The organism is Dissulfurispira sp., assembly GCF_036745535.1.
Lineage (GTDB): Bacteria > Nitrospirota > Thermodesulfovibrionia > Thermodesulfovibrionales > Dissulfurispiraceae > Dissulfurispira.
This window is the reverse complement of record NZ_DAIOFX010000009.1, coordinates 1-44,026: the sequence shown is the minus strand read 5'-3', so window position 1 is coordinate 44,026 and position 44,026 is coordinate 1. Positions and strand designations below refer to the sequence as shown.

Below are 44,026 nucleotides of genomic sequence, written 5' to 3'. Positions count from 1 at the left end.
AGGGTCAACGACAATATTGTCGAAAAAATGGAGCATGGCGACGGCCCTGTTGATGCTGTCTATAAGGCTATTGCATCCCTTACCAATACAAAAAGCAATCTTCTGAAATTCGAGGTAAAAAGTGTAACCGGCGGAATGGACGCACTCGGAGAGGTAGTCGTTTCCCTTGAAGAGGACGGCCGTACAGTAAGGGGACATGGGGCTGATACAGACATAATCGTTGCCGCTGCAAAGGCGTATATTAACGCTTTGAACAAACTCGCCGCAAGAAAGAGATAAGTTTCTTTCCAGAGCTTCAGTGCCTCATCATGCCTCTTTTTGTCTGTTTCTGAACTCATTCCATGAACTGCAGAATCTTTCCATAGACGCTCCTGCACCTTCAAGAAACTCTATCCTCGCTTCTATCGTTTCCATCGAGTGTTTCAGTTCGCTGATTATGCCGTCAAAGATCGATTTATAGCTATTGATAACCCTCTCCATCTCCTCTGATACATCATTGCTTAAGGCATCGAGATGCATGTCTATATGGGACAATAATTCCGTATTTTGCTCGGATATCCATTTTTGCATGGACTCCTCCAGATTTTTCTTGATCAAAAAAGTGCCTTTTTCAGTTTTATATCATCGAATTTAAATTTTCCTGTCTTCTGATTTATCCGCCCCAACGAAAAGATCAACAATAATGCGCCCATTAAACCCCTCTTCCTCGAAAGTCTGCCCTTAAAAAGGTGGGGGTAGAATGTGCTGTCAAATTTCAGGGCTATCCGAGGGAAGTCAAAACTACTGAAAGATGGCTGGAGTTTAGGCAGTGCTATATGTATATTCTGACTCTCCGCATCTTTCACATACTCATTATACTCCATTACCTTTGACTGCATTAGTCTGTTTTGTTCCTGAACGGCCTTTTCCTTTTCGGATATATCGCTGTTTATATACTTTTCATACTTGCCCATTACCTGGAGATAGTTTTTCTCCACCGAACCCCTTTTTATTTCACCGGATATCTCATCAACTGCACGCAGATTATTGCCGTTTTGCAATAAAATCAGTTCATCGTTGGAAAGGGATGTCAGAACCTTTGTCAATCGCTTCATAATATTGTTTATATTCCCGTTGATTATGAGCAGCATGGACTTATGGGCAAGGTTAATATCCCTTTTCCATGCTGCCCGTATCTTTGGCAAATGCAGCCCTTTCCTTCATTGCTCCGGTGACTTCCTCATAAAATTGCCTTATGCCGGACATCTCCTTCTCAAGCTGTTCCCTCTTCTCCCCGAGTTTTACTATCTGACTGGAAATAGTGTCCTTTGTTCCTGCAAGCCTCCGATCTATGAGGGACACCTTTTGTTTAAACATTTCGATAGATGCCTTTTCCACTGCAATATAGTTTATGTATTTTATGAGCTGCTCAACCCCGCTTTTTTTCCATGAGGGTTTTCAGGGTTGCCCCCTCCCTGCCGTGAAACCACAATAGATTTCTTATCTGGTTGTCGATGAAAGACAGGGTTGTCATCTCTTCCATTCCCTGATACCGCTTCAGAGAGGCATTCAGGCATTCACGCAGCATGTATCCATCATCTGTATCCAGACCCGCACATTCCTTGATGCGGAGTGCCTTCTGCGAGTAAAAATACTGCAGTGCCGAAATGCCCAGTACGATAAATCTCCTGTAGCTCAATCCCTTTAGTTTAGAACGCAGAAAATCTATAAACCGCACTGCAGACTTCTTCTCTTCGCTCAAATACATGAGGTCCAGTTTATTGACTACGACTATAAAGGAGTAGATCTTGTTGTGCTCCTCAAATGCGGCCTTTATATCTCTGAAGAAATCCTCCTCGCTCTTTGTGAGGTGTTTTGCATAATCCACGATAAAAACCACCACATCTGCTTCTCCGATCCATTTGTAAGCAACTCTTTTATGGTCGCTTCCTGCCAGATCAGGACCAGGAGTATCTATAATCGTATAGCTGCACAGGCTATCGGCATTGGGCACATAGCGGATCTCCATATCATCGAGGATATAGCCGCTCTTTTTATCGGCATGTGCACTTCTGAATTCATCGAGAATGTATTCCTTTATTTCGAACGGATTCTTAAAAAATCATCTGCTGGCCATGATAATTCAACGATATGGTGCTGTCTACGCTCTTTCTGTATATGCAGGAATTGAATGTGGGAAGCTCGGCACTGGCAGGAGCATACTCCTCGCCAAGGAGGCAATTCACTATTACGCTCTTGCCTGATTTTTTCAGAGCCATAATGGCCACCTTCAGGTCTTTTCCGTGTATATCCACGAGCATATCCCCGATATCGGACAGGGTCTTTATAACAATATCCCTGTCTTCTTTAATTGCCCGGTTGCTCTGCTTAAGACTTATCTGCTCTTTTGCCTTCTCCAGATTCCCCTTTAAGTCATCGAATATCTCACCGAAAAACTCCATTTCCCTTCTATCGGACTCTTCATTCTTGAGCATTACTTCCATGTCTATATCGAGATAGAGCATCTGCTGGATTATCTCGCTTAATATATCTTTATCTTCGGTATCCAGCACAAGACTGTAGTCAGGCATTTCTTTCTCGTCAATGTAACTTATCAATTCGCTGAGGCTTTGCGGCATGAACACTGCTTTACCTGTAGGCTTATGTTTCAGGTAAGTCTCAAAATCGAATACTATTTCCCTTGCCACCTTGATCTTATGGATGGAATTTCCGTCGGCGCCTGAATTATCCATGAATTGAAAGACAGGAATCTCGTCCTGGAGTATTACTTTTCTGTTCAATAAAGGGGAGACAGCTTCCCTGCTGGATCTTTTCTGGGTATACAGCGCTCCTTTTATTTTAAGGACATCCATATCTTATCCCCCGGCTATCGACTCAATTATACATCATAAAAATGAGTCTAACAATTCTCCACAGAATCCCCTTGTCAATATGCCTTTTATAAGGATATAATAATTTCCATTTTTTTTGCGGAAACGATTAACTTTCAGGAGGATACATGACTATTACCGAGAAGATACTTGCGGCACACATAGGGAAAAAGGCGGTTTCTGCCGGCGAATTAATAAATGCAAGGGTTGACCTCATCCTTGCAAATGACATTACCGCACCTATCGCAATACAGGAATTTAAAAAGATAGGGGCAAAGGATGTATTCGACAAAGACAGGGTGGCATTTATCCCCGACCACTTCACGCCTCAGAAAGATATAAAGGCTGCGGAACAATGCAAGATGCTGAGGGAATTCTCAAAGGATTACCATCTCGGTCTCTATTTTGAAATAGGAAGGATGGGTGTTGAGCATGCATTACTGCCTGAACAGGGTCTTGTCGTTCCCGGCGATTTAGTCATCGGCGCTGACAGCCATACATGCACTTACGGCGCTCTGGGCGCCTTTGCGACAGGCGTAGGCTCAACGGATGTGGCCGCTGCTATGGCAACAGGCGAATGCTGGTTCAAAGTCCCCGAATCAATGAAATTCATTTACTATGGAAAACTCAATAAATGGGTTGGAGGCAAGGATTTAATTCTTCATACAATAGGCGACATCGGTGTTGACGGTGCATTATACAGGGCAATGGAATTTGAAGGGGAGACCATCAGGAATCTGCCCATGTACGGAAGGCTCACAATGTGCAACATGGCAATAGAGGCTGGAGGCAAGAGCGGCATAATCGTTCCTGACAGCATAACAGAGGAATATGTAAAAAGCAGAGCAAAGAGACCGTATAAATTTTATACTTCTGATGCAGACGCAAAATATGTGGAAATCAGAGAATACGACTGCTCAAAGATACCTTTAACAGTTTCATGCCCTCACCTTCCTTCAAATACAAGACCTGCAGCCGAATTATTCGAAATCACCATAGACCAGGTAGTTGTCGGCTCATGCACCAATGGAAGGCTCGAAGATTTAAGGGAGGCTGCACAAATTATTAAAGGCAGAAAGGTGAATCCAAATGTGAGGATGATCGTCATCCCTGCAACACAGCAGATATACAAAGATGCAATGAAAGAAGGGCTGCTCGATATATTCATAGATGCAGAGGCGGTTGTCTCAACGCCGACATGCGGGCCATGCCTCGGCGGACACATGGGAATCCTCGCAAAGGGCGAAAGGGCTCTGGCAACAACAAACAGAAACTTTGTGGGAAGAATGGGACACCCCGAAAGTGAGGTGTATCTATCAAACCCGGCAGTGGCAGCAGCAACGGCAGTGCTGGGAAGGATCGGAGTGCCAGAGGAACTGGGGCTGTAAAATAGGTTATAATGGAGAAATGAAAGAGCCTGTCAGATACCTTGAAAATGCAAAAGAATTATTACACAAGTCTCCAATTGAGGGGAATCGCTATGCTAACGAAAAATATGTTAAGTCAGCCTGTGGTGTGGCATATCTCGGCGTATTGAAGGCTATTGAAGAGCATCTTCTCAAAAAAGGACTGACAAAAAAAGAATTACAAAAAAAGTTGAAGAATACCGCAAGGCACTCCAAAAATATATTTCAGTTCATAACGGCAAACTTTTAAAAGAGTTTGACGATCTCTATGACGAACTCCACATTGCAGGCTATTACCGCGGCATGCTGCACAGGGTTGACGTCGTTAAAGGGGCGCTTAAAGGCGCTAAAGAGTTTATAGAGAAGTTGAAATAAAGGGGTGCAAATGTCCGCTGTCCCATAAAACGCTTGTCAGTCTGTACGGTTTTCGAGGATTTAAATGGTCGTTGTCCCTCTTCATGAAGAACTGCTTGAACACCGTTTATAAAATGTTTTATCCTTCGGGAAACGCATGGCGCATGAGATCAAATTAAAAATCTACTACGAAGATACCGATGCTGGAGGCGTAGTTTATTACGCAAACTATCTCCGCTACATGGAGCGGGCGAGGACGGAGTTCCTTGCGGACAAGGGCATCAATATAGCTGAAATGCATAATCAGGGCTATTTCTTTGTAGTAACCCACGTCGATATTCATTACAAAAGATCCGCCAGGCTCGGGGATGTCATCACTATAACAACCGGAATCACGGAACTCAAAAATGCCTCGATGACCATAAAACACCGGGTTCTTAAAGACGATACGCTGATTGCAGAAGCGCTGGTAACCCTTGCCTGCATAGACAGAAACGGCAAGCCGACCCGCTTTCCCGAAAACTTTAGAAGTTTAAGACAAATTGGGACAACGCCGTTAACTGGGTTTTCAAAGTGTAAAAACAAAGCCCTTATGATAAAATAAGGCAAAAGCAAGGCGCATATGACAATAGACAATAAACTAAAACAACTTGGCATCACGATTCCTGAGGCTCCGAAGCCTCTTGGCTCTTATGTGCCGTGCGGCCCAAAGAGAAAAGCAATTGCATATAAGGGCCTAATCTATTTGGTTTTAGAAGATTACAGCAAAGCGGCTGAGAATCTACGTAAAGCAATAGACTCTTTTCCTAATGCAACACTTAAATATCACCTTGCTGTAGCCCTATATAAAAAGAAAGACTATAAGGAGGCGTTAGAAAATTGCAGGGCAAGTAAAGATAATATGCTTCTTTTTAAAGATACAGGCTTCGGAAATATCTCATGTTCTGATTCGTTTATTGAAGAACTTGAGAAGATTGTAATGCTTGGGCCTGAAACTAAAAAAATACCAAGACTAAAAGTAATGACAGGCGATAAAATATAAATGAATTGTCCTCAAGGATGTCACATGCAAGATTCGTCAAATGTATGTATTAGAAATTATAACAGGAGAAACGATGAGTAATTTAAATACGCAGTAGCATAAAAGACAATGTTATGGGATGAGGAGGCATAAAGAAATGGAAACAATAAGGGGCGTCGCAAGTAAGGTCAGGAATACTATTGACGTCAGTGGCGGTGATGTAACAACAACAACACATATCTGCATATTTCAGCTTGATGGGAGGACAGTGAAAGTTAAGTCCAGCGAACCACCAATTATTAATGAAGGTGATAACGTTATTGTAGCAGGGAATAGCAGTGGAGGAGTCTTCTATGCATTTGCATACCGGAATCTTACCTCTCACACTGAAGGGAACGAAGGATATTTTTTAATGTTCCTATTCGGAGTCATCTTTCCGGTAGCAAGCGTTATGATTTTTAGCACCTTTTCAAATCCATTCTTCGGCATTTTGCCGAAAATCATTGCTTCAGTTTTTCTATTAGCTGGCCTGTATATGCTATTCCGTGGTATCCGGGTTTTGCAGGCAGTAAAACTATTGAAGGAGAGTTAGCACTGCAACAAAGCAGCTATGGTCATTGACAGATAGCAATAATAAACCGTTGGAGGAGAGACTATGAGAAATTTATTAGTAGTAGTTTTAATGCTGTTTTTCCCATGTCTTGCGATTGCTGAGCCTTCACCCTTTGGACTTGAAATCGGCAAGGCTACGATTAGTGATGTGAAAGCAAAATACAAAGCCAAATTTGTCGGAATCAATCGGTATAGTAACGGTGAAATGTATGACCTCGATGTAGCTGGACTATCTTTTGACGGCCTTCAAAGCTGCCGCATTATTTTTAGCAAGGACGGGAAGCTACTTGCAGTTTTGACCACTCTGCCAAAAGAAAAATTCGATTACCTCTTTAAGATCTTAAAGGGTAAGTATCGACTTGTCAATTCAAATATCCCATTTGTAGGAGATAGGTCAGCCAAGTTTTTAGACGGTAACACAGAAGTAACACTCGATGCACCTCATTTGAGTTTTACGATGGAGATGAATTATATCCATAAAGAATTAATGAAAACGTACAGAGACCAAAGCTCTAAGGAGCAACAGAAAAAGAAACAAAAAGAGGCGTCACAGCTTTAATCTAAGGAGAAGAAAATGACAAAGCAAGTTATAGTTATAGGCAAGACTATCATAGCTTTAACCGTATCTGTTTTGGTTGGTATAGCCTTTGCGGAGTGTCCTCTCGAAAAGGTTGCGATTACAAAATCAGGTGTTTATAGAGCTGTAAATCCTGATAAATACAATGAAATGGATACAGCCATCAAGAATAACGACCAGAGCAAACTTAAAGCTTTGATAGCAGAAAAATCGGTATCAGGGATACCATCAGGGAAGAAAGTATGCGTATTGGAAAAATCATTTTACTGGTACCGCACGAAAATTGATGTACCTGGGTTTGAAGTTTCCTATTGGGTTCAAGATGATGCAATTACTGAAGTCAAATAAGTGCCCATAACCAATCAAATCACCGAATCGGCGGGAAACGGCCCGCCTCTCGGTGATTTCCAGCGCGGAGGTTTTTATTTGCCCAAGACAGTAGATTTTGTGGTCATTTTTGATGACGGAGCAAGAAAGCGCCACTATCACGAAACAGAAAGGGGCAAGGTTACATATTTTGCTGTACAATTAGAGCTAAGGGTTAAGGATGAGTGGAGAGTAGCGGTAAGATATGACTGTTCCCACGAGTTCGCTCATATGGACAAATATAATGCGCACGGCAATCAGACAAAGATAAGGTTAGATCTCAGCTATGAGAGCGCTTTAACATACGGGGATTGGGATATCAATGAAAATTGGTTAAAATATAAACAAGAGTTTTTAAAAGGAGTAAGCGATGGGTAACTACACTAATTTTTTGGCAATGATTTCAACAGAATTCCATAGATATTTGATGGAAAATGAAAATTTTGCAGATAAGATACCTGCTAATGCCATGATTATATTCCAAGTCGAAGGAGAAGACGATTTTAATAAATGGCATGAAGAGACATCATTGAGAAATCGAGAAGCAGACCAGCCGGTAGTTTATGTATATGTAAAAAAATGGAGAAAGCACTCCTCTATCGAAGAAATCAGTCTGGCAGGGGCTGCAGCATAACAACAACCACGCTATGAGCATAGAAGACAAAATTAAAAAACTTGGCATCACGATTCCTGAGGCTCCGAAGCCTCTTGGCTCTTATGTGCCGTGCGTTCAGACAGGCAATCTCCTATTCATTAGCGGCATGTTGCCATTGAGAGAAGGTAAACTTTTAAGGACTGGAAGGGTCGGGGAATCCGTATCTTTGCAGGATGCGCAGGAAGATGCAAGACAATGTGTTATAAACGCCCTGTCAGTCCTGAGATTCCATCTTGGAAGTCTCGATAAAATCAAGAGGTGCGTTAAATTGAACGGTTATGTTGCATCTGCTCCTGACTTTACAGAACAGCCGAAGGTCTTAAATGCTGCATCCGATTTGTTGTTCGAAATATTCGGCGAGGCAGGCAGACATGCACGTGCAGCAGTCGGCGTCTCCGTGCTTCCTCTAAACTCGCCTATAGAGATAGATTTTATTTTTGAAGTGATTTAAATCAAACCAAGCTCTTTTAACTGTTTCACCATCTCATCGAATTCAGGACGAAACCTGTATCCAAGCGCAACTATGGCCTCATACGGTTCCATCGATGCAGTTGGGTCGGCTAAAGACAAATACTTATCGAATACTGCATTAAAGGCATTTCTTTTCGGGATAACAAAGTAATTGTCCTCAAAGGTAGCAGAAATCTTAAAGGCAATATCTTCTATCTCAGGCATTTTCCATTCCTCCTCATATTTAGTTTTTTCCTAAGTTGAACGATTTTAATCTAAAAATATATGCCAGGTGCTGCCGAGGACTTTTTAAAGTCTTTAAGCAGTGCCTGACATATATAAAATCGCTTAACATAGGTATTATACATTCATAGCCTCTAAATACTCATTCCATAGTTTTTCTTCCGATATGTCTGTATCTATAAAATCCCACGGCAGTATTTCATTAAAGTCTTTCTTTCTGAATATATAAAAATCTATATTTACCCCTGCCTCGGAACATGCAGCTTTATAGTCGTCTGTCTTAACCATTGCCTTCAAAACCCTAAATACCCTCCTGTCACCCATAGAAAAAAGCCCCTGCATATGTGCATACTTCGGCACATCGTGAAAGACCTTAATACCTTTCTCATCCCTCAATTCTTTCTTAATAAACTTCAGCTTTTCTTTCACAGAATCAAGCCTCTCCATAGGATGCCATTGAAATGGAGTAAACGGCTTTGGAACAAATGTACTGATGCTCAATATTATATTTCCCTTGTTCGAAATTCTCCTCACTTTTTTTACAATCTCAACAATCCCTGAGACGTCTTCATCCGTCTCTGTTGGAAGCCCGATTATGAAATAAAGCCTCAGATTCTCTATCCCTGCATTTAATATGAGTTTCGATGTGTCAAGAATGTCATTTTCCGTAATCTTTTTATTGACAACCCTTCTCATCCGCTCTGTGCCGGCTTCCGGAGCAATAGACACACTCTTGTGCCCCTTGAGAAGCTCAACAAGCTCAGCACTCTTTTCACTTGCACGCAAAGAGGTTATGGAGAAATCAACACCATCGATGCATAAGACATCTTTGATGTGCGCATAATCCGTTAAGGACGGGCCGATTAATCCTATTTTTGGAGTAATCTCCTTTGCCCTTTCTATTTCCACTGTAATGGTATCCAGATCCTTTTTCCGTGTAGGGTTGTAAATATGACCCACAAGGCAGAACCTGCATTTCCACGGGCATCCCCTCATAGCCTCGACAAGGTACATCTCTGAAAATTCGGCTTCAGGAGTGATGATTGTGGTTGTTATAGGAGAAATGGATAAATCTTTAATGTATCTCCTCTTTATTTTTTCAGGTGCATTATTAATGGGAACCCTTTTTAATATTGTTCCGTCATTGTTGTAATCGGTCTGATAAAATTCAGGAATATAAAGACCTTCAATATTTAATGGGTCTTTTTTCATTTCATCCCTTGTCCCTTGACCCCCGTGGGTCTTCGACTTGTCCCTTAACCTCTCCAGAAACTCATTCAGCGATTCCTCTGCCTCGCCAATAAAGATAACATCAAAGATTGGAGCTATGGGCTCTGGATTGAAGAAACAGCAGACTCCTCCTGCAATCAGGAGGGGATGATATTCGTTTCTTTCTGATGAACTGAAAGGAATTTTAGCAATATCGAGTATCTTTAAAATATTCGGATAGTCATTTTCAAAGGAGATAGAAAATGCAACCATATCGAATCTGTTTAACGGCCTTTTGGATTCAAGGGAAAATACAGGTGTCTCTGTCCTTATATATTCTTCGATATCCCTTTCATCAGGCAGAAATGCCCTTTCGCAAACAACATCATCTCTTCTATTGAGAAGGCCGTAAATGCCCTGAAATCCAAGGTTCGACATGCCAACATGATATGTATTGGGATAAACGAGGCATATATTTATCTTCCCGCCGGGGTCTTTAAAGATAGTGCCTTTTTCCTTTGAAAGAAGATCGTCAGCTTTTTCGATGAGCTTGCGGTTCACTCAACTATTATTCCCCCATCTTCTTCCTCAAAAAAGTCGGTATGTCATAAATATCTTCCTGCGGAAGGATGGATTTGTTTAAAACAGGACTCTGTTCTTCCTGCGGTTGTTCCTGGAAATTTAGAAGACTCCTCTCAGGCTCTTTATCCTGTGTATCTTCTGCAATGGCTTCCATATCTTTGGCCATATCCTTGGCCATATCTTTGGCCGGCTCTCTGGTAGGCTCTTTTACAGGATTCTGTTCAACAGGGCTTTGCTCCTTTGAAGGCATATCTATGCTCTTGGACAATACCCTCCCTGAGCCTTTAAGGTTTATAGGGTCTTTCGTGGGCATCCATTTCTTGACCTGCGGCAGCTCTGCCTTTTCCACCCTGTCCTCAAGTCCCGTGGCAATAACTGTTACCCTCACATCATCCTCCATGTCGGGATTTATAACAGCGCCAAGGATAATGTTTGCATCATCATGGGCAGAGTCATAAATCAGTGACGAGGCCTCCTGAACAGCATCTATGGACATATTGAGCCCGCCTGTTATGTTTATGAGTATGCCCTTTGCGCCTTCTATGGAAGATTCTTCAAGAAGGGGATTGGATATCGCCCTCTTTGCTGCATCAAATGCTCCTCCCTCGCCGCTTCCTGTCCCCATACCGATAACAGCCCTTCCTGCATTTTCCATTATTGATTTCACATCTGCAAAATCGAGGTTTATAAGACCGGGGATGAGTATCAAATCCGATATGCCCTGTATTGCCTGCCTTAAGACATCATTTGCTATAGAAAAGGATTTAAGCAACGGGGTGCCCTTTTCAACAACAAGGTGGATCCTGTCATTTGGGATAACGATCAAGGTATCCACATACTTCTTAATCTCCCTTATGCCTTCCTCTGCATTTATTGCCCTTTTCCTGCCTTCATAATAAAAAGGCTTTGTCACTACTGCAACCGTAAGGATACCCATCTCCCTTGCAATATTTGCAATGACAGGTGCTGCGCCAGTGCCTGTCCCGCCGCCCATGCCTGCCGTGATGAAGACCATGTCTGCCCCTTCTATGCATCCTGACAGAGAGTCCTTATCCTCAATGGCTGCCTGCCTGCCGATAACAGGGTTGGAGCCTGCTCCAAGCCCTTTTGTAAGGCTTGTGCCTATCTTTACCTTCACAGGCGCAAGGGATGCATCGAGATGCTGGCTGTCCGTATTAACAGTGATGAACTCCACGCCGTAGAGGTTCGCTGCAACCATGCTGTTTATGGCATTGGTGCCCCCGCCTCCGACACCTATCACCTTTATCTTTGCAACCAGTCTCCCTACATCTTCCAGCTCAAACATGATTACCTCCTGCCCGCTATTTTCTTAAACCATCCTGTCATCTTATTTAAAACCCTGCTAAACAGATCAGAAGAAAAGCCACCTCTTTCGGAAGGCATTACAGACCCGATACCGTACAGCACGAGTCCTATACCTGTGGCATACATTGGATTGTTGAATTCTCCCTTCAGCACATGCATTCCATGACCATCCCCAGAAAAATTCTGATGAGAAAAATTCTGATGCGACAAATGCGGATACCCTATCCGAACAGGCATGGATAAGATCGCCTCTGCCATCCTGTCAAAGCCCGAAAGCAATGAAGACCCTCCTGTAAGAACAACGCCGGACACGGCAATGCCGTTATTATGCACGGCATGTATCTCCTGTCTGACAAGCTCGAGAAGCTCTTCGCATCTCGGCTGGAGTATCTCCGTAATATACTTCCGGGGTATTCCCCTCACCTGTCCGTCAATAGCCACAACATCTACTTCGGCATTGTCGATCTCTGGGACGATAGAGCCGTATCTTTTTTTAACACGCTCTGCCTCGTTAAAAGGCAGCCTCAGTCCAACCGATATGTCGTTTGTAAAGTGATTGCCTCCTATGCCCAATACTGCCGTATGCCTCAGCCATCCCTCTCTGTAAATGGCAATGTCGGTTGTCCCACCGCCGATATCCACAAGGGCTATACCCATGTCCCTCTCATCGTTGTTCAATGTCGCTTCTGCAGATGCAAGGGGCTGAAGGACTATATCCACGACCTCGAGCCCGGCCCTTTCACAGCATTTCAGGAGATTCTGTACGGATGCAACAGCACCTGTAACGATATAAACCTTTACCTCCAGCCTGACGCCGGCCATGCCAACAGGGTCTTTTATCCCATCCTGTCCGTCGAGGATGAAATCAGTGGGAAGGACATGGAGTATTTCCCGGTCAAGGGGCACATACACGGCACTTGCAGAATCTATGGCCCTTTCCACATCCTCGCTCGTTACTTCCTTGCCCTTTATGCCCACAGCACCGTAACTGCTGAAACTCTTTATATGGCTTCCTGCAATGCCTACATACACCTCCCTGACGCTGATGCCTGTCTGCTCCTCGACATCAGAGACAGTCTTCTTTATGGAATTCGCCGTAGCCTCGATATCGATCACAACGCCTTTTCTAAGGCCGTTGGACGGGTGCGAACTCACAGAGAGCATATTTATTCCATCTTCCGTAACCTCTCCTGCAATAGCGCATATCTTTGTCGTGCCTACATCGAGTCCGACAATAACACTGCTATTTCTCTTTCTCTTCTCTGCTGCCATTTCTCATTCCCCTTCGACGCTGCCTACTGGCTTCACTATTATCTTATTTGCGAACCGCAGGTCTATATATTCAACAGACATATTCCGCTTTTCTATCTCGTCCCTCACAAATTCAAGCCGCTCCAGTTTTTTATCGAAATCGCCGGCGCCAATCTTTATGGATATGTTATCGAGCTTTAATGTAATGTCTTCAGGCCTCTGCCCTGTTATTTCGATAGCGCCGTCGTAAGATACAACCCTTCTGCTATGAAGCACATCCACAAACCTGACTGCTTCCAGATATGCCTCTCTATTGTTCTTATAGTCGATATCTTTAATAACCGGAAGGAACAGGACTGTTCCTTCCTTCATAGGTTCGAGTATGTTCCCTTCCCTGTCTATAAGATACGGCCTGCCTGCTATGCTCAGGATGGCAACAGGGACCGCCTCTGTCACATTTATCAGCACCCTTCCTGAAAGCTCTTTTTTAATGACTGCATCCCTTATCCACAGAGATGACTTGAGCCTCTTGTAAAGCTCCTTTCCAGAAATGCCGAAAAGTTTGTCTCCCTTCTCGATATTGATCAACGACTTCAGCTCATCGTTTTTAAGGTAATGGTTCCCCTCGAAGGCTATATCCCTGACCAGCATGTGGTTTTTGATTAAAAAATATGCAGCAGAAAAGGCAATAACAAAAATCAAAAAAAGAAAGACAACGAATTTTATCTTCTTACTTTCCTTTTTCCTCTGCAATGACCTCAGGTTTCTCCTGTTTATGTTCATGGCCTTAATCTTTGTCTAACAATGTCTGCTTCAATATCTCCTCTATTAGATCGGGAAACTCGAGTCCCGTGAGTTTTGCTATCTTCGGCAAAAGGCTCGTCTCTGTCATTCCGGGTATTGTATTTACCTCGAGGATATACGGCTCATTGGATTCATCGAGGATGAAATCAACCCTTGTGGCGCCTTTACAGTCGAGGGCATTATGCGCCTTCAGAGCAACATCCTTAAGCGTTTCATAAGCATAATCGTCAATCTCCGGAGGCAGTATGTATTGCGTAAGACCAGGCGTATATTTCGCTTCGTAACTGTAAAACTCCTTTGACGGCCTCACCTCAACGCCTCCAAGAACGGTCTGTCCCAAAACGCCTATCTGTATCTCTTTGCCACTTATGTATTTCTCAATAATTATTTTCCTGCCGTATGAAAATGCACTCTGCACTGCATCGTCTATATCTTCCTCTCCCTTCACGATATTTACGCCTATGCTCGAGCCTTCTGCAACAGGCTTTACAACCCACGGCAGAGGGAAATCGACAACAGCGGTTATCAATTGAGGATTTATCCTTTCACCTAACTGCTCTCTGTTTACAACTACAAAAGGCGATACAGGAATATCATGATAAAGGAATATCTTCTTTGATGCCTCCTTGTCCATGGCAAGGGCAGATGACAGAACACCTGAGCCTGTATATGGAATCCCCATCACCTCAAGGAGACCCTGTATAGCGCCGTTTTCACCGTGCCCGCCGTGTAGCGCCAGAAAGGCTATTTCGATATTTTCCCTCTTTAAGTCCTCGCAGATATTGTCAGATACATCTATAAAAACAGCATCATAGCCGAGGTTCAGCAATGCCTTATAAATGGCATTGCCGCTTTTAAGGGAAACCTCCCTCTCGGCAGATGTCCCTCCTGCAAGAACCCCTATTCTTTTGTCTGTTATCATGAATCATTACCCCTCAAATTTATTGCCTCCTATTTTATCAGGGAAACGCATAATATCTCCAATCCCATAGACCTGACAAGTTTTCTCTATTCATTGAACGCCTTTGAAAGCCTTTCTATCCATATCTCTGTAGGCAATGATAAATCGCCTGCGTCTGCGTCATGCAGTGCCCTTATGTATCGTTCTTTTCCAGCGCGATCTACAGATGCCGTCTCAGCAGGCGGAAGTCTTAGTTTGAAAAGCAATGCCGTCAACAGGATTCTCCCAACCCGTCCATTAAAATCCTTAAACGGATGAATCCACTGAAACCGCCAGTCTGCATATGCAAGGGACTCGGAAATTTTTTCTATATCTCTTTGCTCTCTAAGAGTGAGAAGCCTTGCAGCTAAGTCCTCACAGTATAAACGCATATAAACAGGGACTTCAAAATATGGAGGTGGAATATGTGTTCCAACTTGTACATTTACATCTCTGAATTTTCCTGCCCAGTCATGGAAAAGCGAGCCGGCTATATCATTGTGGATTTTACATATCCATTCTGAAGTAATATCTATATCTGGCGGATTCTTTTCGATCAGAGCTTCAATCGTCTTTGCAACAAATACTGCGAGAATTTCGGAAACCTCGGAATAGGTCTTTATTGCTGTCTCAAGGTAACGAGTTGAATCTATCAGACGTGTGCTGTCTTCCCTTTCCTGAGAAGCTTCTTTAGACGGTTTATACTCACCGGCTCCTTCTCGAACTCCATAGACTTCACTACCCAGTCCAAAACCTTCTTTTGATACGCCTTCCTCAGTGAGCTTATATCTGTGCGGCTTTCCTGCCACTTTTCGAGACCTTGCTGGGCTTTTTTTATCTTTGCCTTTGTCATCTTTTCCTTCCTTGTCTTTATTCTGCCATTTATCGGTTTTCATTGCAATAGCCTCGATTTATATCGTTCTCCCCACCCACAATTTATATCTCCAGCCCTCTGCACGACGGTGTGCGTTTTTTATTTTTTATGCCTCTTTTATAGTTGTATACGCGTAAGCTCTTTTATGGCTTTATCTGTTTTTTCAACAAGGTTACAAAAATGCTTTCTGAGATCTCCATGCTTTGCAATCAGATCTTTTCTGATATTATCAGCTTCTTTTCCAGAGCTATGTCCAGCTAATTTTGTTCTCAAAAAATGAATCTCATCCAAAGGAGATATGATTTCGTTGATTTCATAACTATCTATTCCTTTTGTTTCAAGAATCTTTCTTAACAATTTTATGGTGCCGAGCTTGCTGTCATCACAATTCATAGATATGGCAATTTTCTTTATGTATGGCCTTCTGAAATCTTCAATTACAAGTTTGTCTAATGTATGAATTTCATCTGCATACTCTTTTACCGCATCGGTAACTGGATAATTGAGTTGTTGATACAGTTTCTTATTGGCACATGACCAAAGCTCAACTTTAGTTTGCTCTAATTCTTGCAGGGACTTCTTTAATGCAGATAAAGGCTCATACGATAAATCCCACGTTCCCATGAAATCTGTTGTGAAAGCTCTCTTCGATATTTTAGCTTTTGGTCCTTCATTATACGATTTCCAATAAAGCTGTTCTGAATGCGGGAGATCTCCTAAATAACATAAATACGTATGGACTTGACCTGCTTCGTTAATATCGTATGTTTTTAAACCCCAACTTCCCCTGCAGCTAATGCTCCGTTGTTCAAGAGTGTATTTTTCTGGGTTTTGTTTGTATTTCAATAAGACAGCGGGTTTAAAAAATGCGGGAGATGTCGCATAAGGTTTATCTGACTTTCCAAAATAATTACCAAGTTTTTTGGGGTCGCATGAACATAAAGCAATTTTGTTATGCTTCCAATCATCAGCAATAAATTTTTCATATTTTTGAGGCTTTGAATATTCACCGGCCAAAATCTTTATCATTTTTTTGCGTGGCTGATGATTGCGGATAATTTGAAATCCTCTCAGCCAGCCCGCTGTTGGTAAATTCTCTTTATCAAATGCAATACCTCGCCGCGCATGAATTCCGTTTCTCTTGTCATGGAACTTAGATTCTTGTCTGTCTTTTTCACTAAACTTCATCCAATCATTACAAATAGTTCTATCGAAAAACCGTAATAACACCGATTTCGTTAAAAACAAATATGGGAGTAGCATTTTTTAATAATCAGGACGGCAGTCCCATTGCATTAAATCATCAACATAATTATGTCTCAAACAGCTTTGCGGCAGTGTTGCAGAATAAATATAAGCTCCTTTATATGAAACATATAAGGGAATTTCATCAATACAAGTGTTTAACAAAAACTGTAAAAAATCTCTTTGTTCAAGCCATTGTTTATACTCGTCTGTTCCATGCTTGGGAATTTTAGACATATTCCGCAAATTATCAAGTATTTTATTTTGGTTCATATCTTCAGAAAATGGTCCAGTCCTTTTTTCTCTTGTACATTGTTCATTCCTTCCCCTCCACAATCTCAATCCCCTCATCCGGCATACGTTCTAACAGATAATGGCTTAAAAAAACACCTGCGGTTATCCAGACATCCTTAAACAAATCCGGCTGTGTTTTTTATCGGATATAACCACTTCTTCCTATAATCCTTATCTCCTGCTCAAGAATAATCCCGAATTTATCTTTCACCTTTTTGCCCACCATATCCATAAGTTTAAGAAAATCATCTGCTGTTCCCTTTCCAGTATTGATAAAAAAATTGGCATGCATTTCGCTGACCTCTATGTCTCCAACCCTCATGCCCTTGCATCCTGCATCATCTATAAGCTTGCCTGCAGCAATATCTTTTGGGTTCTTAAATACGCATCCTGCGGATGGCTTTGACACAGGCTGTCTTGATTTCTTTTCATTGATAAATTCTATAAACCTTTTTTTAATTTCAAACGGTTCATCTCTTTTAAGGGATAAGACTGCGCTAAGAATAATAGAATCTGAAGGAATATTTGCGCTCCTATACTGAAAGCCCATGTCACTTGCAGATAATTCTTTTATGCCTCCATCAGGCATTAATAGATTAACCGATTTAACAACATCTTTTATCTCGCATCCGAATGAGCCTGCATTTCCGGCAATTGCGCCTCCCATAGAACCAGGAATGCCTGCAAGCCCTTCCATCCCAGAAAGTCCATGCTCAATACATAAATTGATAACTTTTTGGAGCAAACATCCAGCTTCAGCGTTAAGCGTTGAGCGTTCAGCGTTCAGCGTAATGTTATTCATCTTCGATGTGAAAATCACAACACCATCGATACCTCTGTCCTTTATCAGCACATTTGTGCCGCCACCGATAACAACATACGGTATTTCTTCTTTGGTAAGATTTTTTATGAGTTCAGGCAGGGAGGTTTCATCGGGGAATAATGCAACATCGGCAGGGCCGCCGATTTTAAGAGAGGTATGTGCTGACATGGGTTCGTTGAACCGAATGTCGATGTTTCTGGAAATACAAAACTCCTTTAAAACTTCATACTCCATTACTTCATTACTCCAACGCTCCTTAACTTATTCAGTATCTCTTCTCCCATCTTATACACATCGCCTGCACCGAGGGTTATGAGCACATCCCCCTGTTTCAGCTCAGACGCTACCCTTTCCATCATTTCTTTCCTGTCAGGAATATAGGTCAGATTTTCAAATCCTGTGCCTCGTATCCTTTGAGCAAGGACTTCCGAGTTTATTCCCTTAATCGGCCTTTCGCTTGCAGGATATATGTCCATTAAAAACAGCTTATCCGCATTGCCGAAGCTCATTGCAAACTCATCCATCAAATCCCTTGTGCGTGTGTATCTGTGGGGCTGAAATAAAACGACCACCCTGTTGCCGTTGAAGCATTCCCTTGCTGCCTTGAGCGTAGCCATTATTTCTGAAGGATGATGTCCGTAATCATCAAAAACCTTGATGTCCCCTGCCTCGCCCTTAAATTCGAATCTGCGTTGTATTCCGCTGAAATTGCCCAATGCCTTTGCAATGACATCCACAGGGATCTGCAGTTCCATGGCAACGGCTATTGCCGACAGGCTGTTCAGTACATTATGTTTTCCGGGCACAGGAAGGGTGAACATCCCCAGCGATTTTCCTTTATATACTGCCTCAAAGCTCATCCTTATGCCTGAATGCTCTATATTCCTCGCATAGATGTCCGCATCTTCGGATAATCCGTAGGTCAGGTATCTCCTCTGGATTAATGGAATTATCTCCCTGAGATATTCATTCTCCATGCAGACAACCGCAATCCCGTAAAAGGGTATCTTGTTTATGAATAATAGAAACGCTTGTTTCAATACATCCATATCCGTGAAGTAATCCATGTGTTCCCTGTCTATGTTGGTTATAACAGCAATTGTTGGATTGAGCTTAAGAAAAGAGCCGTCGCTTTCATCTGCCTCTGCCACAATATAGTCGCCCTGTCCCAGCTTTGCATTGCTTCCCATGGACTTGAGCTTTCCGCCTATAATCACTGTCGGGTCAAGTCCGCCTTCGCCGAGCATGGTTGCAATAAGCGATGTTGTGGTCGTCTTACCGTGAGCGCCTGCAACGAGGATTCCGTATTTAAGCCTGCCCAGTTCGGCAAGCATCTCTGCCCTCGGTATTACAGGGATAGACCTCTGCTTCGCTTCTAAAACCTCCGGATTATCGGCAGAGACAGCAGAGGATATAACAACGACATGGGCGCTATCTATATTTCCTCCATTATGCCCTATAAATATCTTTATGCCGAGGTTACTCAATCTATTGGTCGTCTCTGATTCCTTTATATCCGAGCCCGTGACCTCATATCCGAGGTTATGCAGCACCTCTGCGATACCGCTCATTCCAATGCCGCCGATGCCGACAAAATGAATTATCCTGTATTTATTGAACATTTTAACTCCTGTTTAAATTGAACGATTTTGCAAGGCAGGCACTGCTACAAGACTTTAAAAAGTCCTCGTTCATGTGCATCCTCTTTCCGCAGCACCTGCCTTACAAATCTGAATACAGAATCGCTCAATTTAGTTTTATGTTTTGAATTCATTTCTTTATCAAGCTCATCGCTAAATCCACGATCTTTTCTGCCGCATCCGTTCTTCCGAACGCCAGAGCTGCCTTCTGCATCTCCTTCCTCGCCTTCTCATCAACATAGAAATCCCTTATAGCATCTGCCAGCACCTCGCCTCGCAACTCCCTGTCGAGTATCATACGTGCAGCCCCCATGTCTTCGAGCTTTCTTGCGTTAGACTCTTGATGGTTTGACGCTGCATGGGGGAACGGTATCAATATGGCTGGCTTGCCTATGGCTGTAATCTCTGACAGGGTTGTTGCCCCTGCCCTGCAGATGACCATATCAGCTATGGAATAGGCCTCTGCCATCTGGTATATAAAAGGAACTACAATGCCGTTAAAGCCGAGCCTCCTGTAAGTATCCTTCACGGTTTCATAATCGCGCTCTCCTGTCTGGTGGAGGAACTGGATGTTTTGCCTTAAATCAAGAAGGTAATTCAATGCCTCTACCATTGCGTTGTTTATGCTCTTTGCACCTGAACTGCCGCCGAACACAAACACAGTGAATTTTTCCTTTTCGAGGGGGAACAATCCGTAAGCCTTGTTTTCATCTTGCTGCAGTATCTGTTTCCTTATGGGATTTCCTGTCAGATATGATTTCTCTTTTTGAAAAAAAGAGATGCTCTCCTGATATGTTAGGGCAATTGCATCCACGAATTTACCGAGGAGCTTATTTGCAAATCCAGGCACGGAGTTCTGTTCGAGTATTATTGTTGGGATACCCTTAAAATGTGCTGTAAGCACCATGCCCACAGATGCATAACCGCCTACACCGATGACGACATCCGGCCTTACCGACCTGAGGATTCTGTAAGCGCCTGAAAGAGAGAAAAGAAATGTAATAAGCACCCTGATTTTCTTAAATAAGGATTTTCCAACCAGTCCTTCTGCCTTTAAAAACCTTATGGGATAACCTTCTCTTGGGATAACTCGCGACTCTATCCCGTGCTCTGTCCCGACAAAGATTATGTCACTTTTTTGTATTCTTTCTTTTGGCTCCTGACTCCTGTTAAGGAACTCTTCTGCCACTGCGATGCCGGGATAGAGGTGTCCACCCGTACCACCGCCTGCAATTATTATTTTCATAAGGTTTGCCCTGCCATGCTATTTTAGTAAAATGATAAAAAACTATGTCCTTTTCATTTTACTATATCTTCTATATCCCCGTCCCCTCTGCCATCGTGATTGTTGATCAGCAGACAGTTTATATCGGGCACGGGATGGCATAGAAACCGTCGCATCAGTTGCAGGTTTGTTCATAGCATGCGTCCTGTGTTCTGTTCCGTCTTTGGCGGACTGCATTTTAGAGACATTCAACAGTAATCCTATGGCTGTCATGCTGACAAGGAGCGACGAGCCTCCGTAGCTTATAAACGGCAGGGGAAGCCCCTTTGTCGGGACCATCCCTGTGACAACAGCGAAATTGATAACAGCCTGAACCGCTATCATTATGGATATGCCGAATGCAAGGTAATATGCGAATGTATCAGATGTCTTCCTTGCAATTGAAATGCCTTTGATAAACAGCATAAAGAACAAAAAGACCACAAAAACCACGCCAATAAAACCCAATTCCTCGCCGATCGATGAAAATATAAAATCCGTATGTACCTTGGGCAGAAATGAGAGCTTCTGTTTTCCTTCTCCCAATCCCACCCCATTAATGCCTCCGCTTCCGAGGGCTATGAATGACTGGACAAGCTGAAACCCGCTGCCCTGGGCGTCCTTCCACGGATCGAGGAATGCCGCAACCCTCTTCCATCGATACGGTTCTGATATGAGCTTGAAAATGACAGGGATGGCAACGATGCCGAGGGATAATATATAGCGCAATCTTATGTCTGATAAAAAGAGCATGGCTATTGTCAGTATGCCGAGACTCATGACAGCGCCGAAGTCGGGCTGTTTTAGGAATATAACCTGAAACATTCCCATTATCCCTACAGGAATGGCAAACGACAAAAATTTGTCCTTCCTGTAACTCGGAAGGCTCATGTACCATGAAAGGAATATAACCATCGAGAGCTTCACGAGCTCCGAAGGCTGGAATGTGGACGGCCAGATCCTTATCCATCTCCTTGCTCCTCCGGCAGTAACGCCCAGTTTTGTAAAGACCAATATTAGACAGACAAGCGATACAACAAGCAGGGGTATGGACATTTTTTTCAGATATTGCAGGGGCACTTTATATGCAATAAACATGGCGATCAAACCCAGCAAAACCGCAAACAACTGCTTCTTCAGAAAGCCGAACTGACTTATGACCACGCCTTTTTTCCGGTACTTCTCCACCATGTCAGGGGAAATCACAGATGTAGAGCTATATACAGCCATCAGACCGATTAATATAAGGAGAAGTACAATAAACAATATCCATTTGTCATACTGCTGCTTCATAGCTCCATTACCGCCTTTTTAAACTGCCTCCCCCTGTCCTCGAAATCCCTGAACATATCAAAACTAGCGCACGCAGGCGATAGCAAAACCACATCTCCTGGAGAGGCTGCCTGCTTTGCCTTTATTACCGCTGCCTTAAAATCCTCTTCCATAAAAACATCTTTTGCCACGTCCCCCACTGCCTTTTTTATCTTGTCCCTTGCCTCACCGATAAGGACAAGGGACTTAACTTTTTCTTTAATAAGCGGTCTCAAAATTGTAAAATCGCTGTCCTTATCCCTTCCGCCTGCAATAAGCACTACAGGCTCGCTGAAGCTCTCAAGGGATTTTATAACAGCCCCAACATTGGTTCCCTTGGAATCGTTGATGAACTTTACACCGTCTATTTCCCTGACAAACTCAAGCCTGTGCTCAAGTCCCGGAAAGATTTTCAGTGTACTGATTACGGTATCGGCACTGCAGCCTGACAATAGCGCCATCAAAGAAGCAGCCATGGCATTTTCGATATTATGGACGCCTTTAATTTTAAAGGTTGAAGGATCAAGGCAATAGGCTATAGGCGATAGGCCATGGGCTTTAACTTCAGGGATATTAAAGCGTATTAAACCGTCTTTGTAAAAAGCGCCTTTAACCTCTTTTTTTCTGCTAAAGTAAAAAATCTCCGGTCTATTGCCTATTGCCCATTGCCTATTGCCTATTTTCTCTATCTCTTCAGTTGCCGGGTCATCCGCATTCAATACCAGAAAGTCTCCTGACCTTTGATTCAGGAATATCCTGCATTTCGCATCGATATAATCGGACATTGAATGGTACCTGTCCAGATGGTCAGGTGTTATATTGAGTATTGCTGCACCTTTTGGCCTGAATGCATCGATAGTCTCGAGCTGAAAACTCGATATCTCGGCAACTATGTAGTCAAAATTTGAAATTTGAAATTTGAAATTTGAAATTTCCTCTGTAAGCGCATTGCCTATGTTACCGCCGACAATGGCATTAAACCCGCTGTTTTTTACCATCTCGTAAAGGAGTGCAGTAGTTGTCGATTTTCCATTGGTTCCGGTTATTGCTAAAAAAGAGGGGCAAGATGTTCCCTCCCCTTGACCCTTGATTATTTGATAAGCCAGTTCCAGTTCGCCTATTATCTTTATCCCTTTTTCCGACGCTGCTTTCAGAGGCGCGATATTTAAAGGTACGCCCGGACTTACAATAATAAGGTCTGTATTTTCGAATAACTCCGCGGGATGATTACCGAGTTGCAGTTTAATATCAGGATTAAGTTTTTTCAGGAACGTTTCGAGTTCCCTGATATTTTTTTTGTCTGTTACTGTAACTAAGGCGCCGAGTTTAGAAAGGAGATTGGCTGCGCCAACGCCGCTTCTGGCAAGGCCAACAATGGTAACCTTCTTACCCTTTACATCTGTCAATTTATACCCGACCTCGCTGTGTTTTTAACCTCAACAAAAATACTCATGATTTATCCGTTGATTCATGTCTGCGGACAGAAAGCTCCTTACCAGAAGACTTCTTTGTTTTCTTTTTGTCTATCTTTGCATGAGAGTTTTTCTTGTGACTTGCATGAGCAACCTTTTTTGCCTTGTATTTATGCCTCTTTGCAATTGATTTTTTATGCTTATGTTTTTTATCTGCCTTATACGATGCAAAAACCACAGGCCTTTCATCCTCGCTGCTGAAAAAGATCATGGGTTCTGCCTTCTGGTTTAAGACATCGTAACCTTTTGATAAAAGCACCGTAGAATCCTCCCACAGATTGTCCCGTGCCGATTCGCCCAGGACAGCGACTATGAGCGTATTTTGTCCCCTTTTTGCAGCACAGACAAAGCAGTGCCTTGCTGCCTTTGTGTACCCTGTTTTCCCTCCAATGTTTTCTTCATCTGTCCAGAGAAGCTGGTTTGTATTTTTGATGAATATCCTTCTTCCGCTCTCAGAGAATATCTCTTTTGCCCGTGTGTTGACTACCTCACGAATCAAAGGATATCCGAGAGATTTTTTCATGATTATAGCAAGGTCAAAGGCTGTTATATATTGGTCAGGGCCTGGAAGTCCGGAGGCATTCATGAACCTCGTATTTTTTGCGCCCAGATGGCTTGCCTTATCATTCATCATCGATACAAATGCATCCTCAGAGCCTGCAGTCGCCTCTGCAAGGGCAACGGCAGCGCTGTTCACAGACCGCATGAGGGCAAGATACAAAAGGTCTCTTACACTGAACCGTTCCCCTTTCCTGAGGTGGGGGCTTACCGATGGTGTGTTGGCCGCATTCTCGCTGATCGTGATAATGGAATCAGGATTAAGCCTGTCCAGGGCAACCATTGCTGTTATGAGCTTTGTGGTACTTGCAGGAGGCTGCTTCAGATTTGGGTTCTTTGCATAAAGTATCTTTTCGCTTGCACTGTCTATAACTACCGCAGCCATTGCAGAGATATCATCGGCATAGACAGTGGACAGAGAATAGTGAATAGTGAATAGAAAGACAACAAGTATAAATAAAAAGATTTCCCTGCCGCCCTTGACCCTTGACCCTTGACCCTCGATCCTTTTCTTCATATCTCACCTCAATTTTAATGTTGCAAGGCTGAATAATGCAAGGATTATTCCTGCAATCCAGAATCTTACGATGACCTTCGACTCGGGCCATCCCTTTAACTCAAAATGGTGGTGTATGGGCGCCATCTTGAATATCCTCCTGCCTGTAAGTTTAAACGACATAACCTGCATTACAACGGATACTGTCTCTATAACGAATATGCCTCCCACAACAGCAAGGACTATCTCGTGTTTTGTTATAACGGCGAGCGTGCCCAGTGCGCCTCCAAGCGACAATGACCCGACATCCCCCATAAAGACCTCTGCAGGATGTGAGTTGTACCATAAGAACCCCAGCGAAGCACCGAGCATGGCCCCGCAGAATACCGTCAATTCGCCGATCCCGGGAATATATAGAACCTGCAGATATTTTGCGAACTGTGCATGGCCGGATATATACACAAGGGCTACATTGGCTATGGTGGCGATGGCAACAAGGCCTATGGCAAGACCGTCTATGCCGTCTGTGAGGTTCACGGCATTGGAAGATCCGACAATAACAAAAACCGAAAACGGTATATAAAAATAGCCGAGGTCAAAAAGCCATTTCTTGAAAAATGGTATGCTCAAGACATCGTTATAGGGATCCTTCGGATTCGTATAAAGGAATATTCCTATCAACAGGGCAAGCAATAATTGTAAACCGAACTTGTACAAAGCCTTCAATCCCTTTGGATTCCGCTTTACCGATTTCAGATAATCATCGCAAAAACCGATGGCGCCAAAACCCAGCAGCGAAGTCATCACCACACAGATATAGATATTCCTGAAATTCCCCCACATCAGCATGGAGACAGTGATTGACGCCAGAATTATAATGCCGCCCATTGTCGGTGTACCGGCCTTTGAATAATGGGTCTTAGGGCCGTCGTCCCTTATCTGCTGGGTCATACTTATCTTTCTGAGCCACCGTATGATATGAGGCGCAATAATGAATGTGACTATCAGGGCGGTCATTGCTGCCAGGGATGTCCTGAATGTTATATACCTGAATACATTAAAAGGAGAAAAATAGTTATGCAGGTTGTAAAGCAGTTCGTAGAGCATACTCAGTCCCTGTGCCGTCCCGAAAAGTCCCCGGTGAAGCCAACAGACTCTTTGGAACCCTCTATTGCGGCCATTACCCTTTCCATCCTCATTCCCCTCGAACCCTTTATCAAAACGATATCCCCATCATCGATTATCTCGCTCAACTTCACTCCGGCATCCTCTGACGTATCTGCGTATATACCATTTCCCCTGAATTCGGAAACAGCAAAGGACATCAACGGCCCCACACCTATAAAAGTATCCACAGAAATGTCCGAAAGCCTCTGCCCCAATTTCTTATGTTCCGTAACCCCGTAATCGCCAAGTTCCAGCATATCCCCCAAAACTGCAATGGCCCTCTTGTATTTGCCTGAACTCACGAGCCTTGTCAGTTCATTGATGGACTCTTCCATGGATGAAGGATTTGCATTATAAACATCGTTGAGAAATGTCACGCCTCTGTTTTTTTTTATCTCAAACCTCATATTAACGCCTTCGAAGGATTCCAGACCCCTTTTTATCTCATGCAGGTTGAATCCAACAGCATACGCTGCAGCGGCTCCAGCAAGGGAATTATACACATTAAAACGTCCCTGTATCTTTAGATTTATATCAATGCACTCCTTGCCTGCACATAAAAGAAATCCAGTACCTTCATCGGAAAAGACAATATCTCTAGCGATTAAATCTGCATCCTGATTTTCTATTGCAAAGGTTATAATTTCCCCTTTAAACTTTGCACTCACGCCTTCCATGAGGAACGAGTCGTCGGCATTCACGGCCAATTTCTTTACAAAAGGCGCTATTTCAAGCTCGGCATCCCTGACCTTATACAGTGAGCCGAAACCCTGAAGGTGCTCATACCCTATGTTGGTAATAACCCCGATGTCAGGCAGTGCAATGCTGCACAGCTCATCCACATCTCCAGGCTTGTTCGTCCCCATCTCAAGCACCATGATGCGTGTATTTTTATCCATCATGGTGATAGAAAGGGGCATCCCTATATGGTTGTTAAGGTTTCCCGATGTCTTGAGTACACTCAGCCGTGTGTTGAGAATCGTTGATATGAATTCCTTTGTTGTTGTCTTGCCATTGCTCCCCACCACGCCGATAACATGCCCCTTGAATCTTCTCCTCATATACCGAGCTAAATTATGGAGGGCAAGGAGGGTATTATCTACGAGGATAATGGTTCTATCCTCGATTGGCAAACCTTGAGCCATGAATTGCAGATTATTGACAACGGCACCACCGCCGGACTTCAAGGCATCAATGAGGAAATCGTGGCCGTCGAACCGGTCCCCCTTTAATGCGATGAGTAATTCGCCGCTCTTTATTGTTCGTGAGTCTATGGACACGCCGGTAAATTCAGTATTTCCCTCAACGACAATACTGCCGCCTGTTGCCTTGATTATGTCCCTGATGCTCAACATCTGCCAGTACACCCGATATTCTCTGTCCCTTTATAATTGGTGCCGCCTCCAAAGGACGGCCTGCTTATTAAACGCCTGATTGCGTTCTCAAGGACAACCCTGTCGCTGAAATTATAACGCTTCCCCTGAATCTCCTGATAATCCTCATGTCCTTTCCCTGCCACCAGCACTATATCCCCGGAGGATGCAAGCTCAACGGCCATGCTTATGGCAACATCCCTGTCAGGGATGATGATGTAGTTGTCTCCGACCATCCCTTTCTCTATATCCCTTATAATTGACCTCGGACTTTCATTTCTCGGATTATCGGAGGTTATTATCACAAAGTCGCTGAGACGTGCTGCAATCTCTCCCATCTTTGAGCGCTTTCCCCTGTCCCTGTTGCCTCCGCAGCCGAAGACGGTGATGATCTTTCCCCTCTTTTCATTTCCTTCTAACTTTTCGGGCATAGAGTATTCACGTCTTTTTGCCTTCATCATCTCCTCTGTCTTTTCCGCAAAACGGTACGCCTCAAGCAGTTGACGGGCAGTGAGCAAAAGCCTCTCAAGGGCATCCTCTGTATGGGCATAATCCACAACAGCGAGGAAGTCCTGCCCTACGTCGACCTTTTCAAACCTTCCCTTGACCAATCCTGTCATGGCAATTCCCTCCTTTATTATCTTTATTGGTATATCCATTGATAAAGCTGCACATATGGAAGAAAGCATGTTATAGACATTTGTTACTCCAACAAGGGGAGAAATAATGACCTTTGACCCCTGACCCTTGACCCTTATCTTGAATGAAGTTCCCTTGAATGTTGTTTTTATATCAGAGGCCAGCACATCTGCATTTTGATTATTTATCGCATAAGTTAATATTTTTTGACCCTTCAGATCATTCACGAGCCTTTCCCCATATGGGTCGTCCAGATTAATTACAGCAGTGCCGTCTTCTGTTAAAAGTTCGGTAAAGAGTCTCCTTTTTGCCATGAAATAATCTTCCATTGTCCGGTGAAAATCGAGATGATCCCTTGTGAGGTTCGTAAAAACAGCCACCCTGAATTTTGTATAATCCACCCTCTTCTGTGAAAGGGAATGGGATGAAACTTCGGTTACTACATGGCTGCAGCCCTTATCGACCATCTCCCTGAGCAGTGCCTGAAAGTCAGGGGCTTCCGGCGTTGTATGCGGCGCATCATAGGCCCTGTCCTTTATCAGATAAGTGATCGTACCTATCAGACCAACATCTTTTCCCCATTTTTCGAGGATGGACTTCATCAGGTATGATGTAGTTGTCTTGCCGTTTGTTCCGGTAATGCCGATAACAGAGGCAGTCTCAGACGGCCTTCCATAAAAATTATGTGAGATGGATGCAAGGGCGTCCCTTGAGTCTTTAACTTCTACCCACACTGTATCCGGATATTTTTTTATAAAATTACTTATTGCCTCTTGCCCCTTGCCTATTGCCCCTTTTTCATATACTATGGCAACCGCACCTTTCCTAATCGCATCCTCGATAAAATCATGGCCGTCAAAGCTCTCTCCCTTTATGGCTACAAAAACATCTCCGTTCTTAACCTTTCTTGAGTCATAGGTTATTCCGGAGATGCTCTTTTCCATGTCTCCAGTTACTTCGAACTCATTCATCAATATATCTTTTATCTTCATATTAATTATCATTTATCGGCCTCATTTTTTGGAAACCATTAACAACCCCTTTTCTCCGGAATCGTCCCTCGGAACACTCAGATAAGAGAGGGATTCGCTGGCTATCTTCCTGAAAACAGGTCCGGCAACTACGCCTCCGTATATCTGTCCTTTAGGCTCGTGAATAACGACTATCATCGCTATCTTCGGCTTATCCGCAGGGACAAACCCTACAAATGAACTCACGAACTTCTCCTTGGAATACCTCCTTGTCTTCGGGTCTATCAGTTGCGCCGTGCCTGTCTTGCCCGCAACCTGATTGCCGTCAACAGCAGCCTCCGGTGCAGTGCCGCCTTCCTCTGTAACCGTCTTGAGTATTTCCCTGAAGACATTTACGGTCTTTTCCGAAAGGATCCTTTTAGCCTCCGGATTTATTTTGTAGACAGTGTTTCCATCCGGTGACTTCACCTCTGAAACGACATATGGTCTGACAAGAAACCCGCCGTTAGCAATAGCCGCGTATGCCCTTAAAACCTGCAAAGGAGTTACTGCAATCTCCTGGCCTATAGAGATAGCACCGATAGATGTACCCGACCACTTTGAAGGACTATGCACCCACCCCGAGACCTCGCCCACAAGGTCTATCCCTGTCTTTTCGCCGAAACCGAAGCGCTTGATATACTCATATAATCTTTCCCTGCCCAGACTAAACCCTATCTTTATAGTTCCAACATTTGACGATTTCTGTATCACTTCCTTAAATGAGAGAACACCATGCCTGTGGTCATCCTTTATCCTTTTGCCTCCCACTTCTATGTATCCAGCACTACAGTCAAATTTTGTATCGGGATTTACGATCCCCTCTTCAAGGGCAGCAGTGCCAGCTATTATTTTAAAGGTTGAGCCCGGCTCATAGCAATCTGTAATGGCCCTGTTCCTCCTCTGGTTCGGTGCTGCATCAGAGGGATCATTGATATCAAAGGTCGGCCTGTTTGCCATGGCCAGTATTTCACCCGTATAAGGGTCCATCATTATGGCCGTGGCTGAAGCAGCCTTCCAGTGCAAATAGGCGGCATCGAGGTTTTTTTCCAGAATATATTGCAGTCCCTCGTCAATGGTTAAAACTAAATTATTACCCTTTATCTCCCTGCTTAAAGAAAATCCCTGGCCGTCTGAAAGCACATTCCCCTTTGCATCCCTGAATACATAGGCCTTCTCGCTTCTTGGGGCAAGGTATCTGTCATACCTCCGCTCAACACCCTCAAGCCCGCTGTTGTCCACATTCACAAAGCCTATGACATGGGATGCAAGACTGCCTTTAGGGTAGTACCGTTTTACCTCAGGGGCAAATCCTATTCCCCTCAGCTTCAAATCCTTTATGCCCTGGGCATACTCGATACCGACTTTTCTCTTTATCCAGTTGAACCTCCTGTCGGTATTCAGCTTTGCTAATATAATCTCCGGTTTTTGATTAATCCTTTCAGATAGGGCAGATGCAACTTTATCAGGCGATGTTATTTCAGAGGGGTCGGCATAGATGGATTCGGTGTCCAGATTTATGGCAAGCTCCCTGCCCCTCCTGTCGAAGATAATGCCCCGTTTGACAGGAATGATCTCTTTTCTGACTTGTTGAAATTTCGCCTTGGCAGAAAACCATTCATGATTAAAGAGCATAATATCCACAAGCCGGAAAACAACGGCAATAAAACCAAAGGTAATGGCTGTGCTCAAAATAATCGCCCTTTTTCTCATAACACCCCGTTACTATAAAATTCTCCCTTTAAAGCCTCCTTTGAATAGCGAGCTTTCACGGCTACCGCACAAGAAGCCATGCAGCTAGCATCCACATTACAAGACCAAGGAAAACAGCTATTGCGAAGTATTCCAAAAACCCTGTATCTTCGTCTTCATCCAACCGGATGTTGTTGTCCACCACTCATGTCCTCTGCTTCATCTATCTCTCCTTAAAGGATGCCCTGTACGGCTCGTTGTCCTTTGCCTTTTTCACATACACAACCTTAACCCTGTCGGGAAAGACAAAACCACTATTAACAGTGCTATTACCGGCAACCTTCTCAAACCGCTCAACAGACAACAGGCTTGCCCTCTCTGCTGCAAGCATTTTTCTGTCCTTCATGAGCACAGACTTTTTCTTTTCGAGACTGCTGATGCTGTATTCAAGGGAAACAAAGCTCGACCGCAGCCATACAATGGAAAATATCGATAAAAGCAGCATTGCAATAGAGAGCGGCTTCAACATCGTAATCAATCTATTTTGTCTTCTAATCATAATCCTTAACCCCTTGACTACTTATTTTCTCCGCCCCCCTGAGCTTCGCACTCCTCGATGAAGGATTGATCTTTATCTCATCAAAACCGGCGGTTACAGGCTTTTTCGTTAAAACCTTCACGATGCCCTCTCTGGCATTGTCTCTCACGAAGTTCTTTACTATCCGGTCTTCGAGAGAGTGGTAAGAGATAACGCACAGCCTGCCGCCTGCCTTCAACATATTCAGAGCTGATACAAGACCTTTTTTCAGTTCATCGAGTTCTCTATTGACCTCTATCCTCAGTGCCTGAAATGTCCTTGTTGCAGGATGTGTTTTGCCCCTGCCTCCATAAACCTTCATCACAGTATCGGATAGCTCTTTGCACGTATTTATTGGAGACTTTTTCCTGCAGGTAATAATCGCCTTTGCTATCCTCCTGGCAAATGGCTCCTCTCCGTATTCTTTCAATATCCTCTCGAGATCCTTTTCAGGGTATTTATTCACAACATCCCATGCCGTTAATTCCTGTGCAGTATCCATCCTCATATCAAGTCTTGCTTCCGAGGCAAAGCTGAAGCCGCGTTTTAGCTCCTTCAACTGGAGCATCGAGACCCCAAGGTCGAACAAAACACCGTCAACCTCTCTTATATTCATGGAAGATAGTATGTCTTGTATCTGCGAGAAACTCCTGTTTTTAAGGAATACCCTGCTGTTGCCAAGCCTTTCACGGGCATACCTGAGTGCATCTTCATCCCTGTCTATGCCGACCAGCCTGCCATCGGAGCCAAGCATCGAAAGCACTGCCTCTGCATGGCCTCCAAGGCCGACAGTTGCATCCACATATGTTCCATTTGCTTTCACGTCAAGCATTTCCATGGTCTCCTTCACCAAAACCGGGATATGCATTAGTTCATAGTTCATAGTCAAAAATAAAAATCCATGAGCTATGAGCCGGCATAAACCTCGCCCACATAATGGGACACATTATAGTTGCACAGGGAGAACGGCTCTATATGCTCCTTTATCCTGTATCCTGGCGATTATCTCTTCCATATCCTTCTCATTCCCCCCATTTTTCATAAAACGGCGATGCCTTTACAGCTTCCCTTACTTCCTCCACTGTCAACATAACACTACCTCCTTTCTTAAAGGGAGACGGAATGCATAGGGATATTCCCAGTATTCCCCGTAATGTGTTCTGTCTACAGTCCATAACCTGCAAGCACCGACTCATACGCCTTTGCATCAACCTTCTTTGGATCGGTCACATCGCTCCATGAAGCCTTATCCCATATCTCTATCTTGTCCAGTTGTCCGACTATGACGACCTCTGTATTTATCCCGGCATCCTGCCTGTGCTCGTAGGGAATGAGTATCCTTCCCTGTTTGTCCATCTCGCACTCGATGGCGGATGCGATAACGCGCCTCAAAAAATACTTTACGGCCTCTTCCATCTTTGGCATTGACCGTATCTTTTCCTCCAGCTTGTTCCATTCATCAAGCGGATATATATGCAGACACTTGTCAAATGCGGCATTTGTGATATATAGTTTTGAATTAGTGTATTTTTTGGAGATGATGTCGCGGAGAGGAGCAGGGATAATGATTCTTCCCTTAGGGTCTAAGGTGTAGTAATATTTGCCCAAAAACGAGGTCATTCCCTTTTCCTCCACTTTATACCACTTTTTACCACAATGAAATGATATTTATAAAAAATAGGGATTGTCAAGAAAAAAATGCATTTTTTCAAAAATTTCCATATTATGTGGTATTTTTTTAGAAAAAATACTATATATTGGGCAATATGATAGGGGGATAAGGTGTTTTTTGAGGAATTGGAAAGGCTGCGACAGGATAATCTACTCAGGCAGATAAGGGACAGAGGACCCGCTTGCGCCTCTGCAAAGATATTGATAAATGGCGTTGAACACATAAACTTCTCATCCAATGATTACCTCGGACTTGCGAATCACCCATCCATAACAGAAGCCGCAAAAAAAGCACTGGATAAATATGGATTCGGCTCAGGCGCATCGAGGCTTTTGTCAGGAGGGACAGAATTACACAGAGAGTTGGAAAAAAATATAGCGGAATTCAAAGGCACAGAGACTGCATTAGTCTTTAATTCCGGCTATACAGCAAATATAAGCGCCATCCCAACTCTTGCAGGCGAAGGGGATGTCATTTTCAGCGATGAACTCAACCATGCAAGCATCATCGACGGATGCAGATTAAGCAGGGCAAAAAAGGCGATTTACAGACACAGGGATGTGGAGCACCTCTCGGAATTAATAAAAAAGGAAAAGGGAAAAAGAAAAATAGTAATCACAGACACCGTATTCAGCATGGATGGAGATGTTGCACCACTGAAGGAAATTTCTGATATTTGCCGCCAACACAATGCAATACTTTATATAGATGATGCCCACGGAACAGGCGTCTTGGGCAATGGCAAAGGTGCATTGGCACATTTTGGGGTAAAACCAGATTCTCAAATAATCCAGATGGGGACATTCTCAAAGGCCCTCGGCTCCTATGGCGCATTCATTGCTGCTGATAAGAATGTCACTGACTGGCTTACAAACACAGCAAGGGGATTTATCTATTCAACAGCCATTCCTGCATGCATAGCTGCTGCAGCGATAGAGGCATTGGAGGTTTTACAGAAAGAACAGATGCTCGTGAAAAAATTGTGGCAGAATCGGGAAAGGCTTTTCAAAGGCATTAAGGCCCTTGGTTTTGATACAATAAACAGCGAAACACCAATAATACCCATTGTCGTGGGCGGTATCGAAGCCACCATGAAATTTTCGGAATTGCTCATAAACCACAACATCTATGCCCCTGCCATAAGACCTCCGACAGCGCGGGTGCCGAGAATAAGGGTTACGGTCACAGCAGCACACACAGAAGATGATATTGATAAACTGCTGAAAGTACTGGCAGTTGCATAATCAAGCAAAGCAGGCACGGCTTCAAAACCGCCGCCCTCTTTTCATCCATGCCTGCTTTGCTTTTACCTAAACTGAGCGATTCTAATCTAAAAATATATGTCAGGTGCGGCGAAAAGAGGAAGTCTTTGAGCAGTGCCTGACATATAAAATCACTCAACTTTTGGCAACGAATTATTGTCATTTGCCAAATAAACACGTTTCTGTTATATTTTTATCTCTATGAATTATCCCAATAGCTATATATCGGTTATAGGCGCCGGAAGCTGGGGAACCACCCTCGCCTCGCTCCTCGCAGAAAAAGGCTATGACGTAACATTGTGGGCATACGAAAAGGATCTGGCGGAACACATCAACAAAGAAAGGGTGAATAATATTTATCTGCCAGATGTGGTTATATCAGAGAACTTAAGGGCTACCCATGATATTGCTGAGGCAGTAACGAATTCCCGCTACATATTAAACGTTGTCCCGACCCAGCACATAAGATCCATATTCACACAGGCCAAACCTTATATAAGGGACGAATCAATTATAATAAGCGCATCAAAGGGCATAGAGAACAATACGCTGCTGACCCCATCAATGATAATAAAGGAAATTCTGAACAAACCGGTCTCCGTCCTTTCAGGCCCGAGCTTTGCAAAAGAGGTAATAGCAAAAATGCCGACTGCAGTGACCCTCGCAACAGAAGACAGGAAGACAGGCCTGCTCCTTCAGGAGGTGTTCAATACAGACTACTTCAGGGTATATACCCACGATGACGTGATCGGCGCAGAGATAGGCGGCGCTCTAAAAAATGTGATAGCAATCGCAGCAGGCATCTGCGACGGACTCGGGCTCGGGCATAATTCAAGGGCAGCATTGATAACAAGGGGCCTTTCTGAAATAGCAAGGCTGGGCATCAGCATGAATGCTAAAGAAATAACATTCTCCGGTTTAAGCGGCCTCGGTGACCTTGTGCTTACATGCACTGGCCCGTTGTCGAGGAACTACTCTGTAGGATATAAGCTTGGACAGGGATTAACGTTATCAGAGATCATAAGCCAGACAAGGTCTGTAGCCGAAGGAGTGACTACAACGCTTTCTGCATATGACCTCTCAAGAAAATATGCTATAGACATGCCCATAACAGAGCAGGTATATCTCACCCTCTATAAAGAGAAACCGCCTAAAGAAGCTGTCAGGGATCTTATGAACCGCACCCTGAAATCCGAATTCTATGGATACTAAGAAATTAGAATCACTTCTTAACGGCGTAAGAAACGGCAAAACATCCATAGACAAGGCGCTCGATACACTCAAACATCTGCCTTACGAGGATATGGACTTTGCAAAGATAGACCATCACAGAGGCATAAGAAACGGCGTTCCTGAAGTGATATTCGCAAAGAATAAGAAAACAGATGATGTGGTGGCCATAGCCAATGCAATGCTGAAAAAAAGCAGAAGATTTCTCATCACGAAGGCATCTGAAGATATATACAGGGCATTAAACTTAAAAAAAGCAAAGTTCTATCCTGAATCAAAAATCATCTCTTATGGGGAAACAAAAAATAAAAAGGGTCACATCCTCATCGTTTCAGCGGGGACATCAGATATACCGGTAGCAGAAGAGGCAGAAGTAACGGCATCTTTCCTGGGCAGTAAAACAGAAAGACTATATGATGTTGGAGTTGCAGGAATTCATAGGCTCCTGAGCCACAGAAAATTAATACAAAAGGCAAGGGTTATAGTAGTAGTTGCCGGAATGGAGGGGGCATTGCCTTCGGTTGTTGGCGGGCTCACGGATAAGCCAGTCATAGCAGTGCCCACATCCGTGGGTTATGGAACAAGCCTTGGAGGACTTACAGCATTATTTGCAATGCTCAACTCGTGCGTTCCAGGCATTGCTGTCGTAAATATAGACAATGGCTTCGGCGCAGGATGTCTTGCGCATAAGATAAATATAATAGGACTGAAATAGTAAATCAGTGGATGAGTGAATGGGTAAATGAGTTAATGAGTTAATAAAATTAATGGGTAAACGGGTTTTACCCCATATACCCATTTACCCATATACGTGTCTGTTTTGCTAAACTTACAGCTTAGCAGGAAGGTCCTCAGCCACCGCCAAAGCCGCCAAATCCTCCTGAAGAACCAAAGGATGTACTTCCGCCGCCACCAAAGCCTCCAATGGAACAACAGCTAAAAGCCGAAACCTTCTTTTTTACGTCATTGGAGCCGCATTTCGGACATCTTGTATCTTTTTCGCTGGCATTAACGCTCTGGAATGCCGAAAAAAGTTCGTTGCATTTAGCGCACGCATATTCATAGATAGGCATAATAAAGACACCTCCTGACAAAAATATATTGTTTAATAATTGCATATTAATATATCTAAAGTCAAACTTAATAGGGCGCTTTCTGACGGATTACCGTCAGCAAGTCGTGGAGATAAAATGGTTTGTGAAGAAATGCATCTGCCCCTGCATCGAGAAAAACCCTTTCATCGCAATCGGCACTAATACCGATTATCAAAGAGTGCGGGCATTGGGAGCGCATTATCTTTGTAAGCTCTATCCTGTTCATCCCGGGCATGGCATAATCGGTAATGACTATGTCAAAGTCCGATGCTTTCAGGAGATCGAGGGCAGAAACCCCGTCATTGGCAGCCTACACATCAAATCCGTGAAGACGAAGGACATCGAAGAGAAATTTCCTGACCATTTCATCGTCATCTACAACAAGAACTGTCTTCTGCTTTTTCATATACAATCGGATAGAGCCTTCATAAAGACTTCATAAAATATACAATTATAGGTTGTATTTGTCAATACTTTTTACAACCTTGGATTTATAGACTTCACTGCAATCTTACTATAGACTTCTTAAACAATTCTATTCAGGCGGATTATATGAGAAGAACAGCCGGATATAAAAGAAAAACAACCGGCCAGATCGTGAAGGAATACCGGAAGGCAAAGGGCATATCCCAGATGGATATGGCAGAAGTTATCGGCGTGTCGTATCAACAGGTGCAGAAATACGAAAAGGGAACCAACAGGATAAGCGTCGACAGGCTTAAACAGATAGCAAAGGCACTCGATGTGCCCATAAACGAATTCTTTTCGCCGGAGGAACTGGTGGTCTCAGAAACACGGGCAGCTTACGGAAAGATAACGGACGATGAGCAGCTCCTGCTGCATTTATTCAGGGAGATAAAAGATAAAAAGGTAAAGAAAGCCGTTATCGAATTTATAAAGGCAGTGGCAAAATAGGATCAAAGCTCCATCATCATGATAACCGCATCCTCTGCTGGATTTACATAATAGCCCTTCCTTACGCCGACCATGTTGAATCCGAACTTCTCATAGAGCTTCATTGCAGCATAATTGGATGACCTCACCTCGAGACAAAAAAACCTGCAGCCCTCTATCCTTAATTCCTGAATCACGTCATTGAGCAGCGCCCTTGCAATGCCGCGTCTTCTGTAATCGGGGTGCACAGCCAGATCAAGGAGATGGCATTCATCCGCCACATGCTTTACGCAGATATATCCCACGATAACTCCATTAAGCTCTGCAACCCTTGTAACCGAATACCTGCTGTAAATCTCGCTGCGGAATGATGTCTCTGACCATGGCGTACTGAAAGAGAGCCTTTCGATGCTTACGATTTCAGGGATATCATCTGGATACATTTCACGGATGTATACGGTATTCATGAACCAATCTTTATTTCTGCTTCTGATTTCCTGATGTACAGTGGCACAAGTTTTATGGGGTCTTCAAACTCGCCCTTTTTTGCTTTTATCATACCGATATATGCAACATTGGCAGGCGAAGGTACCATATCCTGCGGATTTCCGAATATAGCCGAATCGTTAAGCCATGCTTTAATGCTGTCTTTATAGATGATCGAGCCCTCCCCTAAAAAAATTGTGGGCTCATTTATCAGCGAGAGTAGTTTGTCTATTTTTATTGTCTGTTCATTCATGACCCTTGCAAAGCCATTCCCATTCCACCTGAATATCCCTGCGTAAACCTCTTTCTTGCGCGCATCGAGGAGTGGACAAACCTGATATTTGCTGAACGGCATATTCCATGCAAATGCCTCAAGGGTTGCAACGGAGACGAGCTTTTTCCCTGTGGCGTATACGAGTCCTTTTACAGTACTGAGCCCGACCCTGAGTCCTGTAAATGAACCAGGCCCAATGGCAATGCCAAAGACATCTATGTCGTCTATTTTCATGCCGGACTGCATCAGCATATGGTCTATTGCACCCATTATGCGCTCTGAGTGCGTGACCTTCACATTTATCCGCGATTCGGCAATAAGGGTGTCATCCTCCATTATCGCCACGCCTCCAACCATTGTGGATGTCTCTATCGCAAGGAGTTTCATACCGCCTCTTTTCTGAATAATCTTGAAAATATTATACTGCCGGCAATACACAACAGCGCAAAAACCTTCAGCGAAGCAATCGTGCCGAATGAATGCGCTGTAATGCCTATGACGGAATTCCCTACAGGTGCAAAGCCCAGAAATACAAGAGTGTACAAACTCATCACCCTTCCCCTTAGTGTATCGGGTACTGCATGCTGTATGAAACTGTTGCTTACAGCAAGAAAGCTCACAATACCCCATCCTGCAAAAAATATAAGTAGCATGGAGAGATGGAGATCCATTGAAAATGGTATTATTAAAATAGCCAGGGAAAAGACAAAAGCCGAAAGGGGGATATATAAATCTTTCCTTTTTATTTCTCCCTTAAATGCGATCATCATCGCTGCAAGAAAGGAGCCTGCGCCTGCCGAGGCAACAAGAAAACTCAGGCCTTTTGCGCCGACATTCAATACCTCGCCCGCAAGCACAGGCAAAAGAGTGATATACGGCACGCCAAAGAGGCTGAATACCGCTATCAGGGACATAATGTATAAGACAGGCTTTTCCTTTGTTATAAACCTCCATCCATCTGCTATGTCCTTCCAGATATTGCCTTCATAAGACTTTATCGTCCCCCTGGCTTTTATTTTTGAGAGTGCAAAAATTACAGGGATAAAACTCGCTGCATTGAGATAAAAACAGGCAGGGATGCCCACACTGGATATTATGAACCCTGCTATCACAGGCCCGACAATCCGGGCTCCGTTGAAGGCTGCTGAGTTAAGGGCAATGGCATTAGTGATATCTGCCTTGCCGACCACTTCTGCAAGAAATGCCTGCCTTGCAGGCACATCAAATGCGTTCACAGTACCTAAAAAAGTAGCGACAACCCCAACGTGCCAGACGGTTATTATATTTTTATCGGCAAGGATTGCCACAGTAAGGGCAGGAATAACAGACAGTATCTGGGTAATAATAAGGATATTCCTTTTTGGATACCTGTCGGCAACCATCCCGCCAAAGAGCGTAAATAAAAGAATAGGCAGGGAAGAGAGCGATGCGATAATGCCGAGGTAGAGGGGAGACTTCGTAAGAGAGTACACAAGCCAGCTCTGGGCAACGGAATGCATCCATGTGCCTGAAAGGGATATTATCTGTCCGAGCCAGAAGAGCCTGAAGTCCCTGGCGTATAATGCCGGGAATCTCTGTCCATTGTCCATGTGTTATTATATCAATATTGAGTTTATTTCGGAGGCATAAATGAAAAAAGCTTTCACTCTCCTGTTCTTGCTCATCTCTCTGTCTTTTGCCCATACCGTCTTTGCAGAACCTGTAAAAGTCGTTGTCTCCATCCATCCCCTTTATGACATAACAAAGCAGATAGGAAAAGACAATGTTATTGTAAAGACGCTGCTGCCTCCTGCTGCATCTCCTCACACCTTTGAGCCCACGCCAAAACAGATAATGGAGCTCCACGATGCAAAAATATTCATCAAAATAGGAGCAGGCCTCGAATTCTGGGCAGACAGGATTGTAAAGGCTGTTTCCAATAAGAATCTCATAATCGTGGATCTGTCTAAAGACATGCCTCTTATATACACCACACACGGACATGAACATGACAGGTCTCCGAAGAATTCCTCAAAGAAAAATTCTTCAGGACAAGCTGCTGACCCTCACTTCTGGCTCGACCCTCTACTGGCAAAAAAGATTGTGGATAAAATAGCCAATACGCTTATAAAGGTAGATGTCCAGAACAAAAATCTCTATGCAGCCAATGCAGAAGATTATAAAAAAGAACTCGACAAACTGAACGAAGAGATAATACAGAAGGTCGGCACATTTAAGACAAAAGGCTATGTCACTTTTCATCCTGCATGGAATTATTTTTCGAAAAGATACGGGCTGCGGGTCATTGGAGTTATTGAAGAGGCTCCAGGAAGAGAACCAGCGCCGGGAGATGTTGCACGCATAATAAAAGATTTGAAGAAATCAGATATCCGTGTGGTCTTTGCAGAGCCCCAGTTTAACCCCAAAATCGCAGAGGCAATAGCAAAAGAGACTAATGCAAAAGTCCTGTTCCTCGATCCAATCGGCGCATCCAATGCCCCTGACAGAGATTCCTATCTTAAACTCATGCGTTACAATATTTCACAGATGGAAAGGGCGATGAAATGAATGCTGTTGAAATAAAAGATCTCGATGTATCCATAAACAACAGGGAGATATTAAAAGACATAAACCTTGAGCTCGTGGAAGGAAAATTTCTCGGCATCGTGGGCCCGAACGGAAGCGGAAAGACAACCCTGCTCAGGACTATCATAGGGATAATCAAGCCGACATCCGGTAATATAAAAATCTTCGGCAGCATCCCTTTTGATGCGATACAAAAGGGCATGTTCGGCTATCTCCCTCAGAGCCAGAAGATAGAGATGAACTTCCCTGCAAGGGCAATAGATGTCGTTCTCATGGGAATATATTCGAGGCTTGGGACCTTCAAATGGCCTTCGAAAAAAGATACCGACCGTGCAAAAGAAATGTTATCGATAATGGATATGTCAGGTCATGAAAACGAGTCCTTCGGAGACCTTTCAGAAGGTCAGCAGCAGCGTGTATCCATTGCACGGGCGCTTATAAATAATCCGAGGATATTGATCCTCGATGAGCCGAGCACGGGCATAGATGTAGTTGGACAGGAAAACTTCTACCATCTCCTGAAGGGACTTCAAAAAAAACTGAGTCTCACCATAATAATGGTCTCACATGATATAGGCACTGTAACATCGTATGTGGATGAGATCGCATGCCTGAACAAAACACTTCATTACCACGGGAGCCCATTAGGCGCTCTCAATGATGCGGTTATAAGACGGCTTTACGGCAAACATGTGGATATTATGATGCATACAGACCTATGCGAAAAATGCGAGAGGCTGCACAGCGAGCAAAAGGATTGACATGTTAGAAATTTTTTCATACGGTTTCATGCAGAGGGCATTGCTTACAGGAGCAGTGCTTTCGATATTTTCAGGAATAATATCTGTATTCATAGTGCTAAGGAGGGTATCGTTCCTTGGCTCCGGCATCTCCCACGCTGCATTTGGAGGGGTTTCCATAGGCTTCCTGCTGGGCATAAACCCCCTTCTGACAGCACTTGTATATTCCATTATCGTGGCCTTTGGCATCGAACAGATAAGCTCAAAAGGAAGGCTCGCAGAGGATACAGCCATAGGGATATTCTTTTCCAGCTCCATGGCACTCGGCATCGTCCTTGTAGGATTATCGGCAAGCTACAATGTGGACATATTCGGTTACCTTTTCGGCAGCATACTGGCAATAACAACCGGGGATGCATTAATAGCCGTATGCACAACCCTCTTTCTGATGGGGGTCATATTTGTAATCATGAAAGAACTTTATTTCATCACCTTTAATGAAGAGCTGGCATTTGTAGGCGGCATAAGTGTGAGGCTCATAAAGTCCATATTCCTGCTGTCAATGGCAATCGCCATAGTTGTGGGCATCAAATTGGTGGGCATTATCCTTATCTCTGCGCTCCTCGTAATACCCGGCGCTGCAGCACAACTGCTGACAAAACGATTTTACAGGATGGTCTTTATCTCATGTCTTATATCCCTGTTTTCCACAATCTCGGGGATTATAGTCTCCTATCTCTTTAACCTCGCTCCAGGCGGGACCATAGTCATTCTCTTATCAACTGTATTCTTCGTTGCATTTTTCAGCAAAACATTAAATAATGCTTGAAATTTTATTTGTTTAGGTGTATCTTTATTTTAAAGAATGAACATTATTTCCAGAAAGGGGGTGAAAAAATAAATGAAAAAGGCGATTCTATTGGCAATGGCAGTACTATTTCTCTTCTCTTTCGGATGTGCTACAAAAGACTATGTAAAACAGCAGATAGACCCGCTTGTTGACAGGATCAGTAAGCTTGAGGCAAGGGTTTCGGCTCTTGAATCAAAGGTGGGCGCCCTTGAAGGCAAGGTTGGTGCACTATCGTCCGATGTGTCCGCAGCTAAAAAGGATGCAGCAGAAGCCAAATCTCTTGCCCAGGAGGCAATGAGGGTTGCAAAGGAGTCTGCTGACAGGGCTGAGGCTGCTGCAAAGAGGGCCGAGGCTGCTGCTGACAGGGCCGAGGCTGCATTTGGCAAGGCTAAAAAGGCCTTCGAATTACAGCAGAAGAAGTAATCTTACCTCTCCCGCAAAAAATTTTCAGCGAAAATTTTTTGCGGGAGTTCTATTTTAAAACCGGAGATTTCCACAGGTATCCCGCTCTTTTCCCTTACAGCATGATATAGCTTTTCGGTATTTATTTTTTTAAGCAAACCCTTCTTCTTCAAAAGTTCCACAGCCTCGTTAAAATAGTTTATGTCCTTTTCGGTATCGTCTCTGTGGACTTCTATATACACGCTATCGCCCTTTACGCCTACTTTAACAGGCTGACGGACAATGGTCACCTTCATGCCTTTCGGCACTATCTGGAAGAGTTTAGGAATATCTTCAGGATACAGTCTTATGCAACCATGAGTAACCCTTCTCCCCACTGCCCATGGTCTGTTTGTTCCATGTATGAGATAACTGCCGAGGGAAAGCCTCAATGCATGTGTGCCCAATGGATTATTAGGACCAGGCGGAACCACATTCGGCAGTTCGGGTCTCTCTTTTTTAATTGATTCAGGCACATGCCATGCAGGGTTCGCTATCTTCTCTATTATCTTGAAATTCCCGACAGGCGTATCATTGCCTTCATCCCCTATCCCTATTGGAAATGTTCTTACCAGCACCGTCTTCTTTTGTCTGAAAAAGTAATAAAGCCTCATCTCCGTGATATTTATGACAATCCCATCGTATGAGGCCACATCAGGCAATATCCACATCGAGGGTATATTAACAGTCGAATTGCTTCCGGGAAGGAAGGGATCGAGTTTTGGATTTGCATCCACAATCTCATTGTAGCCAACACCGTAGTTCCTTGCTATCTCTATCAGGGATTCGTTGCCGTTAACCTTATGGGTCTTAATAACCCCTATTACTGTATTATTTTTGCCGTAGGAATAAACCTCGGCAAAAGCAGACGTAAAGGATATGGCGAAGAACACCGAGGCAGACAGGACAATTTTTAACAATCTCATAAATCGAATAATAACCAACAATCGCAGCATAATTCAAGCAATTGACAAAATCCGGCTTTATATAGTTAAATATAAATCGTTTTTTCGGGCGGATAGCTCAGCTGGGAGAGCACAGCCCTTACAAGGCTGGGGTCACAGGTTCGATCCCTGTTCCGCCTACCATAAACCGCTTTGGGGCGGTAGTTCAGCTGGTTAGAACGCCGGCCTGTCACGCCGGAGGTCGCGGGTTCGAGCCCCGTCCGCCCCGCCAGATGTTCTCTTATATTTCAATAAGTTATCAAAATATTATGTAAAATATCTCCGTCATCAAACCGTCACTAAATCTTATCTTTTGTTTTCAATGGGGGATAGCTTATTATGAGTTATCCCTATCAAAATAATAACAATCGTCTACTAAAAAGCCTTGATAATTGTCTCCTTACAGTCAAAGTATTTAAAAGAGATGTTCAGGTTAATCATATGTGCCATATCTCAACATATGTGTATATGGG

The 44,026-nt window shown here is 43.7% G+C and carries 52 protein-coding genes, 2 tRNA genes and 1 pseudogene; 22 read left to right on the top strand and 33 right to left on the bottom strand.

The genetic code is table 11. From position 1 onward, the window contains the following. A partial coding sequence (locus V7L97_RS03605) for an alpha-isopropylmalate synthase regulatory domain-containing protein (protein ID WP_333653461.1) occupies positions 1-279 on the top strand: 279 nt, incomplete at its 5' end. A 27-nt stretch (positions 280-306) separates the two neighbouring features. Here V7L97_RS03605 and V7L97_RS03600 read toward each other — a convergent pair. The 5 genes from V7L97_RS03600 to V7L97_RS03580 form a co-directional block, all read right to left on the bottom strand. Further along, positions 307-570, bottom strand: a complete 264-nt coding sequence (locus V7L97_RS03600; protein WP_333653459.1) for a hypothetical protein — start codon at positions 568-570, stop codon at positions 307-309. Between the two features lie 23 nt (positions 571-593). Further along, positions 594-1,184, bottom strand: coding sequence for a hypothetical protein (locus tag V7L97_RS03595; RefSeq protein WP_333653458.1), 591 nt, complete (start codon positions 1,182-1,184; stop codon positions 594-596). After that, positions 1,147-1,356 (bottom strand): hypothetical protein, encoded by a 210-nt coding sequence (locus tag V7L97_RS03590; protein WP_333653457.1) that lies wholly within the window; start codon positions 1,354-1,356, stop codon positions 1,147-1,149. The genes V7L97_RS03595 and V7L97_RS03590 overlap by 38 nt, the downstream gene beginning before the upstream one ends. A 52-nt stretch (positions 1,357-1,408) precedes the next feature. After that, positions 1,409-2,008 carry a dynamin family protein gene (locus V7L97_RS03585; protein ID WP_333653456.1) on the bottom strand — a complete coding sequence of 200 codons (600 nt, stop codon included), beginning with the start codon at positions 2,006-2,008 and terminating at the stop codon, positions 1,409-1,411. A gap of 85 nt (positions 2,009-2,093) precedes the next feature. Continuing rightward, the gene (locus V7L97_RS03580) at positions 2,094-2,852 is read right to left on the bottom strand and encodes a hypothetical protein (RefSeq protein WP_333653454.1); all 759 of its coding nucleotides are present in this window, start codon (positions 2,850-2,852) and stop codon (positions 2,094-2,096) included. A gap of 146 nt (positions 2,853-2,998) precedes the next feature. On the opposite strand from V7L97_RS03580, the gene leuC reads away from it, so the two are divergent. The 11 genes from leuC (at position 2,999) to V7L97_RS03530 (ending at position 8,312) form a co-directional block, all read left to right on the top strand. Beyond that, positions 2,999-4,258: a 3-isopropylmalate dehydratase large subunit gene (gene leuC / locus V7L97_RS03575; RefSeq protein ID WP_333653452.1), complete on the top strand. Its 1,260-nt coding sequence runs from the start codon at positions 2,999-3,001 to the stop codon at positions 4,256-4,258. Between the two features lie 19 nt (positions 4,259-4,277). After that, the gene (locus V7L97_RS03570; RefSeq protein ID WP_333653450.1) at positions 4,278-4,526 is read left to right on the top strand and encodes a DUF5618 family protein; all 249 of its coding nucleotides are present in this window, start codon (positions 4,278-4,280) and stop codon (positions 4,524-4,526) included. After that, the gene (locus V7L97_RS12870) at positions 4,454-4,651 is read left to right on the top strand and encodes a DUF5618 family protein (RefSeq protein WP_442891738.1); all 198 of its coding nucleotides are present in this window, start codon (positions 4,454-4,456) and stop codon (positions 4,649-4,651) included. The genes V7L97_RS03570 and V7L97_RS12870 overlap by 73 nt, the downstream gene beginning before the upstream one ends. Positions 4,652-4,787: 136 nt before the next feature. Beyond that, on the top strand, positions 4,788-5,234 hold the full coding sequence (locus V7L97_RS03565; protein ID WP_333653449.1) for a YbgC/FadM family acyl-CoA thioesterase: 447 nt from the start codon (positions 4,788-4,790) through the stop codon (positions 5,232-5,234). Positions 5,235-5,252: 18 nt separating this feature from the next. Next, positions 5,253-5,672: a tetratricopeptide repeat protein gene (locus V7L97_RS03560; protein ID WP_333653448.1), complete on the top strand. Its 420-nt coding sequence runs from the start codon at positions 5,253-5,255 to the stop codon at positions 5,670-5,672. Between the two features lie 136 nt (positions 5,673-5,808). Beyond that, positions 5,809-6,243 (top strand): hypothetical protein, encoded by a 435-nt coding sequence (locus V7L97_RS03555; protein WP_333653447.1) that lies wholly within the window; start codon positions 5,809-5,811, stop codon positions 6,241-6,243. A 63-nt stretch (positions 6,244-6,306) separates the two neighbouring features. Further along, positions 6,307-6,822: a hypothetical protein gene (locus V7L97_RS03550; RefSeq protein ID WP_333653446.1), complete on the top strand. Its 516-nt coding sequence runs from the start codon at positions 6,307-6,309 to the stop codon at positions 6,820-6,822. Between the two features lie 15 nt (positions 6,823-6,837). Continuing rightward, positions 6,838-7,188: a hypothetical protein gene (locus V7L97_RS03545; protein WP_333653445.1), complete on the top strand. Its 351-nt coding sequence runs from the start codon at positions 6,838-6,840 to the stop codon at positions 7,186-7,188. Positions 7,189-7,266: 78 nt separating this feature from the next. Then, positions 7,267-7,584: a DUF7718 family protein gene (locus V7L97_RS03540; protein ID WP_333653443.1), complete on the top strand. Its 318-nt coding sequence runs from the start codon at positions 7,267-7,269 to the stop codon at positions 7,582-7,584. Beyond that, complete coding sequence (locus tag V7L97_RS03535) at positions 7,577-7,840, top strand: DUF5647 family protein (RefSeq protein ID WP_333653442.1); 264 nt, start codon at positions 7,577-7,579, stop codon at positions 7,838-7,840. The genes V7L97_RS03540 and V7L97_RS03535 overlap by 8 nt, the downstream gene beginning before the upstream one ends. A 13-nt stretch (positions 7,841-7,853) precedes the next feature. After that, positions 7,854-8,312 carry a RidA family protein gene (locus tag V7L97_RS03530; protein ID WP_333653441.1) on the top strand — a complete coding sequence of 153 codons (459 nt, stop codon included), beginning with the start codon at positions 7,854-7,856 and terminating at the stop codon, positions 8,310-8,312. On the opposite strand, the gene V7L97_RS03525 is transcribed toward V7L97_RS03530, so the two are convergent. The 22 genes from V7L97_RS03525 to mraZ form a co-directional block, all read right to left on the bottom strand. Continuing rightward, positions 8,309-8,536, bottom strand: a complete 228-nt coding sequence (locus V7L97_RS03525; protein WP_333653440.1) for a hypothetical protein — start codon at positions 8,534-8,536, stop codon at positions 8,309-8,311. The genes V7L97_RS03530 and V7L97_RS03525 overlap by 4 nt on opposite strands. Before the next feature lie 135 nt (positions 8,537-8,671). Further along, positions 8,672-10,324 (bottom strand): radical SAM protein, encoded by a 1,653-nt coding sequence (locus V7L97_RS03520; RefSeq protein WP_333653439.1) that lies wholly within the window; start codon positions 10,322-10,324, stop codon positions 8,672-8,674. A 7-nt stretch (positions 10,325-10,331) separates the two neighbouring features. Further along, positions 10,332-11,651: a cell division protein FtsZ gene (gene ftsZ, locus V7L97_RS03515; RefSeq protein ID WP_333653438.1), complete on the bottom strand. Its 1,320-nt coding sequence runs from the start codon at positions 11,649-11,651 to the stop codon at positions 10,332-10,334. A 2-nt stretch (positions 11,652-11,653) separates the two neighbouring features. Further along, on the bottom strand, positions 11,654-12,943 hold the full coding sequence (gene ftsA, locus V7L97_RS03510; protein WP_333653436.1) for a cell division protein FtsA: 1,290 nt from the start codon (positions 12,941-12,943) through the stop codon (positions 11,654-11,656). A gap of 3 nt (positions 12,944-12,946) precedes the next feature. Beyond that, positions 12,947-13,705: a cell division protein FtsQ/DivIB gene (locus V7L97_RS03505; RefSeq protein ID WP_333653434.1), complete on the bottom strand. Its 759-nt coding sequence runs from the start codon at positions 13,703-13,705 to the stop codon at positions 12,947-12,949. Between the two features lie 4 nt (positions 13,706-13,709). Further along, positions 13,710-14,648: a D-alanine--D-alanine ligase gene (locus V7L97_RS03500; protein ID WP_333653432.1), complete on the bottom strand. Its 939-nt coding sequence runs from the start codon at positions 14,646-14,648 to the stop codon at positions 13,710-13,712. Positions 14,649-14,734: 86 nt separating this feature from the next. Next, positions 14,735-15,562, bottom strand: a complete 828-nt coding sequence (locus tag V7L97_RS03495; RefSeq protein WP_333653431.1) for a Fic family protein — start codon at positions 15,560-15,562, stop codon at positions 14,735-14,737. 95 nt (positions 15,563-15,657) lie between these two features. Next, on the bottom strand, positions 15,658-16,728 hold the full coding sequence (locus tag V7L97_RS03490; protein ID WP_333653430.1) for a hypothetical protein: 1,071 nt from the start codon (positions 16,726-16,728) through the stop codon (positions 15,658-15,660). 490 nt (positions 16,729-17,218) lie between these two features. Beyond that, positions 17,219-18,136 carry a UDP-N-acetylmuramate dehydrogenase gene (gene murB / locus V7L97_RS03485; protein ID WP_333653429.1) on the bottom strand — a complete coding sequence of 306 codons (918 nt, stop codon included), beginning with the start codon at positions 18,134-18,136 and terminating at the stop codon, positions 17,219-17,221. Beyond that, positions 18,136-19,524 carry a UDP-N-acetylmuramate--L-alanine ligase gene (murC, locus tag V7L97_RS03480; protein WP_333653427.1) on the bottom strand — a complete coding sequence of 463 codons (1,389 nt, stop codon included), beginning with the start codon at positions 19,522-19,524 and terminating at the stop codon, positions 18,136-18,138. The genes murB and murC overlap by 1 nt, the downstream gene beginning before the upstream one ends. Positions 19,525-19,672: 148 nt before the next feature. Further along, positions 19,673-20,788, bottom strand: a complete 1,116-nt coding sequence (murG, locus tag V7L97_RS03475; protein WP_333653426.1) for an undecaprenyldiphospho-muramoylpentapeptide beta-N-acetylglucosaminyltransferase — start codon at positions 20,786-20,788, stop codon at positions 19,673-19,675. Between the two features lie 42 nt (positions 20,789-20,830). Continuing rightward, the gene (ftsW, locus tag V7L97_RS03470) at positions 20,831-22,099 is read right to left on the bottom strand and encodes a putative lipid II flippase FtsW (RefSeq protein WP_333653424.1); all 1,269 of its coding nucleotides are present in this window, start codon (positions 22,097-22,099) and stop codon (positions 20,831-20,833) included. Then, on the bottom strand, positions 22,096-23,523 hold the full coding sequence (gene murD, locus V7L97_RS03465; protein WP_333653422.1) for a UDP-N-acetylmuramoyl-L-alanine--D-glutamate ligase: 1,428 nt from the start codon (positions 23,521-23,523) through the stop codon (positions 22,096-22,098). Before murD ends, ftsW begins: the two co-directional genes overlap by 4 nt. Before the next feature lie 43 nt (positions 23,524-23,566). Continuing rightward, complete coding sequence (locus V7L97_RS03460) at positions 23,567-24,664, bottom strand: D-alanyl-D-alanine carboxypeptidase family protein (protein WP_333653420.1); 1,098 nt, start codon at positions 24,662-24,664, stop codon at positions 23,567-23,569. Between the two features lie 3 nt (positions 24,665-24,667). Next, a complete protein-coding gene (mraY, locus tag V7L97_RS03455; RefSeq protein WP_333653418.1) occupies positions 24,668-25,750 on the bottom strand; it encodes a phospho-N-acetylmuramoyl-pentapeptide-transferase in 1,083 nt (360 codons plus the stop codon). A 2-nt stretch (positions 25,751-25,752) separates the two neighbouring features. After that, the gene (locus V7L97_RS03450) at positions 25,753-27,177 is read right to left on the bottom strand and encodes a UDP-N-acetylmuramoyl-tripeptide--D-alanyl-D-alanine ligase (RefSeq protein WP_333653417.1); all 1,425 of its coding nucleotides are present in this window, start codon (positions 27,175-27,177) and stop codon (positions 25,753-25,755) included. Then, positions 27,159-28,826: a UDP-N-acetylmuramoyl-L-alanyl-D-glutamate--2,6-diaminopimelate ligase gene (locus tag V7L97_RS03445; protein ID WP_333653416.1), complete on the bottom strand. Its 1,668-nt coding sequence runs from the start codon at positions 28,824-28,826 to the stop codon at positions 27,159-27,161. Before V7L97_RS03445 ends, V7L97_RS03450 begins: the two co-directional genes overlap by 19 nt. 9 nt (positions 28,827-28,835) lie before the next feature. Beyond that, positions 28,836-30,545 carry a peptidoglycan D,D-transpeptidase FtsI family protein gene (locus V7L97_RS03440; protein ID WP_333653414.1) on the bottom strand — a complete coding sequence of 570 codons (1,710 nt, stop codon included), beginning with the start codon at positions 30,543-30,545 and terminating at the stop codon, positions 28,836-28,838. A 202-nt stretch (positions 30,546-30,747) separates the two neighbouring features. Further along, positions 30,748-31,083 carry a hypothetical protein gene (locus tag V7L97_RS03435; protein WP_333653413.1) on the bottom strand — a complete coding sequence of 112 codons (336 nt, stop codon included), beginning with the start codon at positions 31,081-31,083 and terminating at the stop codon, positions 30,748-30,750. Further along, entirely contained in the window at positions 31,076-31,984 is a 909-nt protein-coding gene (rsmH, locus tag V7L97_RS03430) for a 16S rRNA (cytosine(1402)-N(4))-methyltransferase RsmH (RefSeq protein WP_333653412.1), read from the bottom strand. Before rsmH ends, V7L97_RS03435 begins: the two co-directional genes overlap by 8 nt. A gap of 139 nt (positions 31,985-32,123) precedes the next feature. Next, on the bottom strand, positions 32,124-32,276 hold the full coding sequence (locus V7L97_RS03425) for a hypothetical protein (protein ID WP_333653411.1): 153 nt from the start codon (positions 32,274-32,276) through the stop codon (positions 32,124-32,126). Then, positions 32,266-32,721: a division/cell wall cluster transcriptional repressor MraZ gene (gene mraZ / locus V7L97_RS03420; RefSeq protein ID WP_333653410.1), complete on the bottom strand. Its 456-nt coding sequence runs from the start codon at positions 32,719-32,721 to the stop codon at positions 32,266-32,268. Before mraZ ends, V7L97_RS03425 begins: the two co-directional genes overlap by 11 nt. 162 nt (positions 32,722-32,883) lie before the next feature. Between mraZ and bioF the strand changes: the two genes are divergently transcribed. From bioF to larB, 3 genes are all read left to right on the top strand, one after another. Further along, positions 32,884-34,017: an 8-amino-7-oxononanoate synthase gene (bioF, locus tag V7L97_RS03415; RefSeq protein WP_333653409.1), complete on the top strand. Its 1,134-nt coding sequence runs from the start codon at positions 32,884-32,886 to the stop codon at positions 34,015-34,017. Positions 34,018-34,236: 219 nt separating this feature from the next. Beyond that, complete coding sequence (locus V7L97_RS03410) at positions 34,237-35,247, top strand: NAD(P)H-dependent glycerol-3-phosphate dehydrogenase (protein WP_333653407.1); 1,011 nt, start codon at positions 34,237-34,239, stop codon at positions 35,245-35,247. Further along, complete coding sequence (gene larB / locus V7L97_RS03405; RefSeq protein ID WP_333653405.1) at positions 35,237-35,980, top strand: nickel pincer cofactor biosynthesis protein LarB; 744 nt, start codon at positions 35,237-35,239, stop codon at positions 35,978-35,980. Before V7L97_RS03410 ends, larB begins: the two co-directional genes overlap by 11 nt. Before the next feature lie 136 nt (positions 35,981-36,116). On the opposite strand, the gene V7L97_RS03400 is transcribed toward larB, so the two are convergent. Beyond that, positions 36,117-36,338, bottom strand: a complete 222-nt coding sequence (locus V7L97_RS03400; protein WP_333653404.1) for an FmdB family zinc ribbon protein — start codon at positions 36,336-36,338, stop codon at positions 36,117-36,119. A 67-nt stretch (positions 36,339-36,405) separates the two neighbouring features. Continuing rightward, a pseudogene (locus V7L97_RS03395) lies at positions 36,406-36,654 on the bottom strand (response regulator); the annotation flags it as partial. 257 nt (positions 36,655-36,911) lie between these two features. Here V7L97_RS03395 and V7L97_RS03390 point away from each other — a divergent pair. Next, positions 36,912-37,274, top strand: a complete 363-nt coding sequence (locus V7L97_RS03390) for a helix-turn-helix domain-containing protein (RefSeq protein WP_333653402.1) — start codon at positions 36,912-36,914, stop codon at positions 37,272-37,274. A 2-nt stretch (positions 37,275-37,276) separates the two neighbouring features. On the opposite strand, the gene rimI is transcribed toward V7L97_RS03390, so the two are convergent. The 3 genes from rimI to V7L97_RS03375 are packed head-to-tail and all read right to left on the bottom strand — an operon-like array spanning position 37,277 to position 39,602. Continuing rightward, positions 37,277-37,720: a ribosomal protein S18-alanine N-acetyltransferase gene (gene rimI, locus V7L97_RS03385; protein WP_333653400.1), complete on the bottom strand. Its 444-nt coding sequence runs from the start codon at positions 37,718-37,720 to the stop codon at positions 37,277-37,279. Next, positions 37,717-38,400 carry a tRNA (adenosine(37)-N6)-threonylcarbamoyltransferase complex dimerization subunit type 1 TsaB gene (gene tsaB, locus V7L97_RS03380; protein WP_333653399.1) on the bottom strand — a complete coding sequence of 228 codons (684 nt, stop codon included), beginning with the start codon at positions 38,398-38,400 and terminating at the stop codon, positions 37,717-37,719. Before tsaB ends, rimI begins: the two co-directional genes overlap by 4 nt. Then, on the bottom strand, positions 38,397-39,602 hold the full coding sequence (locus tag V7L97_RS03375; RefSeq protein ID WP_333653397.1) for an MFS transporter: 1,206 nt from the start codon (positions 39,600-39,602) through the stop codon (positions 38,397-38,399). The genes tsaB and V7L97_RS03375 overlap by 4 nt, the downstream gene beginning before the upstream one ends. A gap of 40 nt (positions 39,603-39,642) precedes the next feature. Between V7L97_RS03375 and V7L97_RS03370 the strand changes: the two genes are divergently transcribed. From V7L97_RS03370 to V7L97_RS03355, 4 genes are all read left to right on the top strand, one after another. Next, on the top strand, positions 39,643-40,560 hold the full coding sequence (locus tag V7L97_RS03370; protein ID WP_333653395.1) for a metal ABC transporter substrate-binding protein: 918 nt from the start codon (positions 39,643-39,645) through the stop codon (positions 40,558-40,560). Further along, the gene (locus tag V7L97_RS03365) at positions 40,557-41,339 is read left to right on the top strand and encodes a metal ABC transporter ATP-binding protein (RefSeq protein WP_333653394.1); all 783 of its coding nucleotides are present in this window, start codon (positions 40,557-40,559) and stop codon (positions 41,337-41,339) included. Before V7L97_RS03370 ends, V7L97_RS03365 begins: the two co-directional genes overlap by 4 nt. Before the next feature lies 1 nt (position 41,340). Beyond that, positions 41,341-42,147 carry a metal ABC transporter permease gene (locus V7L97_RS03360; protein WP_333653393.1) on the top strand — a complete coding sequence of 269 codons (807 nt, stop codon included), beginning with the start codon at positions 41,341-41,343 and terminating at the stop codon, positions 42,145-42,147. A gap of 72 nt (positions 42,148-42,219) precedes the next feature. Continuing rightward, positions 42,220-42,591 (top strand): alanine-zipper protein, encoded by a 372-nt coding sequence (locus tag V7L97_RS03355; RefSeq protein WP_333653392.1) that lies wholly within the window; start codon positions 42,220-42,222, stop codon positions 42,589-42,591. 2 nt (positions 42,592-42,593) lie between these two features. Here the strand turns inward: V7L97_RS03355 and V7L97_RS03350 are convergent, their stop codons facing one another. Then, positions 42,594-43,535, bottom strand: a complete 942-nt coding sequence (locus V7L97_RS03350; RefSeq protein ID WP_333653390.1) for a L,D-transpeptidase family protein — start codon at positions 43,533-43,535, stop codon at positions 42,594-42,596. 86 nt (positions 43,536-43,621) lie between these two features. Here V7L97_RS03350 and V7L97_RS03345 point away from each other — a divergent pair. Both V7L97_RS03345 and V7L97_RS03340 read left to right on the top strand, forming a co-directional pair. Further along, a tRNA-Val gene (locus tag V7L97_RS03345) sits at positions 43,622-43,697 on the top strand. 11 nt (positions 43,698-43,708) lie between these two features. Beyond that, positions 43,709-43,785: transfer RNA gene (locus tag V7L97_RS03340), tRNA-Asp, on the top strand. Positions 43,786-44,026 lie beyond the last annotated feature (241 nt).

Excerpts from the sequence above, each read along its gene's own strand:
- ftsA (WP_333653436.1), bottom strand. The coding sequence starts at position 12,943 with ATGGCAGCAGAGAAGAGAAAGAGAAATAGCAGTGTTATTGTCGGACTC.
- V7L97_RS03535 (WP_333653442.1), top strand. The coding sequence starts at position 7,577 with ATGGGTAACTACACTAATTTTTTGGCAATGATTTCAACAGAATTCCAT.
- V7L97_RS03410 (WP_333653407.1), top strand. The coding sequence starts at position 34,237 with ATGAATTATCCCAATAGCTATATATCGGTTATAGGCGCCGGAAGCTGG.
- V7L97_RS03585 (WP_333653456.1), bottom strand. The coding sequence starts at position 2,008 with ATGGAGATCCGCTATGTGCCCAATGCCGATAGCCTGTGCAGCTATACG.
- mraZ (WP_333653410.1), bottom strand. The coding sequence starts at position 32,721 with ATGACCTCGTTTTTGGGCAAATATTACTACACCTTAGACCCTAAGGGA.
- murC (WP_333653427.1), bottom strand. The coding sequence starts at position 19,524 with ATGTTCAATAAATACAGGATAATTCATTTTGTCGGCATCGGCGGCATT.
- ftsW (WP_333653424.1), bottom strand. The coding sequence starts at position 22,099 with ATGAAGCAGCAGTATGACAAATGGATATTGTTTATTGTACTTCTCCTT.
- V7L97_RS03400 (WP_333653404.1), bottom strand. The coding sequence starts at position 36,338 with ATGCCTATCTATGAATATGCGTGCGCTAAATGCAACGAACTTTTTTCG.
- V7L97_RS03370 (WP_333653395.1), top strand. The coding sequence starts at position 39,643 with ATGAAAAAAGCTTTCACTCTCCTGTTCTTGCTCATCTCTCTGTCTTTT.
- V7L97_RS03545 (WP_333653445.1), top strand. The coding sequence starts at position 6,838 with ATGACAAAGCAAGTTATAGTTATAGGCAAGACTATCATAGCTTTAACC.
- murB (WP_333653429.1), bottom strand. The coding sequence starts at position 18,136 with ATGGAGTATGAAGTTTTAAAGGAGTTTTGTATTTCCAGAAACATCGAC.
- V7L97_RS03560 (WP_333653448.1), top strand. The coding sequence starts at position 5,253 with ATGACAATAGACAATAAACTAAAACAACTTGGCATCACGATTCCTGAG.
- V7L97_RS03350 (WP_333653390.1), bottom strand. The coding sequence starts at position 43,535 with ATGAGATTGTTAAAAATTGTCCTGTCTGCCTCGGTGTTCTTCGCCATA.
- V7L97_RS03495 (WP_333653431.1), bottom strand. The coding sequence starts at position 15,562 with ATGAAAACCGATAAATGGCAGAATAAAGACAAGGAAGGAAAAGATGAC.
- V7L97_RS03500 (WP_333653432.1), bottom strand. The coding sequence starts at position 14,648 with ATGATAACAGACAAAAGAATAGGGGTTCTTGCAGGAGGGACATCTGCC.
- V7L97_RS03390 (WP_333653402.1), top strand. The coding sequence starts at position 36,912 with ATGAGAAGAACAGCCGGATATAAAAGAAAAACAACCGGCCAGATCGTG.
- V7L97_RS03445 (WP_333653416.1), bottom strand. The coding sequence starts at position 28,826 with ATGATAATTAATATGAAGATAAAAGATATATTGATGAATGAGTTCGAA.
- tsaB (WP_333653399.1), bottom strand. The coding sequence starts at position 38,400 with ATGAAACTCCTTGCGATAGAGACATCCACAATGGTTGGAGGCGTGGCG.
- V7L97_RS03570 (WP_333653450.1), top strand. The coding sequence starts at position 4,278 with ATGAAAGAGCCTGTCAGATACCTTGAAAATGCAAAAGAATTATTACAC.
- V7L97_RS03555 (WP_333653447.1), top strand. The coding sequence starts at position 5,809 with ATGGAAACAATAAGGGGCGTCGCAAGTAAGGTCAGGAATACTATTGAC.
- V7L97_RS03375 (WP_333653397.1), bottom strand. The coding sequence starts at position 39,602 with ATGGACAATGGACAGAGATTCCCGGCATTATACGCCAGGGACTTCAGG.
- V7L97_RS03440 (WP_333653414.1), bottom strand. The coding sequence starts at position 30,545 with ATGAGAAAAAGGGCGATTATTTTGAGCACAGCCATTACCTTTGGTTTT.
- V7L97_RS03355 (WP_333653392.1), top strand. The coding sequence starts at position 42,220 with ATGAAAAAGGCGATTCTATTGGCAATGGCAGTACTATTTCTCTTCTCT.
- rsmH (WP_333653412.1), bottom strand. The coding sequence starts at position 31,984 with ATGAACTATGAACTAATGCATATCCCGGTTTTGGTGAAGGAGACCATG.
- V7L97_RS03360 (WP_333653393.1), top strand. The coding sequence starts at position 41,341 with ATGTTAGAAATTTTTTCATACGGTTTCATGCAGAGGGCATTGCTTACA.
- V7L97_RS03550 (WP_333653446.1), top strand. The coding sequence starts at position 6,307 with ATGAGAAATTTATTAGTAGTAGTTTTAATGCTGTTTTTCCCATGTCTT.
- V7L97_RS03425 (WP_333653411.1), bottom strand. The coding sequence starts at position 32,276 with ATGGACTGTAGACAGAACACATTACGGGGAATACTGGGAATATCCCTA.
- V7L97_RS03490 (WP_333653430.1), bottom strand. The coding sequence starts at position 16,728 with ATGAAGTTTAGTGAAAAAGACAGACAAGAATCTAAGTTCCATGACAAG.
- V7L97_RS03565 (WP_333653449.1), top strand. The coding sequence starts at position 4,788 with ATGGCGCATGAGATCAAATTAAAAATCTACTACGAAGATACCGATGCT.
- ftsZ (WP_333653438.1), bottom strand. The coding sequence starts at position 11,651 with ATGTTTGAGCTGGAAGATGTAGGGAGACTGGTTGCAAAGATAAAGGTG.
- V7L97_RS03460 (WP_333653420.1), bottom strand. The coding sequence starts at position 24,664 with ATGAAGAAAAGGATCGAGGGTCAAGGGTCAAGGGTCAAGGGCGGCAGG.
- V7L97_RS03600 (WP_333653459.1), bottom strand. The coding sequence starts at position 570 with ATGCAAAAATGGATATCCGAGCAAAATACGGAATTATTGTCCCATATA.
- mraY (WP_333653418.1), bottom strand. The coding sequence starts at position 25,750 with ATGCTCTACGAACTGCTTTACAACCTGCATAACTATTTTTCTCCTTTT.
- leuC (WP_333653452.1), top strand. The coding sequence starts at position 2,999 with ATGACTATTACCGAGAAGATACTTGCGGCACACATAGGGAAAAAGGCG.
- V7L97_RS03530 (WP_333653441.1), top strand. The coding sequence starts at position 7,854 with ATGAGCATAGAAGACAAAATTAAAAAACTTGGCATCACGATTCCTGAG.
- V7L97_RS03525 (WP_333653440.1), bottom strand. The coding sequence starts at position 8,536 with ATGCCTGAGATAGAAGATATTGCCTTTAAGATTTCTGCTACCTTTGAG.
- larB (WP_333653405.1), top strand. The coding sequence starts at position 35,237 with ATGGATACTAAGAAATTAGAATCACTTCTTAACGGCGTAAGAAACGGC.
- rimI (WP_333653400.1), bottom strand. The coding sequence starts at position 37,720 with ATGAATACCGTATACATCCGTGAAATGTATCCAGATGATATCCCTGAA.
- V7L97_RS03435 (WP_333653413.1), bottom strand. The coding sequence starts at position 31,083 with ATGATTAGAAGACAAAATAGATTGATTACGATGTTGAAGCCGCTCTCT.
- V7L97_RS03580 (WP_333653454.1), bottom strand. The coding sequence starts at position 2,852 with ATGGATGTCCTTAAAATAAAAGGAGCGCTGTATACCCAGAAAAGATCC.
- murG (WP_333653426.1), bottom strand. The coding sequence starts at position 20,788 with ATGAAAATAATAATTGCAGGCGGTGGTACGGGTGGACACCTCTATCCC.
- V7L97_RS03365 (WP_333653394.1), top strand. The coding sequence starts at position 40,557 with ATGAATGCTGTTGAAATAAAAGATCTCGATGTATCCATAAACAACAGG.
- V7L97_RS03590 (WP_333653457.1), bottom strand. The coding sequence starts at position 1,356 with ATGTTTAAACAAAAGGTGTCCCTCATAGATCGGAGGCTTGCAGGAACA.
- V7L97_RS03505 (WP_333653434.1), bottom strand. The coding sequence starts at position 13,705 with ATGAACATAAACAGGAGAAACCTGAGGTCATTGCAGAGGAAAAAGGAA.